The following is a 55198-nucleotide window of genomic DNA, read 5'->3' as shown; positions in this document are numbered from 1 at the left end:
TTGACGGGGTGCCCGTCACCTCGGTCGAGTTCATTCCGCCCGGCGGGCTCTACGACACGCGGGACGGCTGGCGGCAGTGGTATCGCACACCGCACGGTGCCGCCGAGGCCGAAGAGGGCCTCGACATCGCGCAGACCGCCAAGGAGTTGCGGCTGGTTCTCGAGGAGGCCGTGGCCAAGTGGATGGTGGCCGACGTGGAGGTCGGCTCCTTCCTGTCGGGCGGTCTGGACAGTTCGATCATCGCGGCCATCGCGCAGAGGGTGCGGCAGGAGACCGGGCGCGGCCCGCTCAGGACATTCGCGGTCGGCGTCGAGGGCGCGCCCGACCTCATGGCGGCGCGGGCTGTCGCCCGGCACATCGGGTCGCTGCACCGCGAGCATGTCTTCACCGCCGACGATCTTGCCGAGGCGCTGCCGCATGTCATCTACCACCTCGAGTCGGCGGATGTGGACCTTGTGCGCAGCGCCATCCCGACGCTGTTCGCCGCCCGTCTCGCCCGGCGCGAGGTCAAGGCCGTCCTGACCGGCGAAGGCGCCGACGAGCTGTTCGCCGGCTACACCTATCACCACGACTACGTCGACGACCCGCGCGCGCTGGCCGACGAGCTGACGCGCTCGCTCGGCACGATGCACAACATCAACCTGCAGCGGGTGGACCGTGTCACCATGTCGGAAAGCCTCGAGGCGCGGACGCCCTTCCTTGACCGCGACCTGATCGATTTCGCGCAATCCATCCCGGCCGCGCTCAAGATGCGGCGGACCGACCCCGACGCGATCGAGGCGACCGGCCCCACGACCGAGAAATGGATCCTGCGCAAGGCCTGCGCCGACCTGCTCCCCGCCGACCTGGTGTGGCGCAAGAAGGCGCAGTTCGACGAAGGATCGGGCACGGTGGACGCGCTGCAACAGGCCCTGCGCCGGTTGGCCGGGACCGATGCGCATGTCGACCGCACGGCCGAGGCCGCGCTATACACCCGCATCCTGCGCGCGCAGTTCGAGGATGCCGAGCGCATCCTGCAGAACGCGGGCAGCTGGACGGATCAACGCGTGGCTGTCTGACGCCGTCCGACACCACCCAGGGAGGGCGGGCCATGAGCCGTTTTCTGACCATCGGCGCGGCGCAGATCGCCTCGGCCACCAGTGATCTCGCGGCGAATTTCGCCAAGCACCACGACTATGTCGCGCGGGCCGCGGCGCTGGGGGTGGACCTGCTGGTCTTTCCCGAGCTGTCGCTCGTCGGTCATTACGGGGCCGAGGCGCTGCTCGACGTGGTGATGACCCGCGACGACCCGAGGCTGCTGGAACTCAGCCGCGCGGCGGGCGACATGGAGATCATCGTCGGTTTCGTCGAAGAGGCCCGCGGCGCGCAATTCTACAATGCCGCCGCCGTGCTGCGGAACGGCCGCCTGCGCTACATCCATCGCAAGATCAACCTGCCCTCCTACGGGCGGCTGATCGAAACGAAATACTACGCTCATGGCCGGTTCGTGGACACGCACATGATGACCGAGGACTGGGTGCTGGGTTTGCTGATCTGTGCCGATCTCTACAACCCGGCGCTGGCGCATCTTGCCTTCCTGCATGGCGCGACGCTTCTGGCGGCGCCTATTTCAAGCGGGCGCGAGGCGGTGGGCGACGAGTTCGACAACCCGCTGTCCTGGGCGACCACGATCCAGTTCTACGCGATGATGTATGGCGCGCCCGTGGTGATGACGAACCGCGTGGGCCGCGAGGGCGACCTGAACTTCTGGGGCGGCTCGCGGATCGTGGACCCGTTCGGGCGGGTGCTGGCGCAGGCCGGGCTGAAGGAAGAGCTGATCACCGCGCGACTGGATTACGCCGACACGCGGCGCGCGCGGGCGCTGCTGCCGACGGTGCGCGACAGCAACCTTGCGCTGGTCCAGCGCGAGACCAACCGCCTGATCGACCGATTGGGCGTGCCCGACATGGTGCGCCGCGACGGTGACGAGGACGATCTCAAGTGAGCGTGTTGCGCCAGACCGGAACCCGGTCTTGCGTGCCGCTAAGGTGCCGAGGCAGGTTGTCGGGCCGGGCCGCGACAGCGCGCGGCCCGGCCCGGTGCAGGTGGCGTCAGTTCAGCGATGCGAGCGCGAAGATCACGAAAAGCGCCGGGACGAGCAGATGGCCGGTGTTCGCCGAGGTGTCCTCGATGATGACCGCGGGCGGCATGACCGGTTCGACCACGCCGCCGGCGTGGCTTGCGCCGGTGGCGAGCGCGAGAGTGATCGCAGCGGATGCGACGAGGGTCTTCATGGGGATCTCCTTGGTGGCTGATTGACGCCCAAGATAGTGGGCAATGACATATGAATCTGATCGTTGAAACAGCGGTGGCACTGCAAGGCCTCGGCCGATCTCTGCGGCCCTGCGTGACGTGAAAGCCACGTTTCATGCTGCCGCGCCCCGTCAGACAGCGCATCGGGGGGCTGGCGCGGGGAGCGATGCCTCAGCGCGACGGGGTTGCCCGGCCTTGCACCGCGCGAGAGGCGTCGATCAGGGTATCGTAGAGCGCGCCGTAGCGGCCCGCGATGCTTGTGTCGGCAAACTCGCTGACGGCGATCTCGCGGCTGGCGCGGCCCATCCTTTGACGCAGGACGTCATCGTGCAGAAGGGTCTCGATGGCCTGCCTGAGCGACGCGACATCCTCGGGTTCCGCCAAAAGCCCGGTCTGTCCGTGCCGCACCACGTCGGGCACGCCGCCGACGCGGAACGAGACGCAGGGCGTGCCGCAGGACATGGCTTCTGACAACACCTGCCCGAAGGCCTCTGCTCGGGTCGGCAGAACCAGCAGATCCGCGGCGCTGTAGGCAAGGGACATGCGCCCGACATCGTCGATATGGCCGAGCGCGATGCTGCCGTCCGGCCCCTTGCCGCCGCCCAGGGTGGCAAGGGTCACGGGCCGCGCTGACCGGTCCACCCCGGCCAGCGCGGCGTGCAGAAGATCCATGCCCTTGCGCGGGTCCGACAGGCCATGCGCCCCGAACAGGAGGATGAGGTCATCCTGCGGCAGCCCCAGCATCTTGCGCGCCTGCGCGCGGTCGCGGGGGGCGAAGCCGTCGATGTCGAGCCCGTTCGGGATCACCTCCACGTCGAAGCGCGACAATAGGCTGCTGCGCCGCGCCTCGGCCGCCAGCCAGCGGCTTGGCGCGACGATCCGGGTCGTTTCGGGGGCCAGCCGCGCCAGCGCCTCGCGCTTGCTGTCGTGGATGCGTCGGCTCAGGTCGGTCTCGCGCCCGCCCCCCAGCAGGGGGCAGGCCCCGCAGCTACCGGTGAAGCGGTCGCAGCTCAGGGCGTAGTGGCAGCCGCCGGTCATCGGGGCCATGTCGTGCAAGGTCCAGACAAGGGGCTGTCCATGGGCATGGGTGCCAAAGAAGGACCGGTAGTCGAGGAACCCCGTCACCCAGTGCAGGTTGACGATATCCGCCCCCGCGGCCGCGGCCCGCAGGTCATGGCCGGGAGCCCAGGGGGTCGAGAAATAGGCGTGACCGCTGGTGATGGCGCGGTCGATGGCCGCCTGTTCCCCGCCCATCCGCCGCGCCAGCTTGGTCCAAAGGCGTCGCGGGGCGACCCGCGCCAGCGGAGCCATGCGGATCTGCAGGACGGTCTCGTCCTCGGACCGACGCCTGCGCACCGCCATGCGCGAGGCCACGCCCTGCGCCGTGAGCGCCTTGTGCAACCGGTTGGCGGCAATCGCCGCCCCGCCGGTCAGGTCATGGGTGGAGACATGGAGAACGCGGGTCATGAGGGTGACCTCTCACTGATACAAAATCAACAGGCGGCGAGGCCACGGGGGCCGGCACGTCAAGCGCCGGGGCGGTCATGCGGAACGGCCGGGCCGTCACTTGCGCCGCCCTCTGCGCAAGGCGGCGGGCAGCTTCATGTTGCGAAGGATTTTCGGGGTGTAATTCCTGCGCCGCGGGACGGCGGCCGCGGCCCGGTAGTGGTCCTTGACCTTCTCGACCATCTCGCGGTCTTCCGCCACCTCGGCCGGGGCGATGAAGACCCCACCGGGGTTCAGGTCCTGCCCCTCCTGAAAGCTCAGGTCGCTTCCGCAATGCACCCCGGTTCCGTCAAAGCCCACGTTTCTTGCGAAACTCAGCTTGGGGTTGAGACACAGACCCTTGTTCAGGAAGATCGTGGCATACCAGAACACCGCCCATGTCTTGATGTCGCCACGGGCATTCGCAAGCACCTGGCTCCAGAAATCGTAATGGCCGTCTAGGTTGAAGGCGTGGATGTCATCCGGAGTGAAGCTGTCCACGATCCGTTGCGGGTCGCGCGCGTAATGCGCCCAACGGTCCGCCCATGTCGCCCAGCCCCAGCAATTCATCACGCGCCAGAAGAAAAACGCGTCGGGCGCCGAGGTGTCGTTGATGATGGTGTGGGCCGAGATGTGCCAGACACGCGTATCGGTTGCGTATTCCGCAAGGGCCGCGTTCATGACCGTCAGGAAGTCCGGGGAGACGACGATATCGTCCTCGAGCACGATGACGCGCCCGCGATCGCCGATCACGCGGCTCACCCCGGTGATGATGTTCTCGGCAAGGCCGACATTCACGGGGCGGGTGACGATGTTGCAGGATCGGAAGCCGCCCGAGGCGGCCTTGGCCACGTCGTGAACCTGCCGCACCTTCCTTTTGTCCAGCAGGGATTTTGGACCGTCGATGAAGACGTGGAGGTCCGACATCCGGGCCTCGGCGCAGGCCGTGAGTGCCGACAGGGTCTGCCGCACGTGGTCGGGCCGGTTGAACGCGAACACCACGATCGGCGCAAGCGCGCTGCCGGTGTCATCGGTCATGTCCACCTCCGTCAAGGTGGGGGCCGTGGTCGGAAGAACTGGCAAGGCGCATCGGTATTCCTGACAGGTTGGTGAACGCGACACGATGCGGGAGGCCCGACGCCGCCCCCACGCGTCCATGCCTGCCCCTGAACCATACCCGTGACGCCGCCCGCTTCAAGCAGATCGCGGGGCGCTGGGGCAAATCGGGGGCTGACGATCCCGAATGATGGCTTGCGGGATGACCCCCGACTTATCCTCTCGAAAAATCCTGCCGGTGCCGTAAGATGGCCCGACCCCGGTGCCGCGCCGGGGGCGCCATCTGCCTCCGGGGATGTCCCCGGATCGGGGAGGCCGGTCGCGGCAGGGACATTTGTGCAGGTAACGATCATGGCAGACACGCCGCCCACACTGACCGAGGCCGTGACGCGGGATGTTCAGACGCTCCTGTCCGGCCCACCCTCGACCGCGGCGCTGGAGCGCGCCTTGCGGCACCTGGCGAAATGGCGGTCGCAGCTGATCGAGAACACTCTGGTGCGCAAGGATGGCGTCGAGGTGCAGGGCGGCCCGTTCAAGGGCATGGCCTATCCCAGCCGCGCGACGGAAGGGGCGCGGGTCGCGCGTCTGCTGGGGTGCTACGAGGCGACGCTTGCGCCGGTCATCGAACAGGCCATCGCGCGGGGCTATCCGCTGGTGATCGATATCGGCTGCGCCGAGGGCTATTACGCCGTGGGCCTCGCCACCCGGATGCCCGGAACCCGCGTGATGGCGCGCGATGAAAACCCCAGGGCGATGGAGAGCTGCGCCGCCCTTGCGCAGGCCAATGGCGTGGCCGACCGGGTCGAGCTGGGCGGGCGCTTTGCCCATGCCGATTTCGACATCTGCCGCGCGCAGGACACGCTGGTGATCTGCGACATCGAGGGCGCCGAGGACGCGCTGCTCGACCCCGCGCAGGCGCCGGGGTTGGTGCATGCCGATATCCTCGTGGAATGCCATGACGGGATGGTGCCCGGCCTGTCCGACCGCATCGCGCGCCGGTTCGAGGCCAGCCACGCGGTCACCCGGCTGAACCGCGCCACCGACAGCAGCGCCTTGCCGGGCTGGATGGAGACGCTTGGCGATCTCGACCGCGCGCTTGCCCTTTGGGAATGGCGCGCGGGCCCGACCCCCTGGCTCTGGATGCAACGCCATGGCTGATCCCCTCCGCAACGCCGCCATCTATTACGCCGACGACGGCTACAGCCCCGAGAAGAAGGGCGTGAATGGCCGACGCGTGGCCGGGGCCTCGTTCCTCAAGGGGTTCTTCCGGCATGCCGATGTCGATGAATTCATCTCACTGACGCAGGGCCCGAACGGGGCGGCGAGTTTCGCCGCGCTTTACGCCTCGGCGACCGACCGCCAGCTGCCGCATCGACCCGTCTACAACGGCGCCCCCCTGAAGATGCGCCCGGTGGAAACGCTCTATTTCCCCTCGCCCAACTTCGGGGCCGAATGCTGGAAACGGCAGCGGTTCGGCATGGCGTCCCATGCGATCTGCGGCATCACCCATACCACCGCCACCCAGGCCGTGATGCGGGGGCTTCTGGACCTGCGCACCGCGCCGCAGGCCCCGTGGGATGCGATCATCTGCACCTCGCGGGCGGTTCACGCGGCGACGCTGCGCAACATCGAGCTGGCCGACGAGCACCTGCTGCAGCGTTTCGGGGCGGTGCCGCCCAAACCGCTGATGCCGGTCATCCCGCTTGGGATCAATTGCGACGAGTTCACCCATGACCCACAGGCGCGCCGGGACCTGCGGGAGCGGATGGGCTGGGGTGACGGCGACATCGTGGTGGCGACGCTGTCGCGGCTTCTGCCTTACGGGAAATTCGACCCCGGCCCGCTGTTCATCGCGCTCGAGCGCGCGCAGGCGCGCATGCCCAAGGGCAGGACGCTGCATTTCCTCGCCTGCGGCATTTATGGCGACAGCCATTCGCAGAACGTGTTCGAAAGCTGTGCCCGCGCCTTCATGCCCGGCGTGAGCTATCATCACCTCGACGGTGGCGATGCCACGGCCCGCCGCGAAACCCTGTCGGGGGCGGATATCTTCACCTTCCCCATCGACAACATCCAGGAGACCTTCGGTCTGGCCCCGATCGAGGCCATGGCCGCCGGTCTGCCGGTCATCACCTCGGATTGGGACGGCATGCGCGACACGGTCAGCGAGGATGTGGGCATCCGCATTCCCACCCTGACGGTCGGCCCGGATCACACCGCCCCCGAAGCCTGGCGGCACCTGCATGGCGGGCTGACCTACCAGCAATACGGCAACAACCTTTCGGCGATGACCGAGCTTGACCTGCGCGCCATGACCGAGGCCATCGTCGCCCTTGCGCTGGACGACGGCAAGCGGCGGGCCATGGGCATGGCCGGGCGCAAGCGCGCGCGGGAGGTGTTCGACTGGGCCAGCATCATCCCCCGGATGCAGGATCTCTGGGCCGAACAGGGCGCGATGCGGCGCAAGCTGGCCGAGAGCACGCTGGACGCCCCGCGCCCGAACCCGGTGGGCCCCTCTCCGACCGACCTGTTCCGCAGCTACCCCACCCGGATCGCCGCGCCCGGCGTGTGCCGCGCGGTGGCCAAAGGCGATGACGCGGCGCTCGACAAGGTCCTCGCGGCGCGGCGCTACGACAAGATCGGGGGGATCTTCGAGAAAACGGCCACCCTGCATTCCGTGCTTGGGGCGATCGTGCGCGCAGGCCAGGACGGCACCGATGCGCGCGCCGTCGCAAGCGCGATCAAGGTCAATGTCCTGACCGTGGAGCGGGCCTGGGTGTTCCTGCTGAAATACGGCCTGATCGAACGGGTCTAGGCTCAGGCGGTGTCGCGCGCTTTCAGCAGCAAGGCCAACGGCAGGCCGCAGCTGACCCCGATGCCGAAGGTCGCGGGGATGACCAACAGGAACCAGCGGTTGCCGCGGAATGCCTCGACCAGCGCCCAGATGGTCAGGGCAACGGCGGCGATGGTCAGGTCATAGACCAGCGCGGTGGTGGCGTCGTTGACATACCACGCGTCGATCATGGCCGAGAGCGACCAGCCGTTCGCGTCGAACCAAGCGTAGAAATACGTCCAGGGCAGGATCGCGCCGACGATGACGAGGGCGAGGTAGACGAGGCGCAGGGGCGTGAGGCGCAGGGGCATGGGGGACACTCCGAAGGGGTTTCCCCAGACCTAGGCCGCGGCGGCGGGTGGTTCTAGCCCCTTAGCCCTTGGAGGGGTCTTCCCGCTTGCGCTCAAGGCAGAGACCCATGCCTCCATGCGAAAAGAGCGAGCCGTTTCCGGCCCGCTCTCGCAATCTCGTCCCAGAGGGGTTTGCCGTGATAGGCAGTGACCGTTACCCTGAGCTCACAGGAAGACGTATCGCTCAGGGCCTTCGTTGGTGCAAGATTTTTTCGTTCAATCGCCCGAACTTGTGAAAAGCATGAAGGCTTCGTTAAGTGCACCCCGTTTCGGGCGCTACCTCGCCTCCTGCGGTGGCGACGACGACCAGGCAATCCGCCTGTATCAATGGAACTCACTGATTTCGCAGTCTCTTTATGTTTACATCCAGTGCTGGGAAATCTGTTTGCGCAACAAGCTCAACGACTTTCTTTGCTGGAAGTACAACTCGGCTTGGCCATACGATGAGAGCCGAGCGGTGCGAAATCTGAAGTCGGATGACCAAAGAAGACTGCGCGATTGTCGACTGCGCCAAGAGGCAAGCAGGCAAGTCAGCCCGGCCCCGACCAACGGCATCGTCGCTGACCTGTCAGCCGGGTTTTGGGTGTCCTTGCTGTCCTCGAAATACGACATCCCCTACGCGTGGAGGTACAACTTGCCCCGTATTTTCCCGAAAGATCCTGCGCTCGACCGCGCAACGGCATGGAAGATCTGCGACAATACCCTGACCCTGCGCAACCGCATCGCGCACCACGAGCCCCTGTATGACCTCCCGCTGGAAACGCGATATCAAGACCTTCAACGGGCCGTTTCTGCAATGTGCCTTGGAACACATGCCTTCGCCGACGCCACCTGCACATTTCGAACCGTGTATGCAGAACGCCCGACCTAATCCGCCCCCCCTCCTGCGACACCGTGATGCCGCGTCACGATTGACCCGTGCGCCAGCTTTCCCTACGCAGTCACGAAACATTATTGCGTGAGCCGCCGCCAAACGCGGCCCTGACGTCAGCCAGGGGTAGGGAAATGTCCGAGATCGAACGCGAGAGCATGGAATACGATGTCGTCATCGTCGGTGCGGGGCCTGCGGGCCTGTCGGCCGCGATCCGGCTGAAGCAGATCGACGCCGATCTGAATGTCGTGGTGCTGGAAAAGGGGTCCGAGGTGGGCGCGCATATCCTCTCGGGCGCGGTGCTGGACCCGGTCGGCCTCGACGCGCTGATCCCCGACTGGAAGGCCAAGGGCGCGCCAGTCACCGTGCCGGTGCAGAGCGACAGCTTCTACATGCTGGGCGAAGGCGGGCAGTTGCGCATCCCCAATTCCATCATGCCCGGCCTGATGAACAACCACGGCAATTACATCGTCAGCATGGGCAATGTCTGCCGCTGGCTGGCCGAACAGGCCGAGGGGCTGGGGGTCGAGATCTTCCCCGGCATGTCCTGCTCCGAGATCGTCTATGGCGCGAACGGCGAGGTGAAGGGCGTTGTAGCGGGCGAGTTCGGCAAGAACCCCGACGGCACGCCGGGTGACGGCTACGAGCCGGGGATGGAGCTGCACGGGAAATACGTGCTGCTGGGCGAAGGCGTGCGCGGGTCGCTCACCAAGGAGGTGCTGGCGAAATACGACCTGCAGGCCGGCAAAGACCCGCAGAAATTCGGCCTCGGCATGAAGGAGATCTGGGAGATCGACCCGGAGAAGCACAAGCCCGGCACCGTGGTTCACACGATGGGCTGGCCGCTGGGCAAGAACGCCGGCGGCGGGTCGTTCATCTACCACCTCGACAACAACCAGGTCTATGTCGGTTTCGTCGTCCACCTGAACTACGAGAACCCCTATCTTTACCCCTACATGGAATTCCAGCGCTTCAAGCATCACCCGATGGTGGCCGAGCTTCTGAAGGGCGGAAAGCGCATCGCCTATGGCGCGCGGGCGATCAGCGAGGGCGGCTGGCAGTCGATGCCCAAGGCCGTCGCGCCGGGCGTGGCGATCCTGGGCTGTGGCGTGGGGCTTGTGAACGTGCCGCGGATCAAGGGCAACCACAACGCGATGCTGTCGGGCATCGAGGCGGCCGAGGCCGCGGCGGCGGCGATTGCGGCGGGCCGCGCAAGCGACGAGCTGACCGCCTATGACGATTACCTGCACAAGGACGGGCCGATTGCCCGCGACCTGAAGCCGGTCCGGAACGTGAAACCGCTCTGGTCGAAATACGGGCTGCTGGGCGGGCTTGGCCTTGGCGGGCTCGACATGTGGACGAACAGCCTGTTGGGCTTTTCGGTCTTCGGCACGATCAGCCACGGCAAGTCGGATGCCGAGGCGACAGGCAAGGCGAAGAACTTCAAGCCGATCGACTACCCCAGGCCCGATGGCGTTCTCAGCTTCGACCGGCTGACCAATGTCAGCTACTCGATGACCAACCACGAGGAAAGCCAGCCCGCGCACCTGACGCTGAAGGACGCGAGCGTCCCTATCGCCGTGAACTGGCCCGAATACGCGGAACCGGCACAGCGGTATTGCCCGGCGGGCGTCTACGAGGTGGTCGAGGAAGAGGGCAAGGACGCGCGCTTCGTGATCAACTTCCAGAACTGCGTCCACTGCAAGACCTGCGACATCAAGGACCCGTCCCAGAACATCCACTGGACCGTGCCGCAGGGGGGCGACGGGCCGAACTACCCGAACATGTGACCGTGTTATCGTGCCGCGGGGCGGGTGGGTGCATTGCCCTCGCCCCGCACCGGCCCTAGTCTCCGGCCGATGACAGGGAGAACATTCATGCCGCATCGCCTTCGGCCGATACTGCCGCTTGTGCTGACCCTCATCCTCGGCGCCCCCGCTCCGGCGCAGGAGATCGGACCGGGCCTTGCCGGTGCCTACCTTGCGGCGCGCACCGCCGTGATCGACGGCAACCATCGCGCCGCGGCGCGGTATTTCGAGAACGCGCTGGCCGCCGACCCCGGCAACCCGATGCTGATCGGCAACGCGATCTTCGCCAATGCGGCGCTGGGTCAATGGGGTCGTGCCTCGGAAATCGCGGACATGCTGCCCGAGACGTCCGAGGGGCGCGAACTGGTCAACCTGGTGCGGATGGTGCGCGGCCTGTCGGCCGGGGATCTCGTCGGCGCGCGCGCCGCGATCGAGGCCGGCCGGGGTGGCGGGCCGCTGATCGACGACCTGGTGCTCGGCTGGATCCACCTCGGCGAGGGCGACATGCGCCGCGCGACCGAGACCTTCGAGGCCATTGCAGCCGATGACGGGCTCGCCGGTATCGCCCTGGTCCACCTCGCGCTCGCCCGTGCCGCGGTCGGTGACTTTGAAGGCGCCGACGCGATCCTGTCGGGCGCGGCCTTTGGCCCGATCCCCACCACCGAACGCTCGCTCAAGGCCCATGCCGAGATCCTCGTGCAGCTTGACCGCCGCGACGACGCGCTGGCGCTGTTGGCACGCTACACCACGGCGGTGCCGGACCCCGCGCTGCTCGAGCTTCAGGCGCGCATCGCGGCGCTGGACGCGGTGCCGCCCTACGGCTTCATCACCACCCCGCAGGAGGGCCTGGCCGAGGTGTTCTACACCATCGCCCGCGCGCTGGGTGGCGAGGGCGGTTCGACCACGCTGCCGCTGCTCTACACCCGCGCCGCCCATGGCATCGACCCCGGCCATACCGAGGCGTTGCTCTATGCCGCGCAGATCCTGACCGAGGCGCGGCAGTTCGACCTGGCCGCGGATGCCTTCGACGAGGTGCCGCCCGACGATCCGCAGTTCGTCGAGGCGCAGCTGGCCCGCGCCGACGCCTATCTGGAGGACGGTCGCGGCGACGAGGCCGTCGCTACCCTGCGCGCGCTTGCCGAGACGCATGGAAGCCTGGTCACGGTGCAGGCCTCGCTGGGCGATGCGCTGCGCCGCACCGAGCAATGCGAAGAGGCGATCCCGGTCTACACCACCGCCCTCGATCTGGTGGACACCACGCAAGGCCGCTACTGGGTTCTGTTCTTCACCCGCGGCATCTGCCACGAGGTGACGGGCGACTACATCGCCTCCGAGGCGGATTTCCGGCAGGCGCTGGTGTTGAACCCCGAGCAGCCGCAGGTTCTGAACAACCTCGGCTACTCGCTGGTCGAGCAGCGGCGCAACCTCGACGAGGCGCTGGGCATGATCGAGCGCGCGGTCGAGTTGCAGCCCGACTCGGGCTATATCACCGACAGTCTCGGCTGGGTGTTCTACCGCCTCGGCCGATATGAGGAGGCCGTCGCCCCGATGGAACGCGCCATCGAGCTGCTGCCGAACGATCCGATCATCAACGACCACCTCGGGGACGTCTACTGGATGGTCGGACGCGAGCGCGAGGCGCGCTTCCAATGGGAGCGTGCGTTGAGCTTCGAGCCGACCGACGAGGATGCCGAGCGCATCCGCCGCAAGCTGGAGATCGGCCTCGACGGCGTGCTCGAGGAAGAAGGCGGCGCGGGCGAAAGCCAGTGAGGCTGTTCGCGCCGGCCAAGGTCAATCTTGCGCTGCATGTCACGGGGCGGCGGGACGACGGGTATCACCTGCTCGATTCTGTCGTGGTCTTCGCGGGCGTGGGTGACTGGCTGACGCTGGCGCCCTCGGACGCGCTGTCGCTGACGGTCACCGGGCCGCGTGCCGCGGGCGTGCCCGCCGACCGGCGCAACCTGATCTGGCGCGCGGCCGAGCTGTTCGCGCCGGGGCACGGCGCTGCGATCACGCTGGAAAAACACCTGCCGCACGCGGGCGGGATCGGCGGTGGCTCGGCGGATGCCGCCGCGGCGCTGCGCGGGCTGTCGGAGTTGTGGCGGGCGGCGATGCCGGATGACGCGGCGGTTCTGTCGCTGGGGGCCGATGTGCCGGTCTGTGCCGCGGGGCGGCCCATGCGCATGTCGGGGATCGGCGAGCTGCTGGCCCCCCTGCCGCCCCTGCCGCCGCTCTGGCTGGTGCTGGTCAACGCAGGCGTCGAGGTGCCGACGCGCGCGGTGTTCTCGACGCTCGAGCGGCGCGACAATCCACCGCTTCCCGATCTGCCCGCCGAAGGCTGGCCCGATGCGGCAGGCTTCGCGGGCTGGCTGTGCAGCGCGCGCAACGACCTCGAGCCGCCGGCCCGTGCCCTCGTTCCGGCGATTTCCGAGGTGCTGGACCGCCTGAACACCCAACCCGGCTGCCTGCTGGCGCGGATGTCGGGGTCTGGCGGGACGTGCTTCGGCCTCTTCGCGGAAGAGGGTGCGGCCAAGGCCGCCGCCGAGGAGCTGACCGGCGACAAGCCCGACTGGTGGGTCGCCGCCGCGCCGGTTCTCGCGTAATCCTGAAAAAGATCAGTTCAGCCGCGCGACCACGTAATCGGCAAGGTCGTGCATCATGTCGCGCAGCGGATGCTCGGGCAGGACCGTGAGCGCCTGTTGCGCCCGCGCGGTCCAGGCAAAGGCCTCGTCGCGGGTTTCTTCAAGCGTGCCGTGGCGCTGCAGAAGCGACATCGCCTGTTCCAGGTCGCCGTCCTGCTGGTCGCCCTTCTCGATGGTGCGCACCCAGAAGGCGCGCTCGGCCGCGTCGGCGCGGGCCACGGCGCGGATCAACGGCAAGGTCAGCTTGCGTTCGCGGAAGTCGTCGCCGGTGTTCTTGCCGATCTCACCAGTGCTGCCGCCCCAGTCGAGTAGGTCGTCGGCCATCTGGAAGGCGATGCCGAGCCCGTCGCCATAGGTCGCCAGCGCCTGCACCACCTCGTCGGGCTTGCCCGCGATGACGCCGCCGACCTCGCAGGCCGCCTCGAACAGGGCGGCGGTCTTGCCGCGGATCACCTGCAGATAGATCTCCTCGGTCGTGGCGAGGTTCATCGCGGCGGTGAGCTGCAGCACCTCGCCCTCGGCGATCACGGCGGCGGCGTTCGACAGGATGCTCAGAACGCGGGGATTTTCCGTCTCGACCATCAGCTGAAAGGATCGCGCGAACAGGTAGTCGCCCACCAGGACGCTCGACTTGTTGTCCCAGAGCAGGTTGGCCGTGGGCCGCCCGCGGCGCTTCTGGCTTTCGTCGACCACGTCGTCATGCAGCAGCGTGGCGGTGTGGATGAATTCGACCGTGGCGGCGAGTTTCTGATGCGCGTCGCCCTCGTAGCCGCACAGCCGCGCCGCGGCGAGCGTCAGCATCGGGCGCACGCGCTTGCCGCCGGCCTCGACCAGGTGCGCGGTCACCTCGGGGATGCGGGGAGCGTGTTTCGACGCCATCCGCGCGCGGATCAGGGCGTTGACCGCCGCGAGGTCCGCTGAAAGGGCGGTCTGCATCCGCTCATGCGGCTTGGTGGCTGCATCATCGAGGCTCATCCGCCGCTCTCCCCTTTGTCGCCGCCCGGCCCGACATGATCGACAAGGTCGACACGGGGCCATGGGCTGCCTAAATGACTGTCATGCTCGAGATCATGCGCAGCACCGACCCCACCGAGATCGCCTTCGCCTCGGCGCTTTTGTCCGGCGAGGATATAGAGGTGTTCGAGATGGACGTCCACATGAGCGCGCTGGAAGGGTCCATCGGCATTTTGCCGCGGCGGCTTCTGGTGCGCCGCGCGGACGCCCATCGCGCGCGGATCGTGCTGCGCGACAACGCCCTGCCGGTGAGCGAGTGAGCGCGACCACGCGCGACGCCTTTCTCGGCGGGCGGCTGGTGATCGAGCAGCCCCGCGACGGCTATCGCGCCGCGACCGACCCGGTGTTCCTGGCCGCCGCCTGCCCGGCGCGCGCGGGCGAGAGCGTGCTGGAGCTGGGCTGCGGCGTGGGCACAGCGGCGCTCTGCCTTGCGGCGCGGGTGCCGGGGCTGCACCTGACGGGGGTGGAGCGGCAGGCGGGCTATGCCGCGCTGGCGCGGTCCAATGCGGCGGCGGCCGGGGCCGGGATGGCGGTGGTCGAGGCCGACCTGAGCCGCCTGCCCGCCGATCTGCGGGCGCAGAGTTTCGACCATGTCCTCGCCAACCCGCCCTTCTTCGCGCCGGGCGACGGAACGGCGGCGCGCGATGCCGGGCGTGAAGCGGCGAACCGCGAGGAGACGCCGCTGTCCGACTGGATCGCCACCGCGCGGGCGCGGCTGAAGCCGAAGGGCTGGCTGACTCTGATCCACCTGGCCGAGCGGCTGCCCGATTGCCTGTCCGCGCTTGAGGGGTTCGGCGCGGTCGCGGTGCTGCCCCTGCAGCCGCGGGCCGGGCGGCCTGCGGGGCGCGTGGTGATCCGGGCGCGAAAAGGGGCGCGTGCGCCGTTTCGCCTGCTGGCGCCGGTGACGATCCACGCGGGTGCTGCGCATGGCGCGGATGCGCCCGATTACACCGATCTGGCCGAGACGGTGCTGCGCCATGGCGGGGCGCTGCCCTTCGACTGATCGGCGGTCTGTTGCATTTGAAGAATCCCGTTGGTTGTTTTGCGTGACACGACTCAGCTTCCGTGATGCACTTGTCATACGGCCGTCATCAACGAGAGGAGGTTGACCATGTCGCTTGGCGCTCACCTGCAGGAACTGAAAAGGAAGCACGCCAACATCTCGGCGAAGGTGGAAGAAGCGCAGCGAAGCCCGGGGATCGACGATCTTGCGATCCGGGAGCTGAAGAAAGAGAAACTCCGTCTCAAGGAAGAGATCACCCGGCTCGGCACCTGAGCCCGGCTTGACCTGAGCCCCTTGGGGTCGCGCCCCGGCGACGGGGCCGCGACCTCATTTGACCCCGGAATGATCCGCCGCGATGCGGCGTCCATCCGTGTTGTGACCGGCTGAAGCCCTGCAAATCCCGAAGACCGGGGTTGCCGATCCGGCAGTGGTAAGGTCACCCATGCTGACCCATATCTCGTCTCAAGGGAGGTCAAGGAATTGACCACAGAGGACGAGACAGATGGAAACCTTCGCACACACCCCCGAAATGCGCGCCCGCATCGCGGCGGCCCGGCAGGAATGCGCCAGCTACTTCTGGCGTGGCGTGGCCTCGCTCTTCACGAGGCGCTGATCCGCGGGCAAGACATGAAAAAGGCCGGGGTCACGCCCCGGCCTTCGTCGTTTCAGGCTTGATCGGTCAGACGAAGAACTGCGCTCCGTTGGCCGAGATCGTCGAGCCGTTGATGAAGCCCGACTGCTCGGAGGCGAGGAAGACCACGCAGCGCGCAATCTCCTCGGGCTCGCCCAGGCGGCCCGCCGGGATGCCCGCGACGATCTTGGCGCGCACCTCTTCGGGGATCGCCATGACCATTTCGGTGGCGATGTAGCCGGGGCAGATCGCGTTGGCGGTGATGCCCGCGCGCGCGCCCTCTTGTGCCAGCGATTTCACGATGCCGAGGTCGCCCGCCTTGGTCGCGGCATAGTTCACCTGCCCGAACTGGCCCTTCTGGCCGTTGATCGAGGAGATCACGATCACGCGGCCGAACTTGCGCTCGCGCATGCCGGGCCAGACCGGGTGGACGGTGTTGAAGACGCCGGTCAGGTTGGTGTCCACCACCTCTTTCCACTGCTCGGGCGTCATCTTGTGGAAGGGCGCGTCGCGCGTGATCCCCGCGTTGGCGACGACAACGTCGATGGGGCCGAGATCGGCCTCGACCTGCGCGATGCCGGCCTTGGAGCTGTCGTAATCGGCCACGTTCCACTTGTAGGTCTTGATCCCGGTTTCCGCCGTGAAGGCCGCGGCCTTTTCGTCATTGCCGGCATAGGTGGCGGCGACCTCGTAGCCTTCGGCCTTCAGGGCCTTGGAAATGGCCTCTCCGATGCCGCGGCTGCCGCCGGTGACGAGCGCTACTCTTGCCATGGGTTCCTCCAGTCTGGCGTATCTCTCGGGTAATGCTGTTACGCCGAGAGCAAATTCTGCGCAACAATGTTACTCATGTCATCTTGACGCGGCACAAGAAAAAGGGCGCCCGAAGGCGCCCCTATCCCTTGGCTCAGGGCCGTTCGACGCAGAGCGCGACGCCCATGCCGCCGCCGATGCAGAGCGTGGCGAGGCCCTTTTTCGCGTCGCGGCGCTTCATCTCGAACAGGAGCGTGTTCAGCACGCGGCAGCCCGAGGCGCCGATCGGGTGACCGATGGCGATGGCGCCGCCGTTCACGTTCACGATCGCCGGGTCCCAGCCCATGTCCTTATTGACCGCGCAGGCTTGCGCCGCGAATGCCTCGTTCGCCTCGACCAGGTCGAGGTCATCGACCGACCAGCCCGCCTTTTCCAGCGCCTTGCGGCTTGCGTAGATCGGGCCGACGCCCATGATCGACGGGTCGAGCCCCGCGGTCGCGTAGGAGGCGATCCGCGCCAGCGGCTCGATCCCGCGGCGCTCGGCCTCGTCGGCCGACATCAGAAGCGTCGCCGCCGCGCCGTCGTTCAGGCCCGAGGCGTTGGCCGCGGTGACCGACCCGTCCTTGGTGAAGGCGGGGCGCAGTTTCGCCATGGCGTCCATCGTGGCGCCGTGGCGAATGTATTCGTCGCTCTCCATCACGATGTCGCCCTTGCGGGTCTTGATCGTCACCGCGGCGATCTCGTCGGCGAACTTGCCCGCCTTCTGGGCCGCTTCTGCCTTGTTCTGGCTGGCGACGGCGAACTCGTCCTGCATCTCGCGGCTGATCTGCCACTGCTGGGCGACATTCTCGGCGGTCTGGCCCATGTGGTAGCCGTTGAACGCGTCCCACAAACCGTCGCGGATCATCGTGTCGATGTAGGACATGTCGCCCATCTTCTGCCCTTGGCGGAGCGCGGCGGCATGGGGGGACATCGACATGTTCTCCTGCCCGCCGGCCACGACGATGGAGGCATCGCCCAGCATGATGTGCTGCGCGCCCAGCGCGACGGCGCGCAGGCCCGAGCCGCAGACCTGGTTGATGCCCCAGGCCGCCGCTTCCTTGGGCAGGCCCGCGTTGATATGCGCCTGGCGTGCGGGGTTCTGGCCCTGCGCCGCGGTCAGCACCTGGCCCAGGATCGTTTCCGAGACCTCGGACTTGTCGATGCCTGCACGTTCGACGACGGCCTCGATCACCACGCGGCCCAGCTCGTGCGCGGGCGTGTTGGCGAAGGAGCCGAGAAAGCTGCCCACGGCGGTGCGGGCGGCCGAGGCGATGACGACATTGGTCATGGAGGTCCCTTTCCTGGAGTGCGCCACGCGGTGTTTCAGTCGCCGTGACGGGTTCTTCTCTCGGGACATCTGGTAACCGCTGTGGTGCCTTTGGCCCACCTGACACGGTGTCTCAGCCGCTTGACATGTTGCGCCCCCGTCGGTCGGCCGCGGCCCAGGGCGGTGTCATGCTCGGCGCGCTGAAATGATAGCCCTGCAGGCAGTCCACACCGGCCGCGGCCAGCCAGCGCGCTTCCGCCTCGGTCTCGACGGCCTCTGCGACGACAAGCATGTCGAAGTGATGACCGAGCGAGATCAGCGCCTCGCACAGGACCTGGTTGTCGGCATCGGCGTTCACGTCTCGGGCGAACTGGCCGTCGATCTTGAGGATGTCGAAACAGAAATGCCTGAGGTGCCGGAACGCGGTGTAGCCCGCGCCGAAATCGTCCAGCGCAAAGGTGATGCCCTTGTCCTGCAACTCCTCCATGAAGGCCTGCACGATCTCGGGCATCTGCATGGCCGAGGTTTCGGTGATCTCGAGGATCAGCCGGTTCAGAACCTCCGGCCGCCGCTTCAGCGCGCTGCGCAGGATCTGCATCCAGCCGGGATAGCCGACCGACCGCGCCGACATGTTGACCGCCAGCCGCAGCGCGGGATGCACCGAAAGCGCCGAAAGCCCGATCCTGAGGGCGGCGCAGTCGATCTGTCGGCCGAGATCCTGATCCTCGACCACGTGGATGAAGTCGCGCGCGGGGATCACGCGCCCGGTATCGTCCAGCAGGCGGATCAACCCCTCCCAGAAGGCGACACCGGCCCCATCGGCGCGCATCACGGGCTGGTAGGCCAGCAGGACATCGCCACGCTCGAGCGCCTGGCGCACCAGCGCCAGCGTGCCCCGGTCGCGCTGGGTGATGGCGGCGTCGAGCGGGCTTTCCAGCCCGGCATCCACCAGCTTGCCCCGGATATGGCCCATCCCGCTCTCTCCGCCTGCAAATTCCTTGCCGATCTGACACGGCGCGCCTTAAGAAAGGATGAAAGTTTGCATTTTGTTCTTATGCGAGGGAGTTTCCGGCATGACCCGACCGGGCCGCTGCGGCTGGTGCGGAACCGATCCGCTCTACGTCGCCTACCACGATACCGAATGGGGCGTGCCGGAACGCTGCGGCCGGGCGCTGTGGGAAAAGCTGATCCTCGACGGGTTCCAGGCGGGGCTTTCCTGGATCACCATCCTGCGCAAGCGCGAGGCCTTTCGCGCGGCGTTCGAAGGATTCGACCCCGAGGTGATCGCCCCTTGGGGCGAGGCCGAGGTCGCGCGCCTGCTGGCCGATCCCGGCATCGTGCGCCACCGCGGCAAGATCGAGGCCACGATCACCAACGCCCGCGCGCTTCTCGAGGTGGGCGGGCCGGAGGCCTTCGCCGATCTGATGTGGGGCCATGTCGGGGGCGGCCCGGTGCAGAACCGTTGGGCCAGCGATGCGGACGTGCCGGCGTTCACGCCGCTCAGCGAGAGGGTCTCCAAGGATCTGAAGCGCAAGGGGTTCCGCTTCTGCGGACCCACGATCACCTACGCCTGGATGCAGGCGACGGGCCTCGTGAACGACCATGTGACGACTTGTTTCCGCCACGCCGAGCTGCGCTGAACGCCCCCCGCTTCTCCGTTTCACAAATATCTCGGGAGAGTCCGAAGGACGGGGGCAGAGCCCCCCGAATTTTCGTATGAAAATTCACACCGCGCCGCGCAAGCGGCGCGCGGGTCGCCCGCGACAGCGGGCGAAACCCCGGTCAGCTTCCCGCCAGCAAGGCCTCGATCAGCGCCACGGCCTCGGGGCTGTCCCAATGGGCATCCCCCCTCAGCCGCGCGATCTCCTGCCCCTCGGGGTCCAGGATCACGGTGATCGGAAGGCCGAAAACCCCCATCTCGCGCGCGATCTGCTGGTTGATGTCGCGGTATTGCGGCAGGCTCTCGACCCCGATCTCCTCGAAAAACCGCCGGATCGCCTGTGGCGGGTTGCGCCCTGTGGCAAGCGTGACCACGGCGAACGCCTCGCCGCCCAGCTGCGTCTGCAGGTTCTGCAGCGAGGGCATCTCTTCGCGGCAGGGCGCGCACCACGTGGCCCAGAAGTTCAGCACCACGTATTGCCCCGCGTAATCGGCCAGTGCCCCCTCGGTCTCGTCCGCCCGCACGAACGGCAGGGCGGATGCCGCCACCGGCGCATCATGGATCACCAGCCCCCGCATCTCACCCGTCAGGTATTCCGACAGGTCCTGCGCCGCAGCGCCGTTTGCACAGAGGGCTGCGCCGATATAAAGCACGGCGGAACGCAGAACGCGGATCATGTGAACACCTCCAGAGGGCCGGAACCGATGACCGAGACCACGACCAACGCCATGTGGGGCGGGCGCTTCGCCGCGGGCCCGGACGCGATCATGGAGGCGATCAACGCCTCGATCGGGTTCGACAAGCGACTGGCGAAGCAGGATATCGACGGATCCCGCGCCCACGCGGCGATGCTGGCGGCCACGGGTATCCTGAGTGATAGCGACGCCGAGGCGATCCGGGAAGGGTTGCTCACGGTCTTGTCAGAGATCGAAGGCGGCAGCTTCCGGTTCTCCACCGCGCTGGAAGACATCCACATGAACGTCGAGGCCCGCCTGAAAGAGGTGATCGGCGAACCCGCCGGGCGGCTCCACACCGGCCGGTCGCGCAACGATCAGGTGGCGACCGATTTCAAGCTCTGGGTGCGCGACCAGATCGACGCCGCCATCGCCGGGCTCGAGGCGCTGATGCGCGCGCTTCTCGCGCAGGCCGAGGCGGGCGCGGATTGGGTGATGCCGGGCTTCACCCATCTTCAGACCGCCCAGCCCGTCACCTGGGGCCATCACATGATGGCCTATGTCGAGATGTTCGCCCGCGATCGCAGTCGCTTCATCGATGCCCGCGCGCGGATGAACGAATGCCCGCTGGGGGCCGCGGCGCTGGCCGGCACCTCCTTTCCCATCGACCGCGAGATGACGGCGCGGGCGCTCGGCTTCGACCGGCCCGCGGCCAATTCGCTCGATGCCGTCTCGGACCGCGATTTCGCGCTGGAGTTCCTGGCCGCCGCGTCGATCTGCGCGATGCACCTGTCGCGCTTCGCCGAAGAGCTGGTGATCTGGTCCTCGGCCCAGTTCCGCTTCGTGCGGCTGTCCGACCGCTTCTCGACCGGGTCGTCGATCATGCCGCAGAAGAAGAACCCCGATGCCGCCGAGCTGATCCGCGCCAAGATCGGGCGGATCTTCGGCGCCAATGTCGCGCTGATGACGGTGATGAAGGGGCTGCCGCTCGCCTATTCCAAGGACATGCAGGAGGACAAGGAACAGGTCTTCGACGCCGCCGACAACCTGATGCTGGCGCTCGCCGCGATGGAAGGGATGGTGCGTGACATGTCCGCCAACCGCGCGGCGCTCGAGGCCGCGGCGGGCTCGGGCTTTTCCACAGCGACCGACCTTGCCGACTGGCTGGTGCGGGTGCTCGGCCTGCCCTTCCGCGAGGCGCATCACGTCACCGGCGCGCTGGTCGCCATGGCCGAGCAGGGCGGCGTCGATCTGCCGGACCTGAGCCTCGAGCAGATGCGCTCTGTTCATCCGGGCATCACCGCCGATATCTTCGACGTGCTGGGCGTCCACAACTCGGTCGCCTCGCGCATGTCCTACGGGGGCACCGCGCCAGAACAGGTCCGGGCCCAGGTCGCTCGCTGGAAGGAGCAACTCGCATGACGACCCTTCGCATGATCGCCGCGACCCTCGCCCTCGGCCTTCTCGCCGCCTGCGGCGCGGATGGCGAGCCCGAGCGCCCCGAGCCGCGCCCGACCGCGGGCGTCAGCATCGGCGGGACGGTCAGCGTCGGCCTTGCCGGCACGCTCTAGCCACCCGGCCACAACCCCCGTTGAACAGCGGGCCGTTCGGCCCTAACCTCCGGCGCTCGATACGTATCCGAGCAGCAGTCACCAAGGCGCAGGTTCCATGGACAAGATCCCGATGACCCCGGCGGGCTACAAGGCCCTGAACGAGGAACTCAAGCAGTTCAAATCCGTGGAACGCCCCGCGATCATCCGGGCCATCGCCGAGGCGCGCGAGCATGGCGACCTGTCGGAGAACGCGGAATACCATTCGGCCAAGGAAAAGCAGTCCTTCATCGAGGGCCGCATCAAGGAGCTGGAAGGGCTGATCAGCCGGGCCAACGTGATCGACCCGGCGACGCTCTCGGGGCCGATCAAGTTCGGTGCCACCGTGGTCCTCGTGGACGAGGATGATGTCGAGAAGACCTTCAAGATCGTCGGCGAGGCCGAGGCGAATATCGAGAAGGGCCTGCTCAACATCAACTCGCCGCTTGCCCGCGCCTTGATCGGCAAGGACGAGGGCGATAGCGTCGAGGTCAAGACGCCCGGTGGCGACAAGGATTACGAGATCCTGTCGGTCAACTACGTCTGAGTATCCTGTGCCCGCCCGGAGACGCTCCGCGCATGACCGATGACCGGAAGCCCTCGACCCTCGAGCTGGGCCTTTATGCCCGCGAAGAGCCGTCTCAACGCATCACCGGGATCGAGATCGCGGCGATTGCCCTGACGCTGCTCTGGCTCGGCGCGGTTCTCGTGCTGATCCGTGGCGGCGGGGCGGAGGGCGGCGGCGGCTTCGCCGACGGGGTTCTGACGGCGCTCGCCATCCTGATGCCGATCGCATTGATCTGGGTGGCGGCCACCGCCGCGCGCACCGCCCGCGGGCTGCGCGAGGAGGCGGCGCGGCTGCAAGCCTCGATCGACGCGATGCGCGCGGCCTATGTCGATCAGCAGCAGCGCGCGGCGCTGGACCTGAAACCCGGCGTCGTCGAAAAGCTCGAAGAGCTGATCGAGGGACAGCGACAGGCCGCGGCCGCCGGGGCCGCGCCGGCGGTCTTCTCGTCGCTGCGCGCCCTGCCTCCCGCCGAAGAGCGTGCCGCCGTCGTTCAGGCCGCGCTCGCGCCCGAGGCCCCGCAGCCGGGTCTGGCGCTGGCCACCCCGGCGCAGAAGGATCCGATCTCGGTCGCCGATTTCATCAAGGCGCTGAATTTCCCCGAGAACGAGCACGACAAGGAAGGCTTCCGAACGCTGCGCCGCGCGCTCGAGGATCGCGCGACCGAGCGACTGATCCGCGCCAGCCAGGACGTGCTGACGCTCCTCAGCCAGGACGGCATCTACATGGACGACCTGCGCCCCGACCGCGCCCGGCCCGAAGTCTGGCGCCGCTTCGCGCAAGGCGAACGCGGGCGGGCCATCGCGGCACTGGGCGGCATTCGTGACCGGTCCTCGCTGGTGCTGGCCTCGGGGCGGATGAAGAAGGACCCGGTCTTCCGCGATGCGGCGCATCATTTCCTGCGCCATTTCGACCGGACCTTCATGGAGTTCGAGAAGAACGCCAGCGACGCCGAGATCGTGGAACTGGCCGGCACGCGCACGGCGCGGGCCTTCATGCTGATCGGCCGGGTGGCGGGCACCTTCGATTGAGGCGCGGGCGGTGTCCGCGCGGACACCGCGGAAAACTGCAGTTTTCCGGTTTCGTTTTCCTGCAGGAAAACGCCCCCCTCACGCCGCGAGCGCGGCGATCAGCTCGGCCTCGTGGCCGAGGCCCGCGATCCAGCCTTCCTCCCGGTCGCCTTCGCGCAGCATCGCGTCGCGGCGGTCCGGCGACAGCCCGGCGAAGGCCGCGGCCAGCACACGCACCTGGGCCGCGTCGAGGATCTCGCCGGGGCGCTGCCGCGCGCGGACCTCGCGGTCCAGCAGCGAGGGATAGACCTCGGCCAGCAGGATCGGCGCGTCGCGGTCCTCGAAGGGGCGCACGGCAAGCCGGTCGCCGTAGCGGCGGCGGAGCGCCTGAAGCCGGGGCAGACCGAGCAGGGTCTGGCTGCCGACCGAGCCGGTCGTGAACAGCTTCCAGCAGGGTTGCGCCCGTTTCAACCGCTCTTCCACCGCGCGGCGCTCAGGCATGCCGTGCCCGTGGCGCAGGCTGCCGCGCGCGGGCAGCGTCGGGGTGCCCCGTGCGGCAGGACAGCCCCAGAACGGTCCAACACCGGGGAAGAGGGCGTTGAGCTTCTCCGCCACCTCCCAGCGGTTGTTGGCGTTGCGCTCGTCATCCGTGATGACCTCCGCCAGCCAGCCCCAGAGCGCGAAGGGGTCGTCCGAGCCGGTCACCGCGCGGGCGAAACCGCTTGGGTAGCCGAAGGGAAAGTCGAAGCCTGCCGTCACGCGCCAGCCCTCGGCGAGGGCATGGTCGAACCGGGCCACCAGATGCGCCTGCGCCGCGGCGCGGGTGCGGTGGTAGGTGACCTTTTCGCCCTCGGGCCCGTGTTCGGCGATGAAGATCGCGTCCTTGACCGGGCGCGCGGGGGACGGGGCGGAGCGGGCCGACCAGTCCACCATCACGATGCACTCCGCTCGGCTCATGTCCCGGCCAGCGCGGTCTCGGCCCGTGCAAGGTCCTCGGGCCGGTTCACGTTGAGGAAGGGTGGCGGGTCGCCCTCGGGGAAGAGGACGCTTTCCGCGCCCTGGGCCTCGGTGAACCCGGTCACCTTGCGGGTGCCGCTTGCCAGCGCCGCGGCCAGCGTATCACGCAAATCCACGGACCAGAGGCCACAGGTGCCTTGCAGCCCGTCCGCCGTGCGGGCGAGCACGATGGGTGCGTCGACGCCTGCCAGACGCGCAGCGAGGTCTTCCGGCAGGAAGGGCGTGTCGACCGGCGCGGTCAGGACGCGGGCCGCGCCCTGCGCCGCGGCCCAGTCCATCGCGGCGAGGATGCCCGAAAGCGGGCCTTGCCCGCCCTCGGTGCCGTCGGGGATGACCGGAAGGCCGAAGGCGGCAAGGCGCGGGTCTTGCGCGGCGTTGATCGCCAGCCTGCGGCACTGCGGGGCGAGGCGCGCGATCACATGCGCCAGCAGCGGCCGCCCGGCCAGCGGGACGAAGGGCTTGTCGCCGCCGATCCGCCGCCCGGACCCGCCGGCGAGGATCACGCCCACGGCTGCGCGCTGGTCCATCACCCCTCCTGATGCCGCGTCTCACGGCGCTTGAATTGCATCCCTTGCGGCGCTGCCCTAAGCCTGCACCGAACCCGACGCCAAAGGCTATCCCGCCCCCATGTCCGCATCCAGCCCCCGCGCCGCCTATCTCCGCGGCCTGCGCACCGCGCTGCCCTTCGTGATCGTCGTGGCGCCCTTCGGGCTGCTCTTCGGGGTGGTGGGGACCGAGGCGGGGCTCGATATCGCGCAGGTGATGGGCTTCACCGTGCTGGTGATCGCGGGCGCGTCGCAATTCACCGCGCTGCAGCTGATGGCGGACGGGGCGCCGACGCTGATCGTCGTGGCCTCGGCGCTCGCGGTGAACCTGCGGATGGCGATGTATTCCGCCTCGCTGGCGCCCTACCTGGGACAGGCGCCGTTCTGGCAGAGGGCGCTCGCCGCCTACATGAACGTCGACCAGACCTATGCGCTGGGCCACGCGGAATACGAGGCCCGGCCCGGGATGACGGTGGCCGAGCGGATGGCCTTCTTCTTCGGCACGGCGACGCCGATCATCCCAGTCTGGGTGGGGGCGACGGCGGTGGGCATCTGGGTCGGTGCGGCGCTGCCGCCTGCGCTTGGCCTCGATTTCGCGGTGCCGATCACCTTCATCGCGCTGATCGCGCCCGCGCTCAGGACGCTGGCGCATGTGGCGGCCGCCGTCACCTCGGTCGTCATGGCGATCCTTCTGGGCTTCCTGCCGTGGAACCTGTGGCTGCTGGCGGCGGGGCTGGCCGCGATGATCGTCGGCGCCGAGGTCGAGCGCCGGATGGAGGCGCGGCGATGAGCTATACCGACGCGCAGCTCTGGGTGATCATCCTGGCCCTGGGGGTGGGCACCTTCCTGATCCGGTTCTCGTTTCTCGGTGTCCTTGGCAACCGGGAGCTTCCCCCGTGGCTGCTGCGGCATTTGCGCTACACCGCGGTGGGCATCCTGCCCGCGATGGTGACGCCGCTTGTCCTGTGGCCCGAGGCGACGGGCGGCACGCTCGACCCGGTGCGCATGGCGGCGGCGGCGGTGGGGCTGGGCGTCGGGCTTTGGACGAAGAACGCGATCTGGGCGATCGTCGCGGGGATGGGCAGCTTCTGGGCATTGGGTGCGCTTCTCGGCTGATCGTTCTATTAAATAGAACAAATCCCGCAATACCTGTATTTTTCATTCTTCATGCGCCGACGCATATCGCGCTCCAACCGCAACATGCCGAGGGGACGCACGACATGGATATGGCTCTGGAGATCGCCGCGACGCTGGTCGCGCAGGTTCAGAAACCGACGCTGGCCTTCCTGATCGGGGGCATGGTGCTGGCCGCGATGGGCAGCAAGCTGGAGGTGCCGGAACCGGTCTACAAGTTCATCGTGCTGGTCTTGCTGCTGAAGGTGGGCCTGAGCGCCGGCATCTCGGTGCGCGAGGCTGACCTTTGGGCGCTCGCGGTGCCTGCGCTTCTCGCGGCGCTTCTGGGCGTGGTCATCGTGCTGATCGGCGGTCGGGCGCTGGCGGCCTTCCGGGGCGTGAGCCGGATGGACGCGATGGCGACGGCGGGGCTGTTCGGGGCGGTCTCGGCCTCGACGCTGGCGGCGGGCATGGTGATGCTGGACGCCGAGGGGATCGCCTACGAGGGGTTCATCGGCGCGCTTTACCCGTTCATGGACATCGCGGCGCTGGTCACGGCGATCGTGCTGGCGCGGATGAGCGCCGCGCGGCGGCTGGCGGCGGCCCCCGCAGGGGGCGGTGTGGCGACCGTGGCCATGGGCACCGGCACGGGCGGCGACGGCGCGATGGTCAAGGGCATCCTGACCGACACGCTGAAAAGCCCTGCCATTTCGGCGCTGCTGCTGGGGCTCGGCATCGGCCTGCTGGGGCGGCCCGAGAGTGTTTACGACAGCTTCTACGAGCCGCTTTTCCGGGGCCTTCTGTCGATCCTGATGCTGATCATGGGGATCGAGGCGTGGCAGCGGCTGGGCGAGATGCGCAAGGTGGCCCATGCCTATGTCGCCTACGGCATCGCCGCGCCGCTGCTGCATGGCGCGCTGGGCTTCGGTGCGGGCCTGCTGGCGCATGAGCTGACCGGGTTCTCGGCGGGGGGCGTGGTGCTGCTGGCGGTGATGGCGGCCTCCAGCTCGGACATCTCTGGGCCGCCGACGCTGCGCGGCGCACTGCCCGAGGCGAACCCTTCGGCCTATGTGGGCACCTCGACGGGGCTGGGCACGCCGGTGGCGATCCTGTCGATCCCGCTCTGGATCGCGCTGGCCGATCTGGTGATCGGGGTCTGAGGCAGAGGGCGCGCCGCGGGGAACCGTGGCGCGCTTTTTCTGTGCGCTTTGGCTATAACCGTTCTATAATCCCGAAGATGGACCGCCTGAATTACCACCACCTGCGCTATTTCCGCGAGGTCGCGCGCGAGGGGCACCTGACCCGCGCCGCCGAGCGGTTGAACCTGTCGCAATCCGCGCTCTCGGCGCAGATCCGGCAGTTGGAGGAGCGGCTGGGCCGCTCGCTTTTCGAGCGCAAGGGGCGGCAGCTGATCCTGACCGAGGCGGGGCGGATCGCGCTGGACCACGCCGACCGGATCTTCGGCACGGGCGAGGAACTGATCGCGGCCTTGGGCACGGCGGGCGGCGCGCGGCCGCTGCGCGTGGGCGCGCTCTCGACCCTCTCGCGCAACTTCCAGATGCGGTTTCTTGCGCCCGTGCTGGGCGAGGTGCCGCTGGCGCTGGTTTCCGGCTCTGGCGGGGTGCTTCTGCCGCGGCTGGCGGCACTGGCGCTGGACGTGGTGCTGTCGACCGAGCCGCCCGATGCGCATGCCTTTCCCGACCTGACCGCGCGGCGGCTGTCGGCGCAACCCGTCGCGCTGATCGGCACGCCGGGGCGGGTGGCGGGCAAGGATGCGCTGTCGCTCCTGTCGTCGCAGCCGCTGATCCTGCCCACGGAAAGCGCGATCCGGACGGGGTTCGACGCGCTTTGCGTGCGCCACGGGATCACGCCCGTCATCCTTGCCGAGGTGGACGACATGGCCATGGTCCGCCTGCTGACGCGGCAGGACACGGGCGTGGCGCTGGCGCCGCCGGTCGTCATGGCCGACGAGATCGGCGCCGGCACGCTGATGCAGGCGCGCGGTGACCTGGGGATCGTCGAGACCTTCTACGCGATCACCGCGGCGCGGGATTTCCCGCATCCGGCGATGGCGCGGCTTCTGCAGGCCGGGGGATAGCCACCGTCAGTCGCGGACCGAGGCCGCCGGGTAGGTGCCCAGAACCTTCAGGTAGCTGGTGAAATACTCCAGCTCTTCCAGCGCCAGCTTGACGTTGGCGTCCTCGGGATGCCCCTCGATATCGGCGTAGAACTGCGTCGCGGTGAAGGAGCCGTCGACCATGTAGCTTTCCAGCTTGGTCATGTTCACCCCGTTCGTGGCAAAGCCGCCCATCGCCTTGTAGAGCGCAGCGGGGATGTTGCGGACGCGGAAGACGAAGGTCGTCATCATGTGATCGGCGCGGCGCGTCAGGTCGGGCGTGCGCGACATGACAAGGAAGCGCGTGGTGTTGGTGTCGTGATCCTCGATATGGCGGGCCAGCACCTCGAGGCCGTAGATCTCGCCCGCCAGTTCGGACGCCAGCGCGGCCTTGCTCTTGTCGCCCCAGGCCGCCACGTCGCGCGCGGCGCGGGCGTTGTCGGGGCTGACGCGGCCCGCGATGCCGTTCTCGCGCAGAAAGCGCGCGCATTGCGGCAGCAGGACAAGGTGGCTGTGCGCTTCGGTGATGTCGGAGAGCTGCGCACCGGGGACGGCAAGCAGGTTGATGTGCACGCGGACGAAGGCCTCGTCCACGATGTGCAGCCCCGACTCCGGCAAGAGCCGGTGAATGTCGGCGACGCGGCCGTAGGTCGTGTTCTCGACCGGCAGCATGGCCTGGTCGGCCGCGCCCGAGCGGACGGCTTCGATCGCGTCCTCGAAGGTGGCGCAGGGCAGCGCCTCGAACCCCGGGCGTGCGTCGTGGATCGCCTGGTGCGAATAGGCGCCGGGTTCCCCCTGAAAGGCGATGCGTGCGGTCATGTCTCCACCTCGGCGCGAGTGGGCGTTTCGTCGCGCTCCCTACACCTTGCCTTGGGTCGGTGAAACCCCATACATACCCCCGAAACCGCGATACGATTGGGAAGACCATGCTCGACACCATGACCATCACCAAGGCGTTCGCCTCTGTCTGCGGCGCAATGCTGGTGCTTCTTCTGGGCGGCTGGGCCGCCGAGGGGCTCTACAACATCGAGAACCACGGCGACGATCACGTGCCGGGCTACGCCATCCTGATCGAGGACGAGGGCGAGGCCGCCGTCGAGGAAGAGGTGGTCGAGGTCGCCTTTGCCGATGTCTACGCCACCGCCGACGCCGGCGCGGGCGAGCGCCTGTGGCGCCAGTGCTCGGCCTGTCACGCGCTGAACGGCAATGACGGCGTCGGCCCGCACCTGAACGGGATCGTGAACAAGGCCAAGGCGTCGTCGGCCGGGTTCAACTATTCCGATACGCTGGCCAGCATGGGCGGTGAGTGGACGCCGGAGAACCTGTCGGGCTTCATCGAGAACCCGCGCGGCTACGCGCCGGGCACCGCGATGGCCTACAACGGCATGCGCGATGTCGAGGACCGGGCGAACCTGATCGCCTATCTCGCCACCACCTCCGAGTGATCCGAGATCACGACCTGATCGAAGGGCCGCCCGCTGTGGCGGCCTTTTTCGTTGTGCGGCCCCTGATCACCGCCGATCACGCAATCTCGTCTTGAACCCCCGAGGGGCTGGTCCTTAACGTGTTGCGACACAGATAAAGGGGGTGTCACCCCCTGAGGACGAGCCTGGAGATCCGCATGACCGAACGCCCCGCCGCCCTCGCGGTCGCCGCCCCGGCGACGCGCCACCGCCCCGCCCTTGCCGCGCTGCCGCTTGGCGCCGCCCTGATCCTTGCGTTGGCCGCGCTGCCCGCGCGGGCGCAGGACGAGGCGCTGACCGTCACGCATGGCTTCGCCACCTTCGGGCTGTCGGATCTGACCTACGCCGCCGATTTCGAGCATCTGTCCTACGTGAACCCCGACGCGCCGCAGGGGGGCGAGATGTCTCTGAGCTGGTCCAGCGCGGGCGGCAGTTTCGATTCGATGCACCCCTACACCAACCAGGGCAACCCGGCGGTGCTGGCCTCGATCTTCTTCGAGTCGATGCTGGAAGGCACGCTCGACACCATCGGCGAAAGCTACTGCCTGCTGTGCGAGACGATGGCCTATCCCGAGGATCGGTCCTACGTCATCTTCACCATCCGCGAGGGTGCGCGCTTCTCGGACGGCACGCCGGTCACCGCCGACGACGCGCTGTTCTCCTACGAGATCCTGCGCGACGAGGGACTGCCCTCGTTCCGGGCGAGCATCCCGCTGACCATCGACAGCGCCGAGGTGATCGACGAACGGACGATCCGCTTCAACTTCAACCCCGAAAGCCAGGTTCGTGGGCGGATCGAGGCGGCGGGCGGGTTGCCCGTCTTCAGCCGCGCGAGCCACGAGGCCAGCGGGCTCGATTTCAGCGAAAGCCGTCTTGAGCCGCTGGTGGGATCGGGCCCCTACGTGCTGGGCGAGGTCGATCCGGGCCGCTCGACGGTCTTCGTGCGCAACGCAGACTATTGGGGCAACGATCTGCCGATCAACCGGGGGCGGCACAATTTCGGCTCGATCCGGGTGGAATACTACGCCGACGCCATCGCCGCCTTCGAGGGGTTCACGGCCGGAAACTACATGTTCCGGCAGGAAAACTCCTCGCAGAACTGGGCCAACAGCTATGATTTCCCGCGTCTGACCGACGGCATCGTGATCCGCGAGGAAATCCCGCAGGGGCTGATCACAAGCGGGCAGAGCTTCGTCTTCAACCTGCGCCGCGAGAAATTCCAGGACCCCCGCGTGCGCGAGGCCATCGCGCTGATGTTCAACTTCGAATGGACGAACCAGACGCTGTTCTACGGGCTTTACAGCCCCATCGACAGCTTCTGGGAGAACACGCATCTGGAGGCCGAGGGCATGGCCCCGCCCGAAGAGCTGGCCGTGCTGGAACCCTTCCGCGGGCGTATCCCGGACGAGGTCTTCACCGACGTGCCCTTTGCCACGCCCGCATCGGACCCCGACCGCACCTTTGACCGCCGCCAGGCGCGGCGCGCGACCGCGCTGCTGGAGGAAGCGGGCTGGGTGCCGGGCGACGACGGGCTCTTGCGCAACGAAACGGGCCGCACGCTGGAGGTGGAGTTCCTGAACGCAGGCCCGCTCTTCGACCGGATCATCAATCCTTACGTCGAGAACCTGCGCGCCATCGGCATCGACGCGCGGATGACCCGCGTGGACGGGGCGCAGATGAACCAGCGCCAGCGCGACGCGGATTTCGACATCCTGACCGATCATTTCCCGATGAGCTACGAGCCGGGCACCAGCCTGCGGCAGTATTTCGGCTCGATCGGCGCGGACGAGAGCCTGTTCAACGTGGCGGGCCTTGCCGATCCGGCAATCGATGAATTGCTGGAAACCGTGATCCGCGCCGAGACCCGCGAGGAGATGGAGGTCGCCACCCGCGCGCTGGACCGCGTGCTGCGCAGCCTGCGCATCCGGGTGCCGCAGTGGTTCAGCGACTCGAGCTGGGTCGCCTATTACAACCACTACCGCTACCCCGAGACGCTGCCGCCCTACGGCATCGGCTACCTCGATTTCTGGTGGGTCGACCCCGAGGCCGAGCAGGCCTTGCGCGATCAGGGCGTTCTGTAACCGCTGATGGGTGCCTATATCCTCAGACGGCTGTTGCTGATGATCCCCACGCTGTTGGGGATCATGGTGATCAACTTCGCGCTGACGCAATTCGTGCCGGGCGGGCCGGTGGAACAGGTCATCGCCCAGCTCGAGGGCGAGGGCGATGTCTTCGCCGGTATCTCGGGCGGCGGTGGCGACGGTGGCGCGATCGAGATGGAGAACACCGACTACCAGGGCGCACGCGGCCTGCCGCCGCAGTTCCTGGATGAGTTGCGCATCCAGTTCAATTTCGCGCGCATCGTCTGCGAGGAGGGGTTCACCGGGGTTCCCGACCTGGATGAAGAGGCCTGTGTCGCCGAGGACATTCCGGGCGTCGAACGCTTCTTCCTGATGATGTGGGATTACATGCGCTTCGATTTCGGCGAGAGCTACTTCCGCTCGATCTCGGTCATCGACCTCGTTCTGGAAAAGATGCCGGTCTCGATCTCGCTGGGGCTCTGGTCGACGCTGATCGCCTATCTCGTGTCGATCCCGCTGGGCATCCAGAAGGCCACGCGCGACGGGTCGAAGTTCGACACATGGACGAGCGGGGTCATCATCGTGGCCTACGCGATCCCCGGGTTCCTCTTTGCGATCCTGTTGCTGATCGTCTTCGCGGGCGGGCGGTATTTCCAGATCTTCCCCTTGCGCGGCCTGACCTCGGACGGGTGGGAGGACATGACGCTGATCCAGCAGATCGGCGATTACTTCTGGCACATCACGCTGCCGGTGCTGGCCTCGACCATCTCGGCCTTCGCCACGCTGACGCTGCTGACGAAGAACTCCTTCCTCGACGAGATCAAGAAGCAATACGTGATGACCGCGCGGGCCAAGGGCTTACGCGAATCCCGCGTGCTTTACGGCCATGTCTTCCGCAACGCGATGCTGATCGTGATCGCGGGCTTTCCCGCCGTCTTCGTCGGCGTCTTCTTCGGCGGCTCGCTGATCATCGAGACGATCTTCTCGCTCGACGGTCTCGGGCGGCTGGCCTTCGAGGCCGCTGTCAGCCGGGATTACCCGGTGATCTTCGGAACGCTCTTCGTCTTCGGGCTGATCGGCCTTTTCGTGAACATCCTGTCGGACCTGATGTATGTCTGGATCGACCCCCGGATCGACTTCGAGACGCGGGAGACCTGAGATGGCGATGCCCGACGTCCCCCCGCGCAGCCCCGATCCGCTGCCCCCTGTCGCTGCCCCGCCCGTTCGGCGCGGATGGCTGTCGCCGCTCAACCGCCGCCGGTGGGAGAACTTCAAGGCGAACCGCCGCGCGCTCTGGTCGCTGTGGATCTTCGGCATTCTCTACGGGCTGAGCCTGTTCGCCGAGGTCATCGCCAATGACCGGCCGATCCTCGTGCAATACCAGGGCGGCTATTACACGCCGATCTTCAACTTCTACCCCGAGACCGCGTTCGGCGGCGATTTCCGGACCGAAGCGGTCTACCGCGATGTCGAGGTCCAATGCCTGATCGTGTCGGGGGGGCTTGAGGACTGCTGGGACGACCCCGAGGGCGTGATCGAAGAGGTGCAGGAGACCGGCGCCTTCGGCGGCACCGAGGTGCAGGAGGGCTGGCTGCTCTGGCCGCTCATTCCCTACAGCTACAACACCGTCAACGACATCGGTCGCGCGGCCCCCTCTCCGCCCGATGCGGATCACTGGCTGGGCACCGACGACACCGCGCGCGACGTGCTGGCGCGCGTGATCTACGGCTTCCGGCTGTCGGTGAGTTTCGCGCTTGTCGTGACCTTCCTGACCTCGGTCATCGGCATCGCGGCGGGGGCGGCGCAAGGGTATTACGGCGGCTGGCTCGACCTGATCTTCCAGCGGGTGATCGAGATCTGGAACTCCACCCCCAGCCTTTACATCATCATCATCATATCCGCGATCTTCGTGATGGATTTCTGGCTGCTCGTCTTCCTCATGGTGCTGTTCGGGTGGACGGGGCTGGTGGGCGTGGTGCGGGCCGAATTCCTGCGGGCGCGCAACTTCGAATATGTCCGCGCGGCGCGTGCGCTTGGTGTCGGAAACGGCACGATCATGTTCCGGCACGTGTTGCCCAATGCGATGGTGGCGACGCTGACCTTCCTGCCCTTCATCGTGACGGGCACGATCGGGGGGCTTGCCTCGCTCGACTTCCTCGGCTTTGGCCTGCCCTCCTCGGCCCCGTCGCTCGGCGAGATGACCTTGCAGGCGAAGAACAACCTGCAGGCGCCCTGGCTGGGCTTCACCGCCTTCTTCACCTTTGCGATCATGCTGTCGCTGCTGGTTTTCATCTTCGAGGGCATCCGCGACGCCTTCGACCCGCGCAAGACCTTCGTCGCCTCCGCCGCACCCGACGCGGATGAGGTGGCGGCGACCGAAGCGGAGGCGCGCTGATGTCCGATCCGATCCTTCAGGCCCGTGACCTGTCCATCCGCTTCGGCGCGACCCACGCGGTGCGCGGTGTCTCGTTCCATGTCGACAAGGGCGAGACCGTCGCGCTGGTGGGCGAAAGCGGCTCGGGCAAGTCGGTCACGGCGCTGTCGACGGTGGACCTGATCCCCGGCGCGCCCGAGATCACCGGCTCGGTCACCTATGACGGGCAGGAGATGGTGGGCGCGGACGAGGGCCTGCTCAGGCACATCCGCGGCAACGAGATCAGCTTCATCTTCCAGGAGCCGATGACCTCGCTCAACCCGCTGCACACGCTGGAAAAGCAGATCACCGAAAGCCTGATGCTGCACCAGGGGCTGCGCGGGGCGGCGGCGCAGGCGCGGGTGGTGGAGCTGTTGCACAAGGTCGGCATCCGCGACCCCGAAAGTCGGCTGGGCGCTTACCCGCACCAGCTGTCGGGCGGGCAGCGGCAGCGCGTGATGATCGCCATGGCATTGGCGAACAACCCCAAGCTGCTGATCGCGGACGAGCCGACGACGGCGCTCGACGTGACGATCCAGGCGCAGATCCTGGATTTGCTGGCGGACCTCAAGCGCGACCTCGGCATGAGCCTGTTGTTCATCACCCATGACCTGACCATCGTGCGGCGGATCGCCGACCGGGTCTGCGTGATGCAGAACGGGGTGATCGTGGAACAGGGGCGCACCGCCGAGATCTTCGCCAACCCCAGCCACCCCTATACCCAGAAGCTTCTGGCGGCCGCGGCGACGGGCGGGCCTGACCCGGTTCCGGCGGACGCGCCCGAGGTGGTTTCGACCAGCGATCTGCGCGTGTGGTTCCCGATCCAGCGCGGGTTCCTGCGCCGCACGGTGGGCCATGTGAAGGCGGTGAATGCCGCGACGCTCAGCGTTCGCGCGGGCGAGACCGTGGGGGTCGTCGGCGAAAGCGGGTCCGGCAAGACGACGCTGGCGCTTGCGATCATGCGGCTGATCTCCTCGCAGGGGCCGGTGATCTTCATGGGGCGCGACGTGCAGGGGCTGCATTCGCGCGAGCTGCGCCCGCTCAGGCGCGACATGCAGATCGTGTTCCAGGACCCGTACGGGAGCCTCAGCCCCCGGATGACGGTCGAGCAGATCGTGTCAGAGGGTCTGGCCGTGCATGGCGTGGGCCGCGAGGACCGGCGGCGTCAGGTGGCCGAGATCCTGGCCGAGGTGGGCCTCGACCCCGCGATGATGGACCGTTACCCGCACGAGTTTTCCGGCGGGCAGCGCCAGCGCATCGCCATCGCGCGCGCCATGATCCTGCGGCCCAAGCTGGTGGTGCTGGACGAGCCGACAAGCGCGCTCGACATGACGGTGCAGGTTCAGATCGTCGAGCTTCTGCGCAGGCTGCAGCGCAAGCATGGCATCGCGTATCTCTTCATCAGCCATGACCTGAAGGTCGTGCGCGCGCTGAGCCACAAGGTGATCGTCATGCGCAACGGCGACGTGGTGGAGACGGGCGAGACCGAGGCGCTGTTCCGCAATCCGCAGTCCGAGTACACGCGCGACCTGATGCGGGCGGCCTTCGGCGAGGCCTGGGCGGCCTGATCCCGAGGCGATCCTATCGATTGCATTGGTTGTCTTTGGCTATAATCTGTGCAACCTTCGATTGCATGACGCGCGATTGCATCACCCCGCCCACGCCCATGGCGTTGCGGGGGGTGCGGCCCGCCGGGCGGACCGTTCGGAGGGGGCCGTGCCCCCCTGCGCGCAAGGCCGGAGCCGACCCCACGCCGGTCGCCTCAGATCGCCGAGGAATGCCCTTCGGCGCGCATCTCGTATTCGTCGAAGGCCCGCGCGATCATCCGGGCCAGCGGCCGCCCCTCGGGCAGGATGTCGAAGCCCTCGGGCGTGATCCGAACCATGCCGGGGAACTGGTCGGCGGCGGCGGTGAACAGCTGCGACAGCCGCGTCGGCGGCAGGCGGAATTCCTGTGCGATCTGCCCGGCGTCGATGCGGAACTCGCACATCAGCATCTCGATCATGCGCGAGCGCAGCCGGTCCTCGCCCTTGAAGGCATGGCCGCGCCCGGTGGCCACCTCGCCCGCGCGGACGGCCTTTTGATAGGCGGCGGTGGAACTGGCGTTCTGCGCGTAACCTTGCGGGAACCGCGAGATGGCCGAGGCTCCGAGGCCGATCAGCACGTCGCAGGTGTCATCGGTGTAGCCCTGGAAGTTGCGCCGCAGGTGCCCCGAGCGCGCGGCCACAGCCATGCTGTCCTCGGGCTTGGCGAAATGGTCGATGCCGATCTCCTGGTAACTGTCCCACAGGAACAGGCGGCGCGCGGTCTCGAACAGCGTGAGGCGTTCCTCGGGCGTGGGCAGCGCGTCGGTCGGGATCATCGCCTGGCGCTTGGCCATCCAGGGGACATGCGCGTAGCCGTAGAGCGCGACCCGGTCGGGCGAGAGCGACAGAAGCATCTGCACCGACTCGGAAATCCGCTGCTGGCTCTGGTGCGGCAGGCCGAAGAGGATGTCGGCGTTCAGCGAGTGGATGCCGGCCTTGCGCAGCGCCTCGACCGCGGTGCGGGTGACCTCGTAGCCCTGGATGCGGCCGATGATCTTCTGGATGTCGGGATCGAAATCCTGCACCCCGATGGAGGCGCGGTTCATCCCCGCCGCCGCCAGCGCGGCGATGCGCGCCTCGTCGATCTCGTTCGGGTCGATCTCGACCGAGAACTCGGCATCGGGGGCCATGTCGAAGGACGCCCGGATCGTGTCGGCAAGCGCCGTCATCATCTCGGGCGACAGAAGCGTCGGCGTGCCGCCGCCCCAGTGCAGGCGGGCGACCGTCACCCCTTCGGGCAGGCGCGCGCCCATGGCGCGGATTTCCTGCATCAAGGTCTCGACATAGGCGCGGACGGGCTCGTCCGAGCGCACGCCCTGCGTGCGGCAGGCGCAGAACCAGCACAACCTGCGGCAGAAGGGCACATGCAGGTAGAGCGAGACCCCCGCACCCGGCCGGATCGCATCGATCCAGTCAAGCAGGACAGGGCCGGACACGTCGTTCGAGAACTTCGTGGCGGGCGGGTAGCTGGTGTAGCGCGGGACCTTCGCGTCGAAGAGACCCATGCGGCGAAGTTGATTGACGTGTTCCATTGCCTTACGCTTAACCCCGAAACGCGCAGCTTGACCTTGACCCAGATCAAGCACAGCCCGACAGCCGAGAGGCGGAAGGGATAAGGACCATGCCCCAGAGACAACTCGCCTTTCCGCAAGTGGACTGTGCCGATTGCCCGATCCGGCACCGCGCCGTGTGCGCCCGCTGCGAGAGCGACGAACTCGAGCATCTCGAGGCGATCAAGTATTACCGCAACTACGAGGCCGGGCAGACCATCGTCTGGGCGGGCGACAAGATGGATTTCGTGGCCTCCGTGGTGCATGGCGTCGCGGCCCTGTCGCAGACCATGGAGGATGGCCGCCGCCAGATGGTCGGCCTTCTGCTGCCGTCGGATTTTCTCGGCCGTCCGAACCGCGAGCGCGCGACCTATGACGTGACCGCCACGACCGACCTGCAGCTGTGCTGTTTCCGCCGTGTGCCTTTTCACGACATGCTGTCGACCAACGCCCATGTCAGCCAGCGCCTGCTCGAGATGACGCTGGACGAACTGGACGCGGCGCGGGAATGGATGCTGCTTCTGGGGCGCAAGACCGCGCGCGAGAAGATCGCAAGCTTCCTGTCGATCATCGCGCGGCGCGATGCGACCATCAACCAGAACGCGAAAAGCGGCGAGGTCGCCTTCGACCTGCCACTGACGCGCGAAGCGATGGCCGATTACCTGGGGCTGACGCTCGAGACGGTGAGCCGCCAGATGTCGGGCCTGAAGCGTGACGGGGTGATCCGGCTGGAGGGCAAGCGCCACATCGTGATCCCGGATTTCGACGTGCTGATGGATGAAACCGGCGACGACGCGGACGGCGGCGTGTTCTGAGGCGACGTCAGCCGCGCGACAGCGCGACCACGGGCGGGGCACCCCAGACGGTGCTCCCATCGGCCAGAACCCAGTTCGGGCGCGACGGCACCGGCAGCCGGATCTCCATCCCGTTCCAGCGGTAGACATGGTCGCGGCCATGGGCGAGCGCCACGCGCCACCCCGGCACCGGGTTCAGGGCGGCGTGAACGTCGCTGCGCCCCGCTTTCTTGAAATGCGCGATGTCCCAGTCGTCGACCCTGTCGCCCAGCCGGGTGCGCACCCAGCAATGCATCCCGGCAGCGATGCCGTCGGGATTGTCGTCGAAGAAATAGCAGGTGAGATAGGCCGCCTCGTACCCGGCAACGCGCAGGGCGGCCATCAGGTAGGTGTTGATGTCGATGCAATTGCCCACGGCGCAGGCGACGGCCGGAATGGCGTCATGGCCGGTATACCAGCGCTCTGCCCCCTCGACCGCGCCATAGGTGAAGCGTTGCGCGGTATCGAGGACGATGGCCTCGACCCCCGGCAGACCGCCGCCGGCTGCGTCCGCGAGGGCCTGGGCGTCTCGGGCGAGGTCCTCGGCAGCGGCGCGGTGAGGGCCGGGTTCCGGCACCCATGCCGTGGGGTCGAGTGTTGCGGGCCGATCCGACACGACGTGGCGCAGGCGCGCAACCGCGTCGGGGTGCGGTGGGGTCAGGAAGGCGGCGGTCTGCGCGGTCCGCTCTTCGCGCAGAAGGCTGGCGGCCCAGCCGTCGGGCAGGTCCAGCCCTTCGACCCGCTGGAACTCGGTGTCGATGCCAAGCGGAACCAGAAGGCCGATGGCGTCGTAATGCCGCGCGGTGTCCGTCATCTCGACCGTGACGATGGTGCTGGCCATGGCTGTTTGTCCCGATGTCGTTGACCTTGCCGCCGCACTAAAGAACCGACGTGACGATCAGGTGTCATCGGGCGACGAAAAACGACCCGCCGACAGCGGGGCGTTCCTCGGTCCGGGCAGTCGGTGTCAATGCGCCATGAACACGGGCACCCTGGCGTGTTCCAGCATGTTGCGCGTCGCCCCGCCCAGGATCGCCTCGCGGAAGCGGGAGTGACCGTAGGCCCCCATCACCAGCAGGTCGGCGTCGAGGTCGGCGACATGGCGCGCGATCACCTCGGAGACGCGCGGCAGGGTCTGGGCGAGGATCGCCACCTCGACGCTGACGCCGTGGCGACTGAGCATCCGGCTCAGTTCCGCGCCGGGGTCTGACGACTCCGTGCTGTGGCGCTCGGGGGCCACGATGCAGATGCTCACCTCCTCGGCGGCCTGCAGCAGCGGCAGCGCGCGGCGGATCGAGGCCATCGCCTCGGCCGACTCGTTCCAGGCCACGACCACGCGCCGTGGCTTGACCGGCACCGGCTTGCCCTCGGCCAGCACGACCACCGGGGCATTGCCCTGGAACATGGCCGCTTCGACCATGACGGGCGCGTCGGCATATTGCCCTTCGCCATAGGGCTTGGGCAGGATCACGAGATCGGCGAAGCGCGCGCGGCGGGCGACCAGCCCCGAGACCGAGGCCGATTGCGCCACCATCGCATCAATCCCCCACGAGATATCGCTGCGCTCGAGGATGCGGCGGGCCGCGGCCTCGATCTCGGTCGCCTCGGCCTGGGCCTGGGCGATGGTCTCGTCATGCATCAGCGCAGTCGCACCGGCAAAGTAATACCCCGTCTGGGTGCGGTCGACGCCAAGGCAGAGCACGTCGAGATGCGCCCCGGAGGCGCTGGCGAAAGCGGCGGCGGCATCGAGCACCGCGTCGGCGTCCTTGGCGTCGGCAAGAACGGTCAGGATGGATCTGTAGGCCATGGATTCCTCCCTCGGATGGGCTCTGACCCAGCCTAGGCCCGAGGCAGGTCGCCGCACCTTGACCTGCATCAACCGGGCAAAGCGTTGCGTTTGACATGGATCAAGGCTCCGTCCGGGCCCTTCCGCGATGTGAGGGGCAGATGGAACAGCCCCGGACGGCTTTCGAGTCGGAACCGGGGCATCACGAAGGGACGATCAATGCTTGATTATGTGAAGCTCCTGATCCTCGGCCTTGTCGCGGTCTGTGCCGCGATCGCGGCCAACTACGCACGGGACGTGGCCTACCTGGTCCACGCCCTGCTGATCATGGGCGCCGCGGCCATCACGTTCGTGGTGGTGCTGCGCCGGACGGGCGAGGCCAAACTGCCCGCGCCCGCCAACGAATACATGGACGGACCTGTCAAGGCCGCGGCGATCGCCACGGCCTTCTGGGGGGTCGTGGGCTTCCTCGCCGGTGTCTACATCGCGTTTCAGCTGGCCTTTCCGGTGCTGAATTTCGATTGGGCGCAGGGCTATCTCAACTTCGGGCGGCTGCGCCCGCTGCACACCTCGGCGGTGATCTTCGCCTTCGGCGGCAACGCGCTTCTGGCCGCGAGCTTCTACATCGTGCAGCGGACATCGGCCGCACGGCTGTGGGGCGGCAACCTCGCGTGGTTCGTGTTCTGGGGCTACCAGCTCTTCATCGCCATGGCCGCGACCGGCTACCTGCTGGGCTCGACCCAGGGCCAGGAATACGCCGAGCCCGAATGGCTCACCGACCTGTGGCTGACGATCGTCTGGGTCGCCTTCCTGCTGCTCTACGTCGGCACGCTACTGAAGCGGAAAGAACCGCATATCTACGTCGCCAACTGGTTCCTGCTGTCCTTCATCGTCACCGTGGCGATGCTGCATGTGGTCAACAACCTGCAGATCCCGGTGTCGCTCTTCGGCTCGGCCTCGGTCACCGTGATGTCGGGCGTGCAGAACGCGATGACGCAATGGTGGTATGGCCACAACGCCGTGGGCTTCTTCCTGACCGCGGGCTTCCTGGGGATGATGTATTACTTCATCCCGAAGCAGGCCGAGCGCCCGGTCTACTCCTACAAGCTGTCGATCATCCACTTCTGGGCGCTGATCTTCCTCTATATCTGGGCGGGTCCGCACCACCTGCACTACACCGCGCTGCCCGACTGGGCCTCGACGCTGGGGATGGTGTTCTCGATCGTGCTGTGGATGCCCAGCTGGGGCGGCATGATCAACGGCCTGATGACGCTGTCGGGGGCGTGGGACAAGCTGCGCACGGACCCCGTGCTGCGGATGATGGTCACCTCGGTCGCCTTCTACGGCATGTCGACCTTCGAAGGGCCGATGATGTCGATCCGCGCGGTCAACAGCCTGTCGCACTACACCGACTGGACCATCGGCCACGTGCATTCCGGTGCGCTGGGATGGAACGGCATGATCACCTTCGGGATGCTCTACTACCTGTTCCCGAAGCTCTGGGGCCGTGCCTCGCTCTACAGCGTGCGGGCGGTCAGCTGGCACTACTGGTTGGCCACCATCGGCATCGTGCTCTACGCGGCCTCGATGTGGGTGACCGGCATCATGGAAGGCCTGATGTGGCGTGAAGTCGATGCGCAAGGGTTCCTCGTGAACTCCTTCGCAGACACCGTCGCCGCGAAATTCCCGATGTACGTGGTGCGGGGTCTCGGCGGGGTGATGTTCCTCGGCGGTGCGCTGATCATGTGCTGGAACCTCTGGATGACCGTGACGAAGGGTGCCGTCCGCAAGGACGCCCCCATCGCGGCACCGGCAGAATAAGGAGGGCCTGACAGATGGCACTTGAAGGTCACAAGAAGATCGAAACCAACGCGACCCTCCTTCTGACGCTCAGTTTCCTGGTCGTCACCATCGGGGGCATCGTGGAAATCGCGCCGCTCTTCTACCTCGAGAACACGATCGAGGACGTGGAAGGCATGCGCCCCTACTCGCCGCTGGAGCTTGCGGGCCGGGAGATCTACGTGCGGGAGGGTTGCTACGTCTGCCACAGCCAGATGATCCGCCCGATGCGCGACGAGGTGGAACGCTACGGCCACTACAGCCTTGCTGCCGAAAGCCAGTATGACCACCCGTTCCAGTGGGGCTCGAAGCGGACGGGGCCCGACCTCGCCCGCGTCGGCGGGCGCTACTCGGACGAATGGCACGTCGACCACTTCACCAGCCCGCAATCGGTGGTGCCGGAGTCTGTGATGCCGGCCTATGCCTATCTCGCCGACACCGTGCTGCGGCCCACCTACATCGCCGATCTGATGGAGACGCACCGGATGGTGGGTGTCCCCTACACCGACGAGATGATCGCCGAGGCGCAGGTGGATTTCATCCAGCAGGCCACCGATTTCGGCGATCCGGGCGTGGTGGAACGCTATCCCGGCGCGCAGCAGCGCGACTTCGACGGGCAGCCGGAAGTCACCGAGATGGATGCGCTCATCGCCTACATGCAGATGCTCGGGACGCTGGTCGATTTCTCGACCTTCGCCCCCGAGGAAGCCCTGGCAAGCCGGTAAGGGAGGGTCCGACAGATGGAAGACACCTATACCGTCCTGCAGGTGATCGCCCGGAGCTGGGGGGCCATGTTCATGCTTCTCGTGTTCCTCGGCGTGATCCTCTTCACGTTGCGACCGGGTAGCCGGAAGGTCCACCGCGACACCGCGAATATCCCGTTCCGTTACGATGACCGCCCGATGAGCGACGATGACGCCCCGGCGCAGTCCCGCCAGTTCAAGGAGGCGCGGCAATGACCGACACCAAGACCCCCCATGCCGAAGAGCAGAAGCTGCTTGCCGGCGACCCCGAGACGACCGGCCATTCCTGGGACGGCATCAAGGAGTTCAACAACCCGCTGCCGCGCTGGTGGCTCTGGACCTTTTACGCCACGATCGTCTGGGCGCTGATCTACACGGTGCTCTACCCGGCATGGCCCATGGTCAACGGGGCGACGCCCGGCATCCTGGGCTTCTCGACGCGGGCCAACGTGGCCGAGGACATCCAGCGCTTCGACGACATGAACGCCGACGTTCGCGCGCGCATCACCGAGGTCGAACTGGCCGCCATCACCCCCGACGAGAACCCGGATCTCTACAATTACGCGATCCAGGGCGGGGCGGCGACCTTCGCCACCTGGTGCTCGCAGTGCCACGGATCGGGGGCTGCCGGCGTGCAGGCCTCGGGCTACCCGAACCTGCTCGATGACGACTGGCTCTGGGGCGGCACGATCGACGACATCCACTACACGATCAGCCACGGCATCCGGAACGAGGACGATCTCGACGCCCGCTATTCCGAGATGACCGCCTTCGAGGGCATCCTCTCGGACGAGGAGATCGCCCAGGTCGTGCAATATGTCCGCAACATCTCGGGGCAGGAGGCGGATGCCACCCTCGCCTCGGCGGGCGAGAGCGTCTTTCTCGACAATTGCGCGGCCTGTCACATGGATGACGGCACCGGCGACCGGTTCCTTGGCGCGCCGAACCTGACGGATGCGATCTGGCTTTACGGCGGCTCGGAAGCGGCCATCGAAGAGACCGTCCGGCATTCCCGCTTCGGCGTGATGCCGCCCTGGTCGGCGGATGCCTCGCCCGCGGGGCGCCTCTCCGAGGCCGAGGTCCGCTCCGTCTCGGTTTATGTCCATTCCCTCGGCGGCGGCGAATAAGCCGCCGAGGCACGGTTTCCGCTGACCCCTCCCGGTTGGCGGAACGGCACCGGTCCCGGTCCTGTTCGCGCGTTTCCTACGGGACCGGTGCCACCAATTAGCCCGTCCCGCCGCCCCGAAAAGGGCGCGCGGGGCGCGGTTCTTTCGGGCCCCGCCCGCCCCCGCCATGCGACATCATGTGACGCGGTCAATCTCGTGCACCGCGAAGCGTTTGATCCACGTCAAGGAGGAGGCGCGCAGCCTCCCATAGACAGAGCCTGCGCAGGACCACCCAGATTCCAGGAGTCACATCGTCATGAGTGCCACCGAAGAGCCGCAAAAGCTCTACGCCGCCCGTGAGCCCGTCTTTCCCAAGCGTGTCTCGGGGACGTTCCGCAATCTGAAGTGGATCATCCTTCTGGTGACGCTGGGCATCTATTACATCACCCCCTGGATCCGCTGGGACCGCGGCCCGGAACTGCCCGACCAGGCGGTTCTGCTGGACCTTGCGAACCGGCGGTTCTTCTTCTTCTGGATCGAGATCTGGCCGCACGAATTCTACTTCGTCGCGGGGCTGCTGATCATGGCGGGGCTCGGCCTGTTCCTGTTCACCTCGGCGCTGGGCCGGGTCTGGTGCGGCTATTCCTGCCCGCAGACGGTGTGGACCGACCTGTTCTTCACTGTCGAACGCTGGATCGAGGGCGACCGCAACGCCCGCCTGCGGCTGTGGAACGCCAAGTGGGATATCCGCAAGTGGCGGCTTCGCCTGACCAAATGGGCGGTCTGGCTGGTGATCTCGGTGGCGACCGGCGGGGCCTGGGTGTTCTATTTCGCCGATGCGCCGACATTGCTGGTCGACCTGGTCACCGGGCAGGCGGCGATGGTCGCCTATGCGACGGTCGGCATCCTGACGGCCACGACCTTTGTCTTCGGCGGGTTCATGCGCGAGCAGGTCTGCATCTACATGTGCCCCTGGCCGCGCATCCAGGCCGCGATGATGGACGAGGACACGATCACGGTCGCCTACCGCGACTGGCGGGGCGAGCCGCGCGGCAAGGGCAAGACGCGCGAGACCCTCGGCGACTGCATCGACTGCAACGCCTGCGTCAACGTCTGCCCGGTGGGGATCGACATCCGCGACGGCCAGCAGCTCGAGTGCATCACCTGCGCACTCTGCATCGACGCCTGCGACGACATCATGGCCAAGGTCGGCAAGCCGCGCGGGCTGATCGACTACATGGCCCTGACCGACGAGGCGAACGAGCGTGCGGGCAACCCCAGGAAATCCGTGTGGAAGCACATCTTCCGCCTGCGCACGATCATCTACACCGTGCTGTGGTCGGCCATCGGCGTCGGCCTGACGGTGATGCTCTTCATCCGGTCGGACATCGACATGACGGTCGCGCCCGTGCGCAACCCGCAATTCGTCGTGTTGTCGGACGGGTCGATCCGCAACACCTATGACGTGCGGATCCGCAACATGACCCATGACGAAAGCCTCTTCCAGGTCACGGTCGTGTCGGACGCGTCGCTGCAGGTCGAGCTGGAGGGGCAGGAGGGCAACACCGTGCCCGTCCCGCTCGACACGACCTACCTGCAGCGCGTCTATGTCACCGCGCCCGCCGGCAGCCCCGCGGCCGAGGCCGAGCGGACCGATTTCCGCTTCTGGGTCGAGGACCTGGGCACCAACACGCGAACCCATACGGACACCACGTTCTTCGGGAGGGACACGGAATGAGTGCGGATGCGACCATGCGCGAGACTGACAGGGCCGGGGGCCGCAAGCTGACCGGCTGGCATGTGCTGGCGATCTTCGTCGGCGGGTTCGGCCTGATCATCGGGGTCAACCTGTTCATGGCCTTCAGCGCCGTCTCGACCTTCCCCGGAATGGAGGTCTCCTCGAGCTACGCCGACAGCCAGACCTTCGACGAACGCCGCGACGCGCAGGAGGCGCTGGGATGGCACGCGAGCATCGAGATCCCCGGCGACGGCACGCTGGTCCTGAACCTGGTGGATGACGCGGGCGCGCCCGTCGCCCCCGCCGAACTGACCGCTCTGCTGACCCGGCCCACGAACCAGACCGACGACCAGCTGCTCGTGCTCGAGCGCGTCAACGGCGCCTTCGTTGCGCCCGTCACGCTGGGCGACGGGATGTGGCGTCTGCGCCTGACCGGCACGGCGCGGGACGGCACCGATTACCGGCACAACATCACCTTCCGCCATTTCGATTGAGGGGGCCGCGGTGACCGCCACCTTCGAGCATTCCCGACCGTCGGCCTGCCCGGCCTGTTCCGCCGCCCCCGCCGCCGAGGAACTGGCGGGCAAGCCCGTGGACGCGACGCTGATGCTGTCGCTGCCGGGCATCCATTGCGCGGGCTGCATCTCGGGGGTGGAACGCGCGCTGACCGCCTTGCCGGGGGTGCGGGACGCGCGGGTGAACCTGACGCTGCGCCGCGCCGCCGTGGAGGCGGGACCGGAGGTGACGGCCGAGGCGCTCTGCGAGGTGCTGGAGCGCGCGGGCTACGAGGCGCATGAGCTCGACCCCGGCGTGCTGGCCACCACCGCCGCCGACCGGCAGGGCCGCGACCTGCTGATGCGGCTGGCCGTGGCCTTCTTCGCCATGATGAACGTCATGCTGCTGTCGGTCGCCGTCTGGTCGGGGGCCGAGGGCGTGACCCGCGACATGATGCACTGGATCAGCGCGCTGATCGCCATTCCCGCCGTCGTCTTCGCCGGGCGGCCCTTCTACGTTTCGGCCTGGAGCGCGCTGAGGGCGCGGCGGCTGAACATGGACGTGCCGATCACGCTGGCCATCGCGCTGGCGATGGGCACCTCGCTTTACGAGACGATCCTCTCGGGGCACCACGCCTATTTCGACGCGGCGGTGATGCTGTGCTTCTTCCTGCTGGGTGGCCGTTACCTCGACCACCGCACCCGCGCCTCGGCGCGCTCGGCAGCGCAGGAACTGGCCGCGCTGGAAGTGCCGCGCGCCTTGCGCGTGAGTGCCGCGGGGGAAGAGACCGTTTCGGTCGCCGAGCTGCGCGCGGGCGATATCGTCCGGGTGAAACCCGGCGGGCGCATCCCCGTCGACGGCCGCGTGATCGCGGGCCAGTCCGAGATCGACCGCAGCCTGATGACCGGCGAGAGCCTGCCCGCCTTCGCGGGCGAGAACAGCATGGTCAGCGCGGGCGAGGTGAACCTGACCGGCCCGCTGACCGTCGAGGTGATGGCCGCAGGGCAGGACACGGCGCTGCACCGCATCGCCGATCTCGTCGCCGTGGCCGAGGCCGGGCGCAACAATTACACCTCGCTCGCCGACCAGGCGGCGAAGCTCTATGCGCCGGGGGTGCATATCCTGTCCTTCGTCTCGGCGGTGGGGTGGTATCTCTACACGCAGGACCTGCGCGTGGCGCTGAACATCGCGGCCGCGGTTCTCATCATCACCTGCCCCTGCGCGCTGGGGCTGGCCGTGCCCGCCGTGACCACCGCCGCCTCGGGGCGGCTGTTCCGCAAGGGCCTCCTGATCAAGGACGGCACGGCGCTGGAGCGGCTGGCCGAGGCCGATACGGTCGTCTTCGACAAGACCGGCACGCTGACCAACGGCGCGCCCACGCCGCGGGAGCTTGACCGCCTGCCGGAGGAGGCCGCGCGCGTCGCACTGGCGCTGGCGCGGGGCTCGTCGCATCCGCTGGCCGAAAGCCTCGCCCGCGGGCTGGCCGCGCGCGGGCTGCGCCCGGCCCATGTCGAGGGGCTGCGCGAGGTGCCGGGCTTCGGCGTGGAAGGCACCTGGCGCGGGGCGCGCGTGCAGCTTGGCCGCGCCGCATGGGTCGGGGCCGAGGCCCCCGCCGAGACCGCGACCTTCCTCAGGATCGGCGACGGCGCGCCGCGGGCCATCGCCTTCTCCGATACGCTTCGCGAGGGCGCGGAGGACGTGGTGCAGGCGCTGAAGGCCCAGGGCAAGCGCGTGATCCTGCTGTCGGGCGACACGCAGGCCGCCGTCACTCGCTTCGCCGCACGCATCGGCATCGACGAGGTCATCGCCGAGGCGCTGCCGCAGGAAAAGGCCGCGCTGGTGGCAGACCTGTCGGCGGAGGGGGCCAGGGTGCTGATGGTGGGCGACGGGCTGAACGACACAGCGGCGCTGGCCGCGGCGCATGTGTCGATCTCGCCCGCCTCGGCGCTGGATGCGGCGCGCACGGCGTCCGACATGGTGCTGACGGGCCGCAGCCTTGCGCCCATCGCGGATGCGATGCGCACCTCGGTCTCGGCGCGGGCGCGGATCCGCGAGAACTTCACCATCGCCACGGTCTACAACGTGCTGGCGGTGCCGCTGGCGGTGGCGGGGCTCTGCTCGCCGCTGATCGCGGCCTTGGCGATGTCGATGTCGTCGATTACGGTGTCCTTGAACGCCCTGCGGTTGAAGTGAGCGCCTGATGGATATCCTCGGCCTGTTGATCCCGGTCAGCCTGTTTCTCGGGCTTGTCGGGCTCGTGGCCTTCTGGTGGATGCTGCGCAAGGGGCAGTTCGACGACCCCGACGGCGACGCCCATCGCATCCTGCGCGACGATTACGACGACAAGCCCAAGGGTTGAACCGGGCGCCATGCAGCGTCTTGCAAGACGCTGAACCAGAGCCTTGCAAGGCTCTGGCCAGCCTTTTGCAAAAGGCTGGAAAGGGTCTTGCAAGACCCTTGGCGCCTAGCCCGACGCCTTTTCCTTCGCGCGAGCGCGCAGGAGGGTGAAGACCCCCGCCGCCACCACCAGCCCCGCGCCGAGCGCCACGTTCCGTTCCAGCGTTTCGCCTAAGACGGTGATCCCCAGCGTCGTGGCAAAGACCAGCTGCAGGTAGGCGAAGGGCTGCACGGCGCTCGCCTCGGCGACCTCGTAGGCCTTGATCAACAGCCAGTGCCCCCCGGCCCCGGTCAGGCAGAGGATCGACATCCAGACCCAGTCGCCCGCGCTCATCGGTTCCCAGAACCAGATGCCGACCGCGGTCATGACGACCGCGCCCACGGTGCCGGTGTAGAAGAAGCTGACCGTCGTGGAATCCTTGCGCGACGCGTAACGCGTCAGCAAGCCGTAGAGCGCGAACATCAGCGCCGCAAGAAGCGCCACCAGCGCCTCGACCTGGAAGACGCGGAAGCCCGGTTGCAGGATGATAAGCACGCCGATGAAGCCCACGCCGATCGCCGTCCAGCGCCGCCAGCCGACCTGTTCACCCAGCACCGGCCCCGAGAGGGCCGCGACCAGAAGCGGGTAGCAGGTGAAGACCGCGTGGCTTTCGACGAGGCCGAGCAGGACGAAGGCCAGCACCATCACGCAGATCTCGATGGCCAGCAGCGCGCCGCGCGCAAGCTGCACCAGCGGCTGTTTCGTCGCCGCCGCGGCGCGCAGCCCGCCCGAGTGCCGGGCCGCGATGGCGATGACGAAGGCCGCGAAGAACCAGTAGCGGATCATCACAACCATCAGCACGTTGTATTCGCCGGCAAGGTGGCGGCTGATCCCGTCCTGCATGGCGAAGACGAAGGTCGTCGCCACCATCAGCCAGATCCCCAGCCGCGTGTTCTGCGCGCTCATGCCAGCCGCCCCCGGACCATGTGCCGTTTGCGCCCGTAGCCGGGGACGCGCGTGACTTCGAAACCTGCCTCTGTCAGCGCCGCGCGCACTGCGCCCGCCGCCGAATAGGTCGCGCAGGTGCCGCCCTGCACGGTGTGGCGCGCGACTGCCTGCAACAGCGAAGGCTCCCACAGCTCGGGGTTGCGCGCAGGCGCGAACCCGTCGAGGAACCAGGCGTCCGCCATGCCCTCCCACGCCGGCAGGGTGTCGCGCGCGTCACCGAAGACGATCCGCGCCGACAGGCTCGGCGTCTCGATCAGCCCGTCACCGTCCAGCGCCGCCGCGATGGCCGCGGCCAAGGGGGCGGCTTCGGGGAAGGCGGCAAGCGCGGCGCGTGCATCGCCGCCCGACAGGGGGAAGGCCTCGAAACTGGTGAAGCGCAGGGCACCGTCGAGGCCGGTGGCCTCCCACGCCAAGGCGGCGGCCACCAGGTTCAGCCCGGTGCCGAAGCCCAGTTCGGCGATGTGGAACCCCGGCCTGAGGCGCGCAGGCAGGTCGTTGCCTGCAAGGAAGACATGCCGCGTCTCGGCCAGCCCGTTCTCGAGCGAGAAGAACGGATCGTCGAAGCGACGTGAGACCGGCACGCCGCCTGCGCGCCAGTCGATCTCGTGTGTCGGGTGGTCCATGCCGCGCGGCTCGTCTAATCCTGCCCCGGAATCGGGCGGACACTGGTCCAGCTACGGGGGATTGGCAATGGCCGACATCAGGGTCTTCGGCGCGGGCATCTTCGGCCTTGCAATCGCCTGGGCCTGCGCCCGCCGCGGGGCCGCGGTCGAAGTGGTGGACCCGCATGGCATCGGCGCGGGTTCCTCCGGCGGGCTGGTGGGGGCACTCGCCCCGCATGTGCCGGAAAACTGGAACACCAAGAAACAGGTGCAGTTCGAGAGCCTCGATGCGGCCGAGGCCTTCTGGGCCGAGGTGGCCCGGACGGGCGGCGAAGACCCCGGCTATGCGCGCGGCGGGCGCTTGCAGCCCGTGACCGACGCGGCGGCGCTGGCGCTCGCCCGCGCACGCGAGGGGGGCGCGGCCGACCTCTGGCAAGGGAAGTATAGCTGGAGGGTCGTGCCCGAGGACGACTTCCCCGGCCTTCTCTCCAGCCCCACGGGTTGGGTGATCCACGACACGCTCAGCGCCCGGATGCACCCGCGCCGCGCCTGTGCGGCGCTGGCCGCGGCGATCTGGGCCAGGGGCGGACGGATCGTGCCCGTGCCGTCGCACGGCCCGGCGGTCGAGGTCTGGGCGACCGGGGCCGCCGGGCTGGCCGAGTTGACGCAGGCCCGCGGGCGGCTGGTCGGGCAAGGGATCAAGGGGCAGGCCGCGCTTCTGCGCGCCGATCTGCGCGACGCGCCGCAGCTTTTCGCCGAGGCGCTGCACATCGTGCCCCACGCGGACGGGACCACGGCCATTGGCTCCACCACCGAGCGCGATTACGACGACCCCACCGCCACCGATGCCCAGCTCGACGCGCTGGTCGAGACCGCCCGCCGCCTCTGCCCGGCCCTGCGCGCGGCACCCGTGATCGAGCGGTGGGCGGGCCTGCGCCCGCGCAGCCGCTCCCGCGCGCCGATGCTGGGGGCGCACCCGCTGCGCCCTGGCGCCTATATCGCCAATGGCGGCTTCAAGATCGGCTTCGGCATGGCCCCCGGCATCGCCGGGATGATGGCCGACCTCGTCCTCGACAGCACCGACCGCATCCCCGAGGCCTTCCGCCCCGAGGCGAGCCTTTAGGAGGCCGCCCGGCGCAGCCCCTCCATCAACTCGGTCAGAAGCTTCACCGGAATCTCGTTCACCAGCCGCCCCTCGGCGTCGAATTCCCGATCCGGGGCCGCGATCATCACCTCCGGCCCCGGCAGAACATGGGCGCGGAACGGGTTCATCGCGTGGCGCAGCGTCATCTGCGTGCGCTCACCGCCCGCGCGACCCGCCGCCGCCGAGAGGATCGCCACCGGCTTGTCGCGCCAGACCCCGCCCGGCACCCGGCTGACCCAGTCGAGCGCGTTCTTCAGAACACCCGACAGCGCCTTGTTGTATTCCGGGCCCGCGATCACCACCGCGTCGGCGGCCTTGATCTGGTCGGCAAGGCGCTGCACCTCGGGCGGGATGCCATGGGCCTCCTCGAGGTCGCCGTCATAGAGCGGCAGGCGCAGGTCGGCGTCGAGGAACTCGGCCGGATCGTACATCCGCGCAGCCTCGAGCATCAGCTTGCGGTTCCATGATGCCGCCCGCAGCGATCCGCAGATCCCCAGAAGTGTGCCGCTGGACATTCCCTGTCCCCTCCGTTCAAAACCGTTGCGCGGCATCTAGAACGGGAGGAGGCCATGTCCAAGCGCCACGGGGGAAAGATCCTGGCCGACCAGCTGGCGATCAACGGGGTGGCCCGCGTCTTCTCGGTGCCGGGCGAAAGCTTTCTCGCCGCGCTCGACGGGCTTTATGATCACGACATCCAGAATGTCGTCTGCAGGCAGGAGGGCGGCGCGGCCATGATGGCCGAAGCGCATGGAAAGCTGACCGGCACACCCGGCGTGCTGTTCGTGACCCGCGGCCCGGGGGCGACCAATGCCGCCTCGGGGCTGCATGTGGCGATGCAGGACAGCACGCCGATGGTGGTCTTCGTCGGACAGGTGGCGCTGCGCGACCGCGACCGCGGCGCCTTCCAGGAGGTGGATTACCGCCGCTTCTTCTCGCCGCTGGTGAAATGGGTAGCCGAGGTGGAAACCACCGCGCGCCTGCCCGAATACATCGCCCGCGCCTTCCATGTCGCGCAGTCGGGCCGCCCCGGCCCCGTGGTGCTGGCACTGCCCGAGGATGTGCTGTCGGCCGAGGCCGATGTCCCCGACCTCGGGCCGGCGACCCTGCCGCAACAGCCGGTCGACCCGGCCACGGCCCATGCGCTGCTCGACCGGCTGCTCGCCCATGATCGCCCGATGATCGTCGCAGGCGGGCCGGGCTGGTCGGCGCAGGCGCAGGCGGACCTGCAGGCGCTGGCCGAGGCCACCGGCCTGCCCGTGGCCGTCACCTTCCGGCGGCAGGATCATGTCGACAACGGCCACCCGAACTACATCGGCGATCTCGGCGTCGGTATGAACCCGAAGCTGGGCCAGCGCCTGCGCGCGGCCGACGCGCTATTGATCCTCGGCGCCAGGATGGGCGAGACGGCGACGAACGGCTACACGCTCATCGACCCTGCCGATCCGGGCAAGACGATCCTGCACGTCCACCCCGACCCCGACGAGATCGGCACGGTCTACCAGCCCAGCGCCAGCCTCGCCGCGCCCGCCCCCGCGGTTCTCGCCGCCCTGCGCGGAGCCAATGGCCGGATCAAGGACCCCGCCTGGACGGAACGCGCGCGCGCGGACTACGAAGCCTGGCAGGTGCCGCAGGAAACCCCCGGCGCGGTGAAGATGGAACAGGTCGTGCGCGCCGTCTCCGATCGCTACGAAGGCCGCGCGCTCTACACCAACGGGGCGGGCAATTACGCGGCGTTCCTGCACCGCTACGCCCGCTACCGCGGCTACAGGACGCAAGTGGCCCCCACCTCGGGCTCGATGGGCTACGGTCTGCCCGCCGCCATCGCGGCGAAACTGCAGCACCCCGACCGCCCGGTGATCTGCTTCGCCGGCGACGGCTGCCTGCAGATGACCCTGCAGGAGCTGTCGACCGCGCGCCAATACGGTGCCGACATCACCGTGATCATCGCCAACAACGGCCGCTACGGCACGATCCGGATGCACCAGGAAAACCACTACCCCGGCCGCGTCTCGGGAACCGAGCTGTTCAACCCCGATTACGTGCAGCTCGCGGCCAGCTACGGCGGCACCGGCCACCGGATCACCGCGATGGACGATCTCGCCCCGGCCCTCGACGCCGCCGACACGGGCGGCCTTCACCTCATCGAACTGGTCCTCGACCCGACGATGCTGAGCACCACGAAATCCCTCTGACCGCATCTTCATCCTTCAAATATGGCGGGGGGAATCCCGAAGGGATGGGGGGCGGAGCCCCCCGCGCGCGCAGCGCGCAAACCGGAGCGAAGCGACCAAAAAACAACGCGGCGCAGCCGCTCCTTTGGATCAGTCCAACGGCGTGGTGCGCAGCGTCGATCCCTCCAGCACCCGCAGCGCGCGCCGCGCGACAGCGACCGTGATGCCCGCTCGGGGTCTCCGGCACCATCTCGGACCCGTCCCCGCAGGCAGGAGATGCCCGGACGATCTGCATCGCATCACAAGCGCGAGGCTTGGAATCCGCCTCGACCCGATGTATCCCGCGCGGTGACATGACCGGGATATTCGACATCGGGGATCGGGAGCGCCTGCCGTGGCGATTCCATGGCGCGCGCCGGTCTCGGCTCGGCGGCCTTTGAGGCCCCTCTCGTCACGCATTCCCCGACATATCCGACATCAAGGACCCTGAGACGATGACCGGCAAGACACTCTACGACAAGATCTGGGACGCCCACCTCGTGCATGAGGCCGAGGACGGCACGAGCCTTCTCTACATCGACCGCCACCTCGTGCATGAGGTCACCAGCCCGCAGGCCTTCGAAGGGCTGCGCATGACGAGCCGCACCGTCCGCGCGCCGGAAAAGACCATCGCGGTGCCCGACCACAACGTGCCCACCACCGCGGGCCGCGAGAACCCCGACCAGATGCCCGAGGAAAGCCGCATCCAGGTGGCCGCCCTCGACCAGAACGCCAAGGATTTCGGCATCCATTACTACCCCGTCACCGACGTGCGGCAGGGGATCGTGCATATCGTCGGCCCCGAGCAGGGCTGGACGCTGCCGGGCATGACGGTGGTTTGCGGTGACAGCCACACGGCGACGCATGGCGCCTTCGGTGCCTTGGCGCACGGGATCGGCACGTCGGAGGTGGAGCATGTGCTGGCCACCCAGACGCTGATCCAGAAGAAATCGAAGAACATGAAGGTCGAGATCACCGGCAAGCTCGCGCCGGGCGTCACGGCCAAGGACATCACCCTGTCGGTGATCGGCGTGACCGGCACCGCGGGCGGCACCGGCTACGTGATCGAGTATTGCGGCGAGGCGATCCGCGACCTCTCGATGGAAGGCCGGATGACCGTCTGCAACATGGCGATCGAGGGCGGCGCGCGCGCGGGCCTGATCGCGCCCGATGAAAAGACCTTCGCCTATGTGCAGGGCCGCCCCCATGCGCCGAAGGGTGCGCAGTGGGAGGCCGCGCTTGCCTGGTGGAAGACGCTCTTCTCCGACGATGACGCGCATTGGGACAAGGTCGTCACCATCCGCGGCGAGGACATCGCGCCGGTCGTGACCTGGGGCACTTCGCCCGAAGATGTTCTGCCGATCACCGCCGCGGTTCCCGCGGCCGAGGACTTCACCGGTGGCAAGGTGGGTGCCGCGCAGCGGTCGCTCGACTACATGGGCCTCAAGCCCGGCACGCCGCTCAAGGACATCGAGATCGACACGGTCTTCATCGGCTCCTGCACCAATGGCCGGATCGAAGATCTGCGCGCCGCCGCCGAGATCCTGAAGGGCAAGAAGATCGCCGTGAAGCGCGCGATGGTCGTGCCCGGCTCGGGCCTTGTCCGCGCGCAGGCCGAGGAAGAGGGGCTGGCCGACATCTTCAAGGAAGCCGGTTTCGAATGGCGGCTTGCGGGCTGTTCCATGTGCCTTGCGATGAACCCCGACCAGCTGCAGCCGGGCGAACGCTGCGCCGCCACCTCGAACCGCAATTTCGAGGGCCGCCAGGGTCGCGGCGGTCGCACGCACCTGATGTCGCCCGCGATGGCCGCAGCCGCCGCGGTCACCGGCCGCCTGACGGATGTGCGCGACCTTATGTGAAGATCGGGCGCGGGGGCCTGTGTGCCCCCGCCTCC

At 67.9% G+C, this 55198-nt stretch carries 55 protein-coding genes (1 of these 55 running past the window's edge); 37 read left to right on the top strand and 18 right to left on the bottom strand.

What is annotated here, in order from left to right; all coding sequences use genetic code 11:
• A protein-coding gene (gene asnB, locus QQK83_RS01515) for an asparagine synthase (glutamine-hydrolyzing) (RefSeq protein ID WP_284260974.1) crosses the window boundary here: on the top strand, positions 1 to 1058 show its 3' portion. It extends 466 nt beyond the left edge of the window; the window shows 1058 of its 1524 coding nt (coding positions 467-1524); its start codon lies off the left edge, out of view; its stop codon occupies positions 1056 to 1058.
• 32 nt (positions 1059 to 1090) lie between these two features.
• A complete protein-coding gene (locus QQK83_RS01510) occupies positions 1091 to 1984 on the top strand; it encodes a nitrilase-related carbon-nitrogen hydrolase (RefSeq protein WP_284260972.1) in 894 nt (297 codons plus the stop codon).
• Positions 1985 to 2090: 106 nt separating this feature from the next.
• Here the strand turns inward: QQK83_RS01510 and QQK83_RS01505 are convergent, their stop codons facing one another.
• From QQK83_RS01505 to QQK83_RS01495, 3 genes are all read right to left on the bottom strand, one after another.
• The gene (locus QQK83_RS01505) at positions 2091 to 2273 is read right to left on the bottom strand and encodes a hypothetical protein (protein ID WP_284260971.1); all 183 of its coding nucleotides are present in this window, start codon (positions 2271 to 2273) and stop codon (positions 2091 to 2093) included.
• A gap of 190 nt (positions 2274 to 2463) precedes the next feature.
• Positions 2464 to 3759, bottom strand: coding sequence for a glycosyltransferase family 4 protein (locus QQK83_RS01500; RefSeq protein WP_284260970.1), 1296 nt, complete (start codon positions 3757 to 3759; stop codon positions 2464 to 2466).
• A 96-nt stretch (positions 3760 to 3855) separates the two neighbouring features.
• Complete coding sequence (locus QQK83_RS01495; RefSeq protein ID WP_284260968.1) at positions 3856 to 4815, bottom strand: glycosyltransferase; 960 nt, start codon at positions 4813 to 4815, stop codon at positions 3856 to 3858.
• Positions 4816 to 5184: 369 nt separating this feature from the next.
• Here QQK83_RS01495 and QQK83_RS01490 point away from each other — a divergent pair, with 369 nt between their 5' ends.
• Entirely contained in the window at positions 5185 to 5991 is an 807-nt protein-coding gene (locus tag QQK83_RS01490) for a class I SAM-dependent methyltransferase (protein ID WP_284260967.1), read from the top strand.
• Positions 5984 to 7645, top strand: coding sequence for a glycosyltransferase family 4 protein (locus QQK83_RS01485; RefSeq protein WP_284260965.1), 1662 nt, complete (start codon positions 5984 to 5986; stop codon positions 7643 to 7645). The genes QQK83_RS01490 and QQK83_RS01485 overlap by 8 nt, the downstream gene beginning before the upstream one ends.
• A 2-nt stretch (positions 7646 to 7647) precedes the next feature.
• Here the strand turns inward: QQK83_RS01485 and QQK83_RS01480 are convergent, their stop codons facing one another.
• Positions 7648 to 7974 carry a DUF2834 domain-containing protein gene (locus QQK83_RS01480; RefSeq protein ID WP_284260962.1) on the bottom strand — a complete coding sequence of 109 codons (327 nt, stop codon included), beginning with the start codon at positions 7972 to 7974 and terminating at the stop codon, positions 7648 to 7650.
• Positions 7975 to 8212: 238 nt separating this feature from the next.
• Between QQK83_RS01480 and QQK83_RS01475 the strand changes: the two genes are divergently transcribed.
• From QQK83_RS01475 to QQK83_RS01460, 4 genes are all read left to right on the top strand, one after another.
• Positions 8213 to 8884 carry an Abi family protein gene (locus QQK83_RS01475; RefSeq protein WP_284260959.1) on the top strand — a complete coding sequence of 224 codons (672 nt, stop codon included), beginning with the start codon at positions 8213 to 8215 and terminating at the stop codon, positions 8882 to 8884.
• Positions 8885 to 9018: 134 nt separating this feature from the next.
• Positions 9019 to 10674 carry an electron transfer flavoprotein-ubiquinone oxidoreductase gene (locus QQK83_RS01470; protein ID WP_284260956.1) on the top strand — a complete coding sequence of 552 codons (1656 nt, stop codon included), beginning with the start codon at positions 9019 to 9021 and terminating at the stop codon, positions 10672 to 10674.
• An 87-nt stretch (positions 10675 to 10761) separates the two neighbouring features.
• Positions 10762 to 12462, top strand: coding sequence for a tetratricopeptide repeat protein (locus QQK83_RS01465; RefSeq protein ID WP_284260953.1), 1701 nt, complete (start codon positions 10762 to 10764; stop codon positions 12460 to 12462).
• Positions 12459 to 13295, top strand: a complete 837-nt coding sequence (locus QQK83_RS01460; protein WP_284260951.1) for a 4-(cytidine 5'-diphospho)-2-C-methyl-D-erythritol kinase — start codon at positions 12459 to 12461, stop codon at positions 13293 to 13295. The genes QQK83_RS01465 and QQK83_RS01460 overlap by 4 nt, the downstream gene beginning before the upstream one ends.
• A 12-nt stretch (positions 13296 to 13307) precedes the next feature.
• Here QQK83_RS01460 and QQK83_RS01455 read toward each other — a convergent pair whose 3' ends face one another.
• The gene (locus tag QQK83_RS01455; protein WP_284260948.1) at positions 13308 to 14309 is read right to left on the bottom strand and encodes a polyprenyl synthetase family protein; all 1002 of its coding nucleotides are present in this window, start codon (positions 14307 to 14309) and stop codon (positions 13308 to 13310) included.
• A gap of 83 nt (positions 14310 to 14392) precedes the next feature.
• On the opposite strand from QQK83_RS01455, the gene QQK83_RS01450 reads away from it, so the two are divergent.
• The 3 genes from QQK83_RS01450 (at position 14393) to QQK83_RS01440 (ending at position 15624) form a co-directional block, all read left to right on the top strand.
• Positions 14393 to 14608: a putative signal transducing protein gene (locus QQK83_RS01450; protein ID WP_284260995.1), complete on the top strand. Its 216-nt coding sequence runs from the start codon at positions 14393 to 14395 to the stop codon at positions 14606 to 14608.
• Entirely contained in the window at positions 14605 to 15351 is a 747-nt protein-coding gene (locus tag QQK83_RS01445) for a tRNA1(Val) (adenine(37)-N6)-methyltransferase (protein ID WP_284260947.1), read from the top strand. The genes QQK83_RS01450 and QQK83_RS01445 overlap by 4 nt, the downstream gene beginning before the upstream one ends.
• A 108-nt stretch (positions 15352 to 15459) precedes the next feature.
• Positions 15460 to 15624 (top strand): YdcH family protein, encoded by a 165-nt coding sequence (locus QQK83_RS01440; protein WP_284260944.1) that lies wholly within the window; start codon positions 15460 to 15462, stop codon positions 15622 to 15624.
• Between the two features lie 406 nt (positions 15625 to 16030).
• On the opposite strand, the gene phbB is transcribed toward QQK83_RS01440, so the two are convergent.
• The 3 genes from phbB to QQK83_RS01425 all read right to left on the bottom strand — a co-directional run bounded on the left by phbB (position 16031) and on the right by QQK83_RS01425 (position 19014).
• Positions 16031 to 16753, bottom strand: a complete 723-nt coding sequence (gene phbB, locus QQK83_RS01435) for an acetoacetyl-CoA reductase (RefSeq protein WP_284260942.1) — start codon at positions 16751 to 16753, stop codon at positions 16031 to 16033.
• 133 nt (positions 16754 to 16886) lie between these two features.
• The gene (locus QQK83_RS01430) at positions 16887 to 18062 is read right to left on the bottom strand and encodes an acetyl-CoA C-acetyltransferase (protein ID WP_284260940.1); all 1176 of its coding nucleotides are present in this window, start codon (positions 18060 to 18062) and stop codon (positions 16887 to 16889) included.
• A gap of 112 nt (positions 18063 to 18174) precedes the next feature.
• The gene (locus QQK83_RS01425; RefSeq protein WP_284260937.1) at positions 18175 to 19014 is read right to left on the bottom strand and encodes an EAL domain-containing protein; all 840 of its coding nucleotides are present in this window, start codon (positions 19012 to 19014) and stop codon (positions 18175 to 18177) included.
• A gap of 100 nt (positions 19015 to 19114) precedes the next feature.
• Between QQK83_RS01425 and QQK83_RS01420 the strand changes: the two genes are divergently transcribed.
• Positions 19115 to 19681, top strand: coding sequence for a DNA-3-methyladenine glycosylase I (locus QQK83_RS01420; protein ID WP_284260935.1), 567 nt, complete (start codon positions 19115 to 19117; stop codon positions 19679 to 19681).
• A gap of 142 nt (positions 19682 to 19823) precedes the next feature.
• Here the strand turns inward: QQK83_RS01420 and QQK83_RS01415 are convergent, their stop codons facing one another.
• Positions 19824 to 20375, bottom strand: a complete 552-nt coding sequence (locus QQK83_RS01415; protein WP_284260993.1) for a TlpA family protein disulfide reductase — start codon at positions 20373 to 20375, stop codon at positions 19824 to 19826.
• A gap of 30 nt (positions 20376 to 20405) precedes the next feature.
• Here QQK83_RS01415 and argH point away from each other — a divergent pair, with 30 nt between their 5' ends.
• The 4 genes from argH to QQK83_RS01395 all read left to right on the top strand — a co-directional run bounded on the left by argH (position 20406) and on the right by QQK83_RS01395 (position 23560).
• Complete coding sequence (gene argH / locus QQK83_RS01410; RefSeq protein ID WP_284260932.1) at positions 20406 to 21797, top strand: argininosuccinate lyase; 1392 nt, start codon at positions 20406 to 20408, stop codon at positions 21795 to 21797.
• Positions 21794 to 21946: an argininosuccinate lyase gene (locus QQK83_RS01405; RefSeq protein WP_284260930.1), complete on the top strand. Its 153-nt coding sequence runs from the start codon at positions 21794 to 21796 to the stop codon at positions 21944 to 21946. The genes argH and QQK83_RS01405 overlap by 4 nt, the downstream gene beginning before the upstream one ends.
• Positions 21947 to 22043: 97 nt before the next feature.
• Positions 22044 to 22511, top strand: coding sequence for a transcription elongation factor GreA (gene greA / locus QQK83_RS01400; RefSeq protein ID WP_284260927.1), 468 nt, complete (start codon positions 22044 to 22046; stop codon positions 22509 to 22511).
• A 32-nt stretch (positions 22512 to 22543) separates the two neighbouring features.
• Positions 22544 to 23560, top strand: coding sequence for a hypothetical protein (locus QQK83_RS01395; protein WP_284260925.1), 1017 nt, complete (start codon positions 22544 to 22546; stop codon positions 23558 to 23560).
• Positions 23561 to 23638: 78 nt separating this feature from the next.
• On the opposite strand, the gene QQK83_RS01390 is transcribed toward QQK83_RS01395, so the two are convergent.
• Positions 23639 to 24496, bottom strand: a complete 858-nt coding sequence (locus QQK83_RS01390; protein WP_284260922.1) for a molybdopterin guanine dinucleotide synthesis — start codon at positions 24494 to 24496, stop codon at positions 23639 to 23641.
• Positions 24493 to 25083, bottom strand: a complete 591-nt coding sequence (gene mobA / locus QQK83_RS01385) for a molybdenum cofactor guanylyltransferase MobA (protein WP_284260920.1) — start codon at positions 25081 to 25083, stop codon at positions 24493 to 24495. Before mobA ends, QQK83_RS01390 begins: the two co-directional genes overlap by 4 nt.
• Positions 25084 to 25183: 100 nt before the next feature.
• On the opposite strand from mobA, the gene QQK83_RS01380 reads away from it, so the two are divergent.
• The 4 genes from QQK83_RS01380 (at position 25184) to QQK83_RS01365 (ending at position 28312) form a co-directional block, all read left to right on the top strand.
• On the top strand, positions 25184 to 25891 hold the full coding sequence (locus QQK83_RS01380) for an AzlC family ABC transporter permease (protein ID WP_284260918.1): 708 nt from the start codon (positions 25184 to 25186) through the stop codon (positions 25889 to 25891).
• Positions 25888 to 26217, top strand: coding sequence for an AzlD domain-containing protein (locus QQK83_RS01375; protein ID WP_284260917.1), 330 nt, complete (start codon positions 25888 to 25890; stop codon positions 26215 to 26217). The genes QQK83_RS01380 and QQK83_RS01375 overlap by 4 nt, the downstream gene beginning before the upstream one ends.
• Before the next feature lie 104 nt (positions 26218 to 26321).
• A complete protein-coding gene (locus tag QQK83_RS01370) occupies positions 26322 to 27374 on the top strand; it encodes a sodium-dependent bicarbonate transport family permease (protein ID WP_284260915.1) in 1053 nt (350 codons plus the stop codon).
• Between the two features lie 77 nt (positions 27375 to 27451).
• Entirely contained in the window at positions 27452 to 28312 is an 861-nt protein-coding gene (locus QQK83_RS01365) for a LysR family transcriptional regulator (protein ID WP_284260913.1), read from the top strand.
• 6 nt (positions 28313 to 28318) lie between these two features.
• Here QQK83_RS01365 and QQK83_RS01360 read toward each other — a convergent pair whose 3' ends face one another.
• Complete coding sequence (locus QQK83_RS01360; protein WP_284260910.1) at positions 28319 to 29149, bottom strand: prephenate dehydratase; 831 nt, start codon at positions 29147 to 29149, stop codon at positions 28319 to 28321.
• Between the two features lie 107 nt (positions 29150 to 29256).
• Between QQK83_RS01360 and QQK83_RS01355 the strand changes: the two genes are divergently transcribed.
• The 5 genes from QQK83_RS01355 to QQK83_RS01335 all read left to right on the top strand — a co-directional run bounded on the left by QQK83_RS01355 (position 29257) and on the right by QQK83_RS01335 (position 35855).
• Positions 29257 to 29775: a c-type cytochrome gene (locus QQK83_RS01355; RefSeq protein WP_284260908.1), complete on the top strand. Its 519-nt coding sequence runs from the start codon at positions 29257 to 29259 to the stop codon at positions 29773 to 29775.
• Between the two features lie 176 nt (positions 29776 to 29951).
• Positions 29952 to 31874, top strand: a complete 1923-nt coding sequence (locus tag QQK83_RS01350; RefSeq protein WP_284260906.1) for an extracellular solute-binding protein — start codon at positions 29952 to 29954, stop codon at positions 31872 to 31874.
• Between the two features lie 6 nt (positions 31875 to 31880).
• Positions 31881 to 33032 carry a microcin C ABC transporter permease YejB gene (locus QQK83_RS01345; protein ID WP_284260905.1) on the top strand — a complete coding sequence of 384 codons (1152 nt, stop codon included), beginning with the start codon at positions 31881 to 31883 and terminating at the stop codon, positions 33030 to 33032.
• A 1-nt stretch (position 33033) separates the two neighbouring features.
• Positions 33034 to 34269, top strand: a complete 1236-nt coding sequence (locus QQK83_RS01340) for an ABC transporter permease (RefSeq protein WP_284260904.1) — start codon at positions 33034 to 33036, stop codon at positions 34267 to 34269.
• Entirely contained in the window at positions 34269 to 35855 is a 1587-nt protein-coding gene (locus QQK83_RS01335) for an ABC transporter ATP-binding protein (RefSeq protein ID WP_284260901.1), read from the top strand. The genes QQK83_RS01340 and QQK83_RS01335 overlap by 1 nt, the downstream gene beginning before the upstream one ends.
• Before the next feature lie 194 nt (positions 35856 to 36049).
• Here QQK83_RS01335 and hemN read toward each other — a convergent pair whose 3' ends face one another.
• Positions 36050 to 37405, bottom strand: coding sequence for an oxygen-independent coproporphyrinogen III oxidase (gene hemN / locus QQK83_RS01330; RefSeq protein ID WP_284260899.1), 1356 nt, complete (start codon positions 37403 to 37405; stop codon positions 36050 to 36052).
• An 89-nt stretch (positions 37406 to 37494) separates the two neighbouring features.
• Here hemN and fnrL point away from each other — a divergent pair, with 89 nt between their 5' ends.
• Positions 37495 to 38238, top strand: a complete 744-nt coding sequence (gene fnrL / locus QQK83_RS01325; protein WP_284260897.1) for a transcriptional regulator FnrL — start codon at positions 37495 to 37497, stop codon at positions 38236 to 38238.
• A gap of 7 nt (positions 38239 to 38245) precedes the next feature.
• Here the strand turns inward: fnrL and QQK83_RS01320 are convergent, their stop codons facing one another.
• Both QQK83_RS01320 and QQK83_RS01315 read right to left on the bottom strand, forming a co-directional pair.
• Entirely contained in the window at positions 38246 to 39097 is an 852-nt protein-coding gene (locus QQK83_RS01320; RefSeq protein ID WP_284260895.1) for a transglutaminase domain-containing protein, read from the bottom strand.
• A gap of 126 nt (positions 39098 to 39223) precedes the next feature.
• Positions 39224 to 40063: a universal stress protein gene (locus QQK83_RS01315; protein ID WP_284260893.1), complete on the bottom strand. Its 840-nt coding sequence runs from the start codon at positions 40061 to 40063 to the stop codon at positions 39224 to 39226.
• Between the two features lie 198 nt (positions 40064 to 40261).
• Between QQK83_RS01315 and ccoN the strand changes: the two genes are divergently transcribed.
• The 8 genes from ccoN to ccoS all read left to right on the top strand — a co-directional run bounded on the left by ccoN (position 40262) and on the right by ccoS (position 48322).
• A complete protein-coding gene (gene ccoN, locus QQK83_RS01310) occupies positions 40262 to 41863 on the top strand; it encodes a cytochrome-c oxidase, cbb3-type subunit I (RefSeq protein ID WP_284260891.1) in 1602 nt (533 codons plus the stop codon).
• A 14-nt stretch (positions 41864 to 41877) separates the two neighbouring features.
• Positions 41878 to 42606, top strand: a complete 729-nt coding sequence (ccoO, locus tag QQK83_RS01305) for a cytochrome-c oxidase, cbb3-type subunit II (RefSeq protein WP_284260889.1) — start codon at positions 41878 to 41880, stop codon at positions 42604 to 42606.
• A gap of 15 nt (positions 42607 to 42621) precedes the next feature.
• Positions 42622 to 42840, top strand: coding sequence for a cbb3-type cytochrome c oxidase subunit 3 (locus tag QQK83_RS01300; RefSeq protein WP_284260888.1), 219 nt, complete (start codon positions 42622 to 42624; stop codon positions 42838 to 42840).
• Positions 42837 to 43751 carry a cytochrome-c oxidase, cbb3-type subunit III gene (ccoP, locus tag QQK83_RS01295; RefSeq protein WP_284260886.1) on the top strand — a complete coding sequence of 305 codons (915 nt, stop codon included), beginning with the start codon at positions 42837 to 42839 and terminating at the stop codon, positions 43749 to 43751. Before QQK83_RS01300 ends, ccoP begins: the two co-directional genes overlap by 4 nt.
• Before the next feature lie 295 nt (positions 43752 to 44046).
• A complete protein-coding gene (ccoG, locus tag QQK83_RS01290) occupies positions 44047 to 45468 on the top strand; it encodes a cytochrome c oxidase accessory protein CcoG (RefSeq protein ID WP_284260884.1) in 1422 nt (473 codons plus the stop codon).
• Complete coding sequence (locus tag QQK83_RS01285) at positions 45465 to 45962, top strand: FixH family protein (protein ID WP_284260882.1); 498 nt, start codon at positions 45465 to 45467, stop codon at positions 45960 to 45962. Before ccoG ends, QQK83_RS01285 begins: the two co-directional genes overlap by 4 nt.
• Positions 45963 to 45972: 10 nt before the next feature.
• A complete protein-coding gene (locus tag QQK83_RS01280; RefSeq protein ID WP_284260880.1) occupies positions 45973 to 48156 on the top strand; it encodes a heavy metal translocating P-type ATPase in 2184 nt (727 codons plus the stop codon).
• Between the two features lie 7 nt (positions 48157 to 48163).
• A complete protein-coding gene (ccoS, locus tag QQK83_RS01275) occupies positions 48164 to 48322 on the top strand; it encodes a cbb3-type cytochrome oxidase assembly protein CcoS (protein WP_284260878.1) in 159 nt (52 codons plus the stop codon).
• A gap of 105 nt (positions 48323 to 48427) precedes the next feature.
• On the opposite strand, the gene QQK83_RS01270 is transcribed toward ccoS, so the two are convergent.
• Together QQK83_RS01270 and mnmC2 are read right to left on the bottom strand one after the other, a co-directional pair.
• The gene (locus tag QQK83_RS01270; protein WP_284260875.1) at positions 48428 to 49306 is read right to left on the bottom strand and encodes a DMT family transporter; all 879 of its coding nucleotides are present in this window, start codon (positions 49304 to 49306) and stop codon (positions 48428 to 48430) included.
• Complete coding sequence (gene mnmC2 / locus QQK83_RS01265; RefSeq protein ID WP_284260872.1) at positions 49303 to 49971, bottom strand: tRNA (5-methylaminomethyl-2-thiouridine)(34)-methyltransferase MnmC2; 669 nt, start codon at positions 49969 to 49971, stop codon at positions 49303 to 49305. The genes QQK83_RS01270 and mnmC2 overlap by 4 nt, the downstream gene beginning before the upstream one ends.
• Before the next feature lie 67 nt (positions 49972 to 50038).
• Here mnmC2 and QQK83_RS01260 point away from each other — a divergent pair, with 67 nt between their 5' ends.
• On the top strand, positions 50039 to 51073 hold the full coding sequence (locus QQK83_RS01260) for an NAD(P)/FAD-dependent oxidoreductase (RefSeq protein ID WP_284260871.1): 1035 nt from the start codon (positions 50039 to 50041) through the stop codon (positions 51071 to 51073).
• Here the strand turns inward: QQK83_RS01260 and QQK83_RS01255 are convergent.
• Positions 51070 to 51609: an NADPH-dependent FMN reductase gene (locus QQK83_RS01255; protein WP_284260869.1), complete on the bottom strand. Its 540-nt coding sequence runs from the start codon at positions 51607 to 51609 to the stop codon at positions 51070 to 51072. The genes QQK83_RS01260 and QQK83_RS01255 overlap by 4 nt on opposite strands.
• A 54-nt stretch (positions 51610 to 51663) precedes the next feature.
• On the opposite strand from QQK83_RS01255, the gene QQK83_RS01250 reads away from it, so the two are divergent.
• Positions 51664 to 53286 (top strand): thiamine pyrophosphate-binding protein, encoded by a 1623-nt coding sequence (locus QQK83_RS01250; RefSeq protein WP_284260868.1) that lies wholly within the window; start codon positions 51664 to 51666, stop codon positions 53284 to 53286.
• A gap of 473 nt (positions 53287 to 53759) precedes the next feature.
• Positions 53760 to 55163, top strand: coding sequence for a 3-isopropylmalate dehydratase large subunit (gene leuC / locus QQK83_RS01245; protein ID WP_284260866.1), 1404 nt, complete (start codon positions 53760 to 53762; stop codon positions 55161 to 55163).
• Positions 55164 to 55198: the final 35 nt, after the last annotated feature.

The organism is Roseicyclus amphidinii (genome assembly GCF_030163755.1).
Classification (GTDB): domain Bacteria; phylum Pseudomonadota; class Alphaproteobacteria; order Rhodobacterales; family Rhodobacteraceae; genus Roseicyclus; species Roseicyclus amphidinii.
Note: the sequence above shows the minus strand (reverse complement) of the source record. Positions and strands in the feature narration are given on the sequence as shown.

What these genes read in the sequence shown, in the direction of transcription:
- QQK83_RS01510 (WP_284260972.1), top strand. Translation starts at nt 1,091, where the DNA reads ATGAGCCGTTTTCTGACCATCGGCGCGGCGCAGATCGCCTCGGCCACC.
- QQK83_RS01505 (WP_284260971.1), bottom strand. Translation starts at nt 2,273, where the DNA reads ATGAAGACCCTCGTCGCATCCGCTGCGATCACTCTCGCGCTCGCCACC.
- QQK83_RS01500 (WP_284260970.1), bottom strand. Translation starts at nt 3,759, where the DNA reads ATGACCCGCGTTCTCCATGTCTCCACCCATGACCTGACCGGCGGGGCG.
- QQK83_RS01495 (WP_284260968.1), bottom strand. Translation starts at nt 4,815, where the DNA reads ATGACCGATGACACCGGCAGCGCGCTTGCGCCGATCGTGGTGTTCGCG.
- QQK83_RS01490 (WP_284260967.1), top strand. Translation starts at nt 5,185, where the DNA reads ATGGCAGACACGCCGCCCACACTGACCGAGGCCGTGACGCGGGATGTT.
- QQK83_RS01485 (WP_284260965.1), top strand. Translation starts at nt 5,984, where the DNA reads ATGGCTGATCCCCTCCGCAACGCCGCCATCTATTACGCCGACGACGGC.
- QQK83_RS01480 (WP_284260962.1), bottom strand. Translation starts at nt 7,974, where the DNA reads ATGCCCCTGCGCCTCACGCCCCTGCGCCTCGTCTACCTCGCCCTCGTC.
- QQK83_RS01470 (WP_284260956.1), top strand. Translation starts at nt 9,019, where the DNA reads ATGTCCGAGATCGAACGCGAGAGCATGGAATACGATGTCGTCATCGTC.
- QQK83_RS01465 (WP_284260953.1), top strand. Translation starts at nt 10,762, where the DNA reads ATGCCGCATCGCCTTCGGCCGATACTGCCGCTTGTGCTGACCCTCATC.
- QQK83_RS01455 (WP_284260948.1), bottom strand. Translation starts at nt 14,309, where the DNA reads ATGAGCCTCGATGATGCAGCCACCAAGCCGCATGAGCGGATGCAGACC.
- QQK83_RS01450 (WP_284260995.1), top strand. Translation starts at nt 14,393, where the DNA reads ATGCTCGAGATCATGCGCAGCACCGACCCCACCGAGATCGCCTTCGCC.
- QQK83_RS01440 (WP_284260944.1), top strand. Translation starts at nt 15,460, where the DNA reads ATGTCGCTTGGCGCTCACCTGCAGGAACTGAAAAGGAAGCACGCCAAC.
- phbB (WP_284260942.1), bottom strand. Translation starts at nt 16,753, where the DNA reads ATGGCAAGAGTAGCGCTCGTCACCGGCGGCAGCCGCGGCATCGGAGAG.
- QQK83_RS01430 (WP_284260940.1), bottom strand. Translation starts at nt 18,062, where the DNA reads ATGACCAATGTCGTCATCGCCTCGGCCGCCCGCACCGCCGTGGGCAGC.
- QQK83_RS01425 (WP_284260937.1), bottom strand. Translation starts at nt 19,014, where the DNA reads ATGGGCCATATCCGGGGCAAGCTGGTGGATGCCGGGCTGGAAAGCCCG.
- QQK83_RS01420 (WP_284260935.1), top strand. Translation starts at nt 19,115, where the DNA reads ATGACCCGACCGGGCCGCTGCGGCTGGTGCGGAACCGATCCGCTCTAC.
- argH (WP_284260932.1), top strand. Translation starts at nt 20,406, where the DNA reads ATGACCGAGACCACGACCAACGCCATGTGGGGCGGGCGCTTCGCCGCG.
- QQK83_RS01405 (WP_284260930.1), top strand. Translation starts at nt 21,794, where the DNA reads ATGACGACCCTTCGCATGATCGCCGCGACCCTCGCCCTCGGCCTTCTC.
- greA (WP_284260927.1), top strand. Translation starts at nt 22,044, where the DNA reads ATGGACAAGATCCCGATGACCCCGGCGGGCTACAAGGCCCTGAACGAG.
- QQK83_RS01395 (WP_284260925.1), top strand. Translation starts at nt 22,544, where the DNA reads ATGACCGATGACCGGAAGCCCTCGACCCTCGAGCTGGGCCTTTATGCC.
- QQK83_RS01390 (WP_284260922.1), bottom strand. Translation starts at nt 24,496, where the DNA reads ATGAGCCGAGCGGAGTGCATCGTGATGGTGGACTGGTCGGCCCGCTCC.
- mobA (WP_284260920.1), bottom strand. Translation starts at nt 25,083, where the DNA reads ATGGACCAGCGCGCAGCCGTGGGCGTGATCCTCGCCGGCGGGTCCGGG.
- QQK83_RS01380 (WP_284260918.1), top strand. Translation starts at nt 25,184, where the DNA reads ATGTCCGCATCCAGCCCCCGCGCCGCCTATCTCCGCGGCCTGCGCACC.
- QQK83_RS01375 (WP_284260917.1), top strand. Translation starts at nt 25,888, where the DNA reads ATGAGCTATACCGACGCGCAGCTCTGGGTGATCATCCTGGCCCTGGGG.
- QQK83_RS01370 (WP_284260915.1), top strand. Translation starts at nt 26,322, where the DNA reads ATGGATATGGCTCTGGAGATCGCCGCGACGCTGGTCGCGCAGGTTCAG.
- QQK83_RS01365 (WP_284260913.1), top strand. Translation starts at nt 27,452, where the DNA reads ATGGACCGCCTGAATTACCACCACCTGCGCTATTTCCGCGAGGTCGCG.
- QQK83_RS01360 (WP_284260910.1), bottom strand. Translation starts at nt 29,149, where the DNA reads ATGACCGCACGCATCGCCTTTCAGGGGGAACCCGGCGCCTATTCGCAC.
- QQK83_RS01355 (WP_284260908.1), top strand. Translation starts at nt 29,257, where the DNA reads ATGCTCGACACCATGACCATCACCAAGGCGTTCGCCTCTGTCTGCGGC.
- QQK83_RS01350 (WP_284260906.1), top strand. Translation starts at nt 29,952, where the DNA reads ATGACCGAACGCCCCGCCGCCCTCGCGGTCGCCGCCCCGGCGACGCGC.
- QQK83_RS01345 (WP_284260905.1), top strand. Translation starts at nt 31,881, where the DNA reads ATGGGTGCCTATATCCTCAGACGGCTGTTGCTGATGATCCCCACGCTG.
- QQK83_RS01340 (WP_284260904.1), top strand. Translation starts at nt 33,034, where the DNA reads ATGGCGATGCCCGACGTCCCCCCGCGCAGCCCCGATCCGCTGCCCCCT.
- QQK83_RS01335 (WP_284260901.1), top strand. Translation starts at nt 34,269, where the DNA reads ATGTCCGATCCGATCCTTCAGGCCCGTGACCTGTCCATCCGCTTCGGC.
- hemN (WP_284260899.1), bottom strand. Translation starts at nt 37,405, where the DNA reads ATGGAACACGTCAATCAACTTCGCCGCATGGGTCTCTTCGACGCGAAG.
- fnrL (WP_284260897.1), top strand. Translation starts at nt 37,495, where the DNA reads ATGCCCCAGAGACAACTCGCCTTTCCGCAAGTGGACTGTGCCGATTGC.
- QQK83_RS01320 (WP_284260895.1), bottom strand. Translation starts at nt 39,097, where the DNA reads ATGGCCAGCACCATCGTCACGGTCGAGATGACGGACACCGCGCGGCAT.
- QQK83_RS01315 (WP_284260893.1), bottom strand. Translation starts at nt 40,063, where the DNA reads ATGGCCTACAGATCCATCCTGACCGTTCTTGCCGACGCCAAGGACGCC.
- ccoN (WP_284260891.1), top strand. Translation starts at nt 40,262, where the DNA reads ATGCTTGATTATGTGAAGCTCCTGATCCTCGGCCTTGTCGCGGTCTGT.
- ccoO (WP_284260889.1), top strand. Translation starts at nt 41,878, where the DNA reads ATGGCACTTGAAGGTCACAAGAAGATCGAAACCAACGCGACCCTCCTT.
- QQK83_RS01300 (WP_284260888.1), top strand. Translation starts at nt 42,622, where the DNA reads ATGGAAGACACCTATACCGTCCTGCAGGTGATCGCCCGGAGCTGGGGG.
- ccoP (WP_284260886.1), top strand. Translation starts at nt 42,837, where the DNA reads ATGACCGACACCAAGACCCCCCATGCCGAAGAGCAGAAGCTGCTTGCC.
- ccoG (WP_284260884.1), top strand. Translation starts at nt 44,047, where the DNA reads ATGAGTGCCACCGAAGAGCCGCAAAAGCTCTACGCCGCCCGTGAGCCC.
- QQK83_RS01285 (WP_284260882.1), top strand. Translation starts at nt 45,465, where the DNA reads ATGAGTGCGGATGCGACCATGCGCGAGACTGACAGGGCCGGGGGCCGC.
- ccoS (WP_284260878.1), top strand. Translation starts at nt 48,164, where the DNA reads ATGGATATCCTCGGCCTGTTGATCCCGGTCAGCCTGTTTCTCGGGCTT.
- QQK83_RS01270 (WP_284260875.1), bottom strand. Translation starts at nt 49,306, where the DNA reads ATGAGCGCGCAGAACACGCGGCTGGGGATCTGGCTGATGGTGGCGACG.
- mnmC2 (WP_284260872.1), bottom strand. Translation starts at nt 49,971, where the DNA reads ATGGACCACCCGACACACGAGATCGACTGGCGCGCAGGCGGCGTGCCG.
- QQK83_RS01260 (WP_284260871.1), top strand. Translation starts at nt 50,039, where the DNA reads ATGGCCGACATCAGGGTCTTCGGCGCGGGCATCTTCGGCCTTGCAATC.
- QQK83_RS01255 (WP_284260869.1), bottom strand. Translation starts at nt 51,609, where the DNA reads ATGTCCAGCGGCACACTTCTGGGGATCTGCGGATCGCTGCGGGCGGCA.
- QQK83_RS01250 (WP_284260868.1), top strand. Translation starts at nt 51,664, where the DNA reads ATGTCCAAGCGCCACGGGGGAAAGATCCTGGCCGACCAGCTGGCGATC.
- leuC (WP_284260866.1), top strand. Translation starts at nt 53,760, where the DNA reads ATGACCGGCAAGACACTCTACGACAAGATCTGGGACGCCCACCTCGTG.